This window comes from Pseudomonas sp. V98_8, from assembly GCF_029967975.1.
Lineage (GTDB): Bacteria > Pseudomonadota > Gammaproteobacteria > Pseudomonadales > Pseudomonadaceae > Aquipseudomonas > Aquipseudomonas umsongensis.
In genome coordinates this window covers 1-57,355 of sequence record NZ_JASCAE010000036.1, presented here as the reverse complement: position 1 = coordinate 57,355, position 57,355 = coordinate 1, and the positions used below count along the sequence as shown (strand labels likewise).

Below are 57,355 nucleotides of genomic sequence, written 5' to 3'. Positions count from 1 at the left end.
CAGGTCGGCAATGATCCAGTGTGCGCAGTTTTTTGAGATCAGGGCGATATGACTGCCCTGGGGCAGTTCCCGGGATCGCAACCAATGGGCCGCGCAGCGTGCCTGATGACCGACGTCCTCCCAGCTCAAGGTCTCGACTCGGCCACCGCCCACAGGCTGGACGAGAAAGCGCTGGCGAGGATGACGGGCCTCGCGCTCGTAGAAGACGTCCAGGGGCAAACGGGAAGCAGCAGGCATGGGACTCGCTCCTTTGTTTTGGTCTGGAGCAAGCGTAGCCAACCAAGCAAATGCTTGGTTGGCTATTTTTCAAGATCAAAAGATCGCAGCCTGCGGCAGCTCCTACGGGGGAAACGCTGAAACCCCTTTTAGGCGCCGCCGCTGGCAGTGGTCTTTTGCCTTTAAGGGTGCTTGATGCTGTTGAGCTTCATTGCGCCAATCAGCAATTCAGAGTTTTCCAGCTCGGCCAGGCCCGCGGTGCTGACCTTCTCTGGCGGATGACCCGCACCATGTTGCAGGTAGCTGAGCAGGTTTCCCACGAGCGGGTTATGAGAAACCAGCAGCACGTTGGTCACCGATTTCAGTTGATCGGTGACTCGGTCGGGATCGAAATCCGGGGTCAGCCACTCAACCGTGCGGATTTCCGGTTCGAAACCCAATGCATCTTTCACCAGGTGTGCGGTTTGCTGCGCTCGCATGTAAGGGCTGGCGTAAATCGCTGTCAGCGGCTGGCCAACCAGGTTGGCGGCGGCCCGCAGCACTTCTTCACGACCATTGTCGGTCAGCTCCCGCTCCGAATCGTGGGGTTTGGAGCCGTGTGGCTCGGCTTCACCATGACGCAATACCCAGAGTTTCATAGCTTGGGTTCCTCATCTCTGGCCGGGTGCGGCGCAGGCGCCACCACGTGCGGCGCTTCACCTTCCGGCGTACGCGGCGTCGGCCAATCGGCGAACGGCCAAGGTTTCTGGTCGCTGTGGAAGCTGCCGAAACGACCGATCTGGGCCAGGAACTGGCTCAGGCTGTCGCCGAAGTTCATCAGGCTGGCGCTCGGGGCGCCATAGATCAAACGATAGATCAATTGCACCAGCACCACGGCGCCAAGCATGAACTGCGCCACCTGCCAGACCAGCAGGAACACCACCATCCACAGCACTCGAAGCAGGATGGACTCGTATTTGGCTTCTACTTTTGGATCACTCATTTCTCGCTCCGTTCCTGTGAAGTGGGGGTTCAGTTGAAGCCGCTGGTGGAAATAAAGTCGACATCGGTCTTCGGCTCGCCCCGCATCAACAGTTCGATCACCTGCTCAAGCGTGCGCCCTTCGAACAGGATCGCGTGCAACCCGGCGACCAATGGCATGTACACGCCAACTTCCTGGGACTTGGCCTTGAGCACCTTGAGGGTATTCACGCCTTCGGCGACTTCGCCCAGGCGATTGACTGCCTCGTCGAGGCTCAGGCCCTGGCCGAGGGCGAACCCGACCTGATAGTTACGGCTTTTTGGCGACGAGCAGGTCACGATCAGGTCACCCACGCCCGCCAGGCCGAGGAATGTCATCGGGTTGGCACCCTGATTCACCGCGAAGCGGGTCATTTCCGCCAGCGCCCGGGTTATCAGCATGCTCTTGGTGTTTTCGCCCATGCCCATCGCCACCGCCATGCCGGCAATGATCGCGTAGACGTTTTTCAACGCACCGCCCAGTTCCACGCCAAACCGGTCGGCGCTGGCATACACACGAAAGGTGCGGCCGTGCAGCACTTCCTGGACATGCTGGCAGAGCGCCTCGTCTTCGCTGGCGACCACTGTGGCGGTCAATGCATGTTCGGCGATTTCACGAGCCAGGTTCGGCCCGGACAACACACCGATGCGTGCCTGTGGCGCGATCTCTTCGAGAATCTGGCTCATCAGCTTGAAGGTGTGGGCTTCGATGCCCTTGGTCAGGCTCACCAGCATTTTGCCGCTGAGTCGATCAGCCTGCGGGGCCAGCACCGAGCGCAACGCGCTGGAGGGCAGCGCGACAAAACTCAGGTCGCACGCATCCAGGGTGGCCAGCAGGTCAGTGACCGGCGTGACGCCGGGCAGGATCTTGATGCCTTTGAGGTAACGCGGGTTCTCGCGATTGACCCGAATGGCCTCGGCCTGTTCAGGGTCACGCATCCATTGCAGGACTTGATGACCATTTTCGGCCAGCAAGTTAGCCACGGCGGTACCAAAACTTCCGCCTCCCAAAACCGCGATCGGGCGCTGTTGAGTCATATGTAATCCGTTAATCCATACCAGTGGCAATGTCGGCATTATACGGAGCGCCCCCGTGTCGGCCAGTCCCCGCGTCAATTACCGGCACGGGTAGGAAGAAGTCCGGTAATACCCAGGAAAATGCTTACATCGTGACTGGAAAAGTCAACGGGCTCGGTTAACATGCGCGCCATCGATCGTTAACAAGGATGTGCTGTGTCCCTGGGTTCGACTTCACCCCATTCGCCGTTGGTCCTGGCGCTGGTGTTCAGCTCGCCGGCGATGGCCGACGACTTGTTTCTCGACAGCGAACCGTTGCCGCAAGTACTCACGGCCACGCGCCTGAAACAGTCGCCGGCTGCCGTGCCGGGGAGCATGACGGTGCTCGACACTGCGCTGATCAATGCCAGCGGCGCGCGCGACATCAGTGAAGTGCTGCGCCTGGTACCCGGCATGATGGTCGGCAATATCAGCGGTAATCAGGCCACGGTGAATTACCACGGCACCAGCGCCACCGAAGCACGGCGCCTGCAAGTGCTGATCGACGGCCGCTCGGTGTACCGCGCGGGGCTGGCCACGGTCGACTGGAGCGATATTCCGGTTGCCATGGAGGACATCGAGCGTATCGAGGTTTTCCGCGGCCCGAACACCGTCAGCTATGGCGCCAATGCGCTGATGGCGGTGGTCAACATCATCACGCGTAATCCGGCCGACAGCCACGGTACGCGCCTGAAAGTCACCCGCGGCCAGCGTGGCATCGACGACTTTTATGCCAGCCAGGGCGTGGGTTGGGAGGACGGCGATTTACGTCTGTCGCTGTCTGGCCAGCAAGACGATGGCTTTGATACCGACCGTTGGGGCGGCGACTACCATGACAGTCGACGCTTGAAGCGCTTCAACCTTGCCGTCAGTCAGTCGCTCGACGAACGACAAGGCATCGAATGGCAGGTGAATGCCAAGGACGGCACCAATCAGCGCCCCTATACCTACCGCCCGGTGTTTTCAGGGATTACCCGCGCTGGGGACAATTCCGACGTCAGCGCCAAGGACTACGCCGGCTCGCTGCGCTGGAATCTCGACCTGGACACCGAGCACAGCCTTTACATCCAGGGGTCGGCCCAGCACTGGGACCGTCAGCAAACCTGGCGCGCCTGCGATGCCGAAGTATCGTTCAGCCCCGAACTCAGCGAGCTTTGGCAACTCAACCCGAACTACACGGAACGCCTGGCGCGTAACATCGAGAGCTTTCTGGTCTCCGGGCCCCCTGACGCCGATCCGACCCAACGCGCATTGGCCAATCAAGTCCTTGACCAGTGGCGCAACGGCGCCCGGCAAACGGTCTGCGGCGATATCGACCAAAGCACTCGGGAATCTCGCTACGACCTTGAATTGCAGGACACCCTGAGCCTGTCCGATAACCTGCGGCTGGTCAGCGGATTGAACTATCGTTACGACCGGGCAGATTCCGAGACCTACTTCAATGGCACTCTCGATGACACCACCTGGCGAGCGTTCGGCCAGCTCGAATGGCGCGCCAGCGAACACTGGCTCCTGCAGGGCGGTGCCATGTTCGAAGACACGCAGTTGATCGGCAGCTCACTGAGCCCACGGATGGCGGTCAACTACCTGATCAATCCGCGCCACGGCTTGCGTGCGGTGTACTCGCAAGCCGTCCGCTCGCCGGACATGTTCGAGAACAACGTCAACTGGAGCTACCAGGTCACCCACCTGCAACCCGGCGCCTATGGCCAGCCCAGTGCCCGCTATTTCGTCAAGACCCGCGGCCCCGGCGACCTCGACCAGGAACACATGCGTTCCCGGGAACTGGGCTATAACGGTTACTTTGCCGAATCGGGCCTGGCCGTCGATGTAAAGCTGTTCTACGACGAGATCACCGGGATGATCAGTGAGCCGTTGCGCAATAACCAGTACATCGCCAGCAATGCCAACACCGCTCGCTACACCGGAGCGGAAACCCAACTCGACTGGAAAATCAGCAGCGCCGACCGCGTGCGCCTGACCTATGCCTACGTCGACGCTGACGCGAGCAACCGGCTAGATGCACAACAGACTGCAGGCAACAGTGGTTCTGCCGCCTGGTTGCGCGACTGGGGCCATGGCTGGAACAGCGCGCTCTTCTATTATGCTGACGACGCGCTCAACGGCTACCGCTTCGAACGCGTCGACACGCGCATCGCCAGGCGCATCCGCCTGGGCAAGACTCATCTGGAACTGGCCGGTGTGCTGCAGCAGCGCCTCGACAACCAGCCCACCTCCTTTGTCGACAACAACTATGACGAGCGTCGCTTGATGTATTTCAGCGCGCAGTTGGCGTTTTAAGATGCCCCATCGTCCGTCACGCAAGCCGTCAATCCTTGGCCACCTGCTGGCCATGGCTTGCCTGTTGTCCGGTGGCTGGCTACACAACCAGTCGGCCAGCGCCGCGGACATTCTGCTCACCGGTGTCGACGATAGCCCCGGCGTGCAATCCTTCGTCCAGGCCCTGGTGCAAATGCGACCGGCCGACAACGTGCACTTCCAGCCATTGGCCAGCCTGCCGCCACCGGGCAAGCTGGCGGCGGACACCCGCTTGATCCTGCTCGACCTGCCCAGTCTCGACTGGCGCCTGCAGGACCCTCGCGGCCCGGCGACACTGGTGCTGCGCATCACCCGCCTGCAGGCGCGACAACACCTTGGGCACGCCCTGCCCCCGCACCTCAGCCTGCTCTGGAGCGATCCGCCACTGGACCGGCAATTGCGCCTCACCCGTGTCCTGCTGCCCCAGGCCAAGCGGGTTGGCGTCCTGTACGACAGCCATAGCGAGTTCCTGTTGCGGGAATTGCGCCAGGCCGCTTATCCCCTGGGTCTTGAAGTGGTCACCGAACGTTGGGAAAACACCCAGGACAGTCGTCCCTTGCAGGCTTTGCTGGACAACAGCGATGTAGTACTGGGCCTCGACGACCCCGATCTGTACAACCCGAAAACCGCGAAAAACCTGTTGCTCAGCAGCTATGCGCGACAACTGGCCTTGATCGGTCCCAATGCAGGGTTCGTCAAGGCCGGTAGCCTGGCCAGTACCTACAGCGATCAAAGCGACTGGCTGGCGATTCTCGATGAGCTGCTCGACCTGCCACCCGCCACGTGGCCACGCACGCAATATCCACACCGCTTCAAAGTCTCGAGCAATCGGCAGGTGTCTCGTTCCCTGGGGCTTGAACAGGTCAATGAAGTGGCTGTCGCAACGCTGTTGGCAGAAGGAGAACGCCAGCCATGACCTTCCGTCGCCGCTGGGACATCAGTACCCGTACCCAGATCATCAGCCTCGGCCCCGCCCTGCTGCTGACGTTACTGTTGATCAGCTTCTTCACTTTCGTGCGGATCCAGGACCTGCGCCAGGAGCTCAACCACACCGGCCAGTTGATTGCCAACCAACTGGCGCCGGCTACCGAATACGGGGTGATTTCGGGCAATAACGAAGTGCTCGAGAGCCTGCTCAAGGCCACGCTGGCCACGCCCAACGTACGGTTCCTGGAGGTGCAGGACAGCGCCAACCGGATTCTGGTGTATGTCGAGCAACCTTCGGCAAGCTACCAAAAGCCGCACCAGGTTGAAGTCTTCCAGGCCCCCGTGCGCCTGCAACGGATCGCGCTGCACAATGATTTTTTCCAGGACGCCAGCGTGCCCCCCACGGCTCCCACCGAGGATTACCTGGGTCGGGTGATTGTGGGGCTTTCCAGTGATGCGTTCAGCCAGCGTCAGCAGGAGATCCTGCTCAAGGCTGGCATTCTGGCGCTGTTCGCCCTGTTGTTTACCTTCATGGTCGCCCGGCGCCTGGCCGCGAGCCTGTCGCAACCGATCCGCGATATCGGCAATGCGGTCAAGGCGATCCAGGCTGGCGACTACAAAACGCCCCTGCCCATCGTTGATGACACCGAACTCGGCGCCCTGTCGCAACACATCAACAACCTCGCCAAGGGACTCGAGCAGGCCAGCCACGAACAGCACCAGGCCATGGCGCAGTTGATCCAGACCCGCGAGGAAGCGGAAAAGGCCAATAACGCCAAGTCCGACTTCCTCGCCATGATGAGCCACGAACTGCGCACGCCGATGAATGGCGTGCTGGGCATGCTGCAGTTGCTGGAAACCACCCGGATGACCGAAGAACAGCTCGAATACGCTGCCCTGGCTTCGGAATCCACCGAGCACCTGCTCAAAGTCATCAATGACATCCTGGATTTTTCGCGTATCGAACGCTCAGAACTGGAGTTGGAGCATATTCCCTTCAATCTCGCCGACCTGATCGGCAGTTGCGCCCAGTCGTTCCAGCACAGCGCCGTCCAACGCGGGCTCGATCTACAGTTGCAGATCCCACAAGACATGCGCGCGCTGCAGGTTCAGGGTGACCCGACGCGCATCCGGCAAATACTGGTCAATCTGGTCGGCAATGCCTTGAAGTTTACTGAACAGGGACGCGTGCGCATCGAATCGCAGTGGCAGTCCCTGGATCACGAACTGCTGTGGTTCACCTGCACGGTGCGCGACAGTGGGATTGGCATTCCCCCCGAAAGCCTGGAATTGATGTTCGACGCGTTTCAACAGGCCGATAGCTCCATATCAAGACGCTATGGTGGGACCGGCCTGGGCCTGCCGATTGCACGCACACTCGCCGAACGCATGGGTGGCACCTTGCGCGCCCAGAGCGAGGAAGGCCGTGGCTCGGTCTTTACCCTCGAAATTCCGCTGGCGTTGTATCAGCAGGCCTTGCCGGCTCGGGTACCGCGCGTACCGACCCACAAGGGGGATGGCGAAGGGCGCAATGTGCTGCTGGTCGAAGACAATCCGGTCAACCAGACAGTGATCGAAGCCATGCTGCGCAGCCTGGGCTTTACTGTCAGCGTTGCCGCCGATGGCGCACAGGCAGTGCGCAGTGCCGAGAGCCTGATCTTCGAGGCGATACTGATGGACTGCCGACTGCCGGTCATCGACGGTTATGAGGCCACCCGGCAGATTCGTGAACTGCCTGGCTGTACCGACTTGCCGATCATTGCCCTGACCGCCAACGCCTTGCAGGGGGATCGCGAAGCTTGTTTGTCGGCGGGAATGAACGATTACCTGGCCAAGCCCTTCAAACGCACTGATCTTCAGCAAATTCTGCAGCGATGGGTGCAGTAGTACAGGCCTTTCGAGCATCTGTGACTGGCGTGAAAGGCGAAAGTGCGGCAGTCTTAGGCACCCGAACAAGCTCGAAAAGGGGCTTGATTAAAAATTTCAGTGCACAAGTGTACATTCATGTCCTTGGTGCTGTGACTTTCACTACAACGCAATAGTCTATGAGTAGGCTGCCGGTTCGAGGCATGAACGCTTCGATCGGCCGGGATGATTTGCCCCACCTGCCGCATGGGACTATTGAGGAGCTCGCATGACCAAACAAAACGCCTTTACCCGGGAAGACCTGCTGCGCTGCAGTCGCGGTGAGCTGTTCGGCCCAGGTAACGCGCAACTGCCCGCCCCGAACATGCTGATGGTCGATCGCATCACCCTGATCAGCGAAGAGGGTGGCAAGTACGGCAAAGGTGAATTGGTCGCCGAGCTGGATATCACTCCGGACCTGTGGTTCTTCGCCTGCCACTTCGAAGGTGATCCGGTGATGCCGGGCTGCCTGGGCCTCGACGCCATGTGGCAATTGGTCGGCTTCTTCCTGGGCTGGCAAGGCCTGCCGGGCCGTGGCCGTGCGCTGGGTTCGGGCGAAGTGAAATTCTTCGGTCAGGTCCTGCCGACCGCCAAGAAAGTCACCTATAACATTCATATCAAGCGCGTCCTCAAGGGCAAGCTGAACCTGGCCATCGCCGACGGTTCGGTGACTGTCGACGGTCGCGAAATCTACACCGCCGAAGGCCTCCGGGTCGGCGTTTTCACCTCCACTGACAACTTCTAAGGGTTATCCGCATGCGCCGCGTCGTTATCACTGGTCTGGGCATTGTTTCGTGCCTGGGCAATGACAAAGAGACCGTCTCCGCTAACCTGCGTGCAAGCCGCCCTGGCATCCGGTTCAACCCGGAATATGCCGAAATGGGTCTGCGTAGCCAGGTTTCCGGCTCCATTGACCTCAACCTTGAAGAACTGATCGATCGCAAGATCTATCGCTTCGTCGGCCACGCGGCGGCATACGCCTACCTGGCCATGAAAGACGCCATTGCTGACTCCGGCCTGACCGAAGAGCAAGTGTCCAACCCGCGCACCGGCCTGATCGCCGGTTCCGGTGGCGCATCGACACTGAACCAGATGGAAGCGCTGGACATCCTGCGCGAGAAAGGCGTAAAGCGCGTTGGCCCATACCGCGTCACGCGGACCATGAGCAGCACCGTTTCCGCCTGCCTGGCCACGCCGTTCAAGATCAAGGGCCTGAACTACTCCATCGCTTCTGCCTGTGCCACCAGTGCTCACTGCATCGGTACCGCCATGGAACAGATCCAGATGGGCAAGCAGGACATCGTGTTCGCTGGCGGCGGTGAAGAAGAGCATTGGAGCCAGTCGTTCCTGTTCGATGCCATGGGCGCACTGTCCAGCAAGCGTAACGACACCCCGGAAAAAGCTTCCCGCGCCTACGACGCAGACCGTGATGGCTTCGTCATTGCAGGCGGTGGCGGCATGGTCGTGGTGGAAGAGCTGGAACACGCTCTGGCCCGCGGCGCGAAGATCTACGCGGAAATCGTTGGCTACGGCGCGACCTCCGACGGCTACGACATGGTCGCCCCAAGCGGCGAAGGCGCGATCCGCTGCATGCAGCAGGCGCTGTCCACCGTCGACACCCCGATCGACTACCTGAACACCCATGGCACTTCGACTCCGGTCGGCGACGTCGCGGAAATGAAAGGCGTGCGTGAAGTGTTCGGCGACAAGGCTCCGGCCATCAGCTCCACCAAGAGCCTGTCGGGTCACTCCCTGGGCGCCGCCGGCGTTCACGAAGCGATCTACTGCATGCTGATGATGGAAGGCAACTTCATTGCCGGTTCCGCCAACATCGACGAGCTGGACCCTGAAGTGGCCGACCTGCCGGTGCTGACCAAGACCCGCGAAAACGCCACCATCAACACCGTGATGAGCAACAGCTTCGGTTTCGGTGGCACCAACGCCACGCTGGTACTGAAGCGCTGGGAAGGCAAGTAATTCCCCGCTGCTGAGTCGCACATGAAAACGCCCCGACTGGTTCGGGGCGTTTTTTTCGTCTTGAGAAAACCTCGCGGCAAACACAAACCCCTGTAGGAGCTGCCGAAGGCTGCTCCTACGGGGGTGCGTGAGGCCTCTGGAGATGAAGCTTTTGTCATGAAACTTACGGCGCTGCGACCGAATGTCGCGGATTACGCGGGCTGCAGGACTGTTTCCAATTCTGCAACAAACTCTTTCCAAACCCAGTCGTTTACTTAGCAAGCTACCAAACTCTATAACGAAGTCCTGCACATGCCTTGCTGCAGATAATAGAAATTGGAGCTAGCAGATGACTGTAAAAGTAACTGAACGCGACGATTCACGCATGTCACACGAAGGCGTAGCCGCCGGTGTCCGCATCTGGGATGTGTATCAACAAGACCTGCTGGTCGGGATGTTCCATAGCGAGACTGACGCCCACAACTACAAGGCCGAACTGGAAACCCTGGAGCAGCAACGAGCGCTACGCTCCGCTTGAGCAATGACCGCATTGAAAACGACAAACCCCGCCATGAGCGGGGTTTGTCGTTATTGCAGCGGTTAACCACTTACCACATCAGGTCATCCGGGATCTGATAGGCCGCGTACGGATCGTCCTCGGCGGCCACTTCTTCGGTCTGCACATTCAGTTGCACGATGCGCTGCGGATCGCGCTCCTGGATCTTCAGGGCGGCTTCACGGGGGATCACTTCATAACCGCCGGCGTGATGCACGATAGCCAGCGAACCGTTGCTGAGCTTGTTACGCATCAGCGTGTTGACCGAGAGACGCTTGACCTTCTTGTCGTCGACGAAGTTGTAGTAGTCCTCGGTCGTCAATTTCGGCAGGCGCGTGGCCTCGATCAATTGCTTGATCTGCGCGACACGGGCCTTGGCCTCGGCTTTTTCCTGCTGCTGGCGGTTGAGTTCCTGGTCACGCTTGACCTTCTCAGCCATGGCTTCCTGGGCTGCGCGCTGCTGGGAATCATCAAGCTCGATCTGTCCCTTGTGGGCCAGGCGTTGCTGCTTCTGTTTGTCTTTGCTGACCTGCTTGGCCTGCTTCTGGTTGACCAGCCCTGCTTTGAGCAACTGGTCGCGAAGGGAAATGCTCATGGTGCTTATTACTCACTTAGGCAACTGCTCAACCGCAGCTGGGCACATTCTTTTCCTGGCGTTTGGCTTCGCCCCACAGGGCGTCCAACTCTTCGAGGGTGCAATCTTCCATGGGACGATGGGTGTCGCGCAATGCCTGTTCGATAAAACGGAAGCGTCGCTCGAACTTGCTGTTGGCACCACGCAGCGCGGTTTCCGGATCGACCTTGAGGTGACGCGCCAGATTGACCACGGAAAACAGCAGGTCGCCGACTTCATCGGCAATCGCCACCGAGTCGTCATCGGCCATCGCTTCGAGTATTTCATCGAGTTCTTCCCGGACCTTGTCCAGCACGGGTAACGCGTCTGGCCAGTCGAAACCGACCTGCCCTGCGCGCTTCTGCAATTTTGCAGAACGGGACAATGCCGGCAATGCTGCCGGGACATCATCGAGCAAGGACAGCTGTTGCGGTGCAGCGGATTTCTCCGCGCGCTCTTCGGCCTTGATCTCCTCCCAGCGCTGCTTGACCTGCTCTTCATTCAAGCGCGGTACATCCAGCGGCGCGTACAGATCACCGGTGGGAAATACATGCGGATGACGGCGGATCAGCTTGCGGGTGATGCTGTCGACCACGCCAGCGAATTCGAAACGCCCTTCTTCCCGCGCCAACTGGCTGTAATAAACCACCTGGAACAGCAGGTCGCCCAACTCACCCTGCAGGTGATCGAAATCACCGCGCTCGATGGCATCGGCAACTTCATAGGCTTCCTCGAGGGTGTGCGGGACGATGGTGGCGTAGGTTTGCTTGATGTCCCACGGACAGCCGTACTGCGGGTCGCGCAGGCGGTTCATCAGGTGCAATAAGTCTTCAAGGCTGTACATCATTAATCCCATTCAAACGCACTGTAGGAGCTGCCGCAGGCTACGATCCTTTGATCTTAAAAAATCAAGATCAAAAGATCGCAGCCTGCGGCAGCTCCTACAGGGGTGAGGTTCATGGCGTACGGTTACGCCGGGTTTCGATGATGTTCGGCAACTGGGAAATCCGCCCCAGCAACCGCCCCAACGCGTCCAGCCCTGGAATCTCGATGGTGAGGGACATCAGCGCGGTGTTGTCCTCCTTGTTCGAGCGGGTATTGACCGCCAGCACGTTGATTCGCTCGTTGAGCAACACCTGCGAGACATCACGCAGCAATCCGGAACGGTCGTAGGCACGGATGACGATGTCCACCGGGTAGGTGAGCACCGGTACCGGCCCCCAGCTGACCTGAATGATCCGTTCAGGCTCGCGCCCGGCCAATTGCAGCACCGAGGCACAGTCCTGGCGGTGGATACTGACGCCGCGCCCCTGGGTGATGTAGCCGACGATCGCATCCCCCGGCAACGGCTGGCAGCAACCTGCCATCTGGGTCATCAGGTTGCCCACGCCCTGGATCTGGATATCACCACGCTTGCCTGGCTTGTAGCCGGTGGCCTTGCGTGGAATCAGTTCCAGCTGTTCGTTGCCGCGTTCCGGCTCGACCAGTTGCTGCGCCAGGTTGACCAGTTGCGCCAGGCGCAGGTCGCCGGCACCGAGCGCGGCAAACATGTCCTCGGCGGTTTTCATATTGGCTTTGTCGGCCAGCTTGTCGAAATCCACCGCTGGCAAGCCGAGGCGATTGAGTTCCCGTTCCAGCAGGGTTTTACCGGCGGCGACGTTCTGGTCGCGGGCCTGCAACTTGAACCAGTGAACGATCTTCGCCCGTGCCCGTGACGTCGTGACGTAACCCAGGTTGGGGTTCAACCAGTCGCGGCTTGGCGTGCCGTGCTTGCTGGTGATGATCTCGACCTGTTCACCGGTTTGCAGGCTGTAGTTGAGCGGCACGATGCGCCCGTTGATCTTGGCGCCACGGCAGTTGTGACCGATCTCGGTGTGCACACGGTAGGCGAAGTCCAGTGGTGTCGCACCCTTGGGCAAGTCGATGGCGTGACCGTCCGGGGTAAAGATGTAGACCCGATCCGGTTCGATATCGACCCGCAGCTGTTCGGCCAACCCGCCAATGTCACCCAGCTCTTCGTGCCACTCGAGCACCTGACGCAGCCAGGAGATTTTTTCTTCATAGTGATTGGAGCCGGATTTGACGTCGGTGCCCTTGTAGCGCCAGTGGGCGCATACACCGAGTTCGGCCTCCTCATGCATGGCGTGGGTACGGATCTGTACTTCCAGCACCTTGCCCTCAGGACCGATCACCGCCGTGTGCAGAGAGCGATAGCCGTTTTCCTTGGGGTTGGCGATGTAGTCGTCGAATTCTTTGGGGATGTGCCGCCACAAGGTGTGGACAATGCCCAGCGCGGTGTAGCAATCGCGCATTTCCGGCACCAGCACACGCACGGCGCGCACGTCGTAGATCTGGCTGAACTCCAGGCCCTTGCGCTGCATTTTGCGCCAGATCGAATAGATATGTTTGGCCCGGCCGCTGATGTCGGCATCGACCCCGGTGGCCTGCAATTCGTTTTTCAGCTGGCTCATCACGTCGCTGATGAAGCGCTCGCGATCCAGTCGCCGCTCGTGGAGCAGCTTGGCGATCTGCTTGTACTGGTCCGGCTCGAGGTAACGGAAGGACAAGTCTTCCAGTTCCCACTTGATGTGACCGATACCCAGGCGATGAGCGAGCGGCGCGTAGATGTCGAACACCTCGCGGGCAACGCGGTTGCGCTTTTCGTCATCGGCGGTTTTTACCGCACGGATCGCACAGGTACGCTCGGCCAGTTTGATCAGGGCGACGCGAACGTCGTCGACCATGGCCACCAGCATCTTGCGCAGGTTTTCAACCTGGCCCTGAGTACCCATCACCATGGACTTGCGCGGGCTCAGGCTGTCGCTGATCGCGGCCATGCGTTGCACGCCGTCGATGAGTTTGGCGACTACGGGACCAAAGCGCTGGCTGACGGCCGGCAACGGAATCTGGCCTTCACGCACACCGCGGTAGAGAACCGCGGCAACCAGCGAGTCCTGATCGAGCTTGAGGTCGGCGAGGATCTCGGCGATCTCAAGGCCGGTGCGGAAACTGGAGGTCCCTTCGGACCACAAATTCTTCGCCGCATTGGCTTGTTGTTCGGCCTCGCGAGCGTACTCGCAGGCTTCTTTCAAGGCTTCGCGATCCAGTGCCAGATCGACACTGACCGCGTGATCGAGCCAAGCCTCGAGATTGATACTGCCGTCGGTGTTGATCGGCTGGTGTGCTCTCACCTGTACCATCTTGCTTACCTTCCCTACGACGCAGATTCAATGCGTCAAATCGCTGACCTTCGTTGCCCATGAGCCCACGTCGGGCTGGTACGCGGCTGCACGGGCGGGCCAGTCGGACCAGACGAGCATCCTAGCTCGCTTCAAATAACGCCATGGCTTCGACATGTGCCGTCTGAGGAAACATATCGAGAATCCCGGCACGTTTTAACCGGTAGCCCTGCTTGATCAATTCGACCGTGTCGCGCGCCAGGGTTGCCGGGTTGCACGACACGTAGACCAACCGCTCGGCCCCCAGGGACTTGAGCTTGCGCACGACCTCGAAAGCGCCGTCACGCGGTGGGTCCAAGAGTACCGCACAAAAGCCTTCACGCGCCCATTCAGCATCGGTCAAAGGCTGGGATAAATCGGCCTGAAAAAACTGCGCATTATGCAGATTGTTGCTGACAGCATTCGCGGCTGCGCGATCGACCATAACCTGCACACCCTCCACCGCAACGACTTCGCGAACGGCTTTAGCCAATGGCAAGGCAAAGTTACCCAACCCACAGAATAGATCGAGAACTCGCTCATCGGCTTGCGGTTTCAGCCAATCCAGCGCCTGGGCAACCATCGCTTCGTTGACCCCGGCATTGACCTGGATGAAATCCCCGGGCCGATACGCCAGATTCAAATCCCACTGTTCAAGACGATAGCCCAAGGACTGATCGGCCTCGACCGGATGCGGCTCGCCGTCCCCGTGCAACCACAACTGGGCTTCATGGCGCGCGCAGAATTCCTTGAGGATGGTCAAGTCGCTTTCGGACAACGGCGCCATGTGGCGCAGCAATACCGCCAGCGATGAGCCGCTGAACAATTCCACGTGCCCCAGGGCCTGAGGTTTGCTCAATCGTCGCAGCATCTGCGGCAAGTGGGCCATGATCGGCTGCAAGGGCTGTACCAGCACCGGGCAATCATCGATGCCGACGATGTCCTGGCTGCCGGCGGCGCGGAAACCGACTTCGAGTTTTTTCGCTTTCATGTCCCAGCGCACCGCTACCCGCGCGCGACGGCGATAAGCGAACTCCGGACCGCTCAATGGCGCAACCCACTCTTCGGGCTCGACACCGGCGACCTTCGACAATTGCTCGGCGAGCATGCGCTGTTTCAAGGCGAGCTGTTCGCTATGGGGCAGGTGTTGCACGCTGCAGCCGCCACAACGACCAGCATGGGCGCACGGTGCCGGGCGACGCAGTTCACTGGACTTGAACACCCGCTCGGTACGCGCCTCGACCACTTTGCCGTGGGCACCGAGCACGCGTGCCTCGACTTCTTCACCGGCCAGTGCGCCGATGACGAACCAGGTGCGACCTTCGAAAAACGCGATACCGCGACCGTCGTTGGCCAGGCGTTCGATGTTCAGGCGCTGCTTTTTGCCGGTCGGGACTTGCGGGGCCTTGCTGCCGCCCGTGGGCTGGAAGCGCAGGCCTCTCTCATGCTTGGCCATCAGTTGGGCGCGTCGAAAATGCCGGTCGACAGGTATCGGTCGCCACGGTCGCAGATGATCGCGACGATCACCGCGTTTTCAACTTCTTTGGACAGGCGCAGCATCGCTGCCACGGCACCGCCGGATGACACGCCACAGAAGATGCCTTCTTCGCGAGCCAGCCGACGGGTCACGTCTTCGGCTTCGCTCTGGGCCATATCGACGATACGGTCCACGCGATCGGCCTGGTAGATCTTCGGCAGATACTCCTGGGGCCAGCGACGGATACCCGGGATCGCCGAGCCTTCCATCGGTTGCAGACCGATGATCTGCACGTTCTCGTTCTGTTCTTTCAGGTAGCGCGAGACGCCCATGATGGTGCCGGTGGTGCCCATGGAGCTGACAAAATGGGTGATGGTGCCCTGGGTCTGGCGCCAGATTTCCGGACCGGTGGTCGTGTAGTGCGCCTCAGGGTTGTCACCGTTGGCGAACTGGTCCAGCACCTTGCCGCGGCCCTCTGCTTCCATACGCTGGGCGAGGTCGCGGGCGCCTTCCATGCCTTGTTCCTGGCTGACCAGAATCAGTTCGGCACCATAAGCGGTCATGGCGGCCTTGCGTTCGGCGCTGGAGTTGTCCGGCATGATCAGGATCATCTTGTAACCCTTGATCGCCGCGGCCATGGCCAGCGCGATGCCGGTGTTACCGGAGGTCGCTTCGATCAACGTATCGCCGGCATGGATCTGCCCGCGCAACTCGGCGCGGGTGATCATCGACAGCGCCGGACGGTCCTTGACCGAACCCGCCGGGTTGTTCCCTTCGAGCTTGAGCAAAAGAGTGTTGCTGGTTTCGCCGGGCAGGCGCTGCAAACGGACCAGCGGAGTGTTGCCGACGCAATCGGCGATGGTTGGGTACTGCAAGGTCATGGCGTATTCGCAATCCAGACTGCGGGGGCGCCTATCATACCGGCAAACCTCGCAAGGCCATATCACGCAAAGTGTGGTGCTTATGGTTTATGGGAATAAGCGTCTGATTCAGCCCTCTTCCGATTGAGCTTCGCAGATAAAACTCGCGCTCTTGCGGGTGCCTGCTTTGGCCGAAGATGATCAAGTTATGGGCCCAGGACAATTGTCGCGCCAGTGGTGCGACTTGAAGCGATCGTCGGTGGTACCACCAGGCACCTGGGTTACAGTCATGCAATGGCTCCTTGGGCACGAGTTAGAGCCTGAGCTTAAACCGTCAAGGCTGCTTGAAATGACCGGTGATACCCTTTGGGAAATGTCGTACAGAAACTCAGGAACGCTCCGGCAAAATCAGCGCGTTGCAGGATGGGAGAACCTGCTCGCGATGGCATCGTCACTGACAGTTCCATCATCCGCCACCAGGCGCATATTCATCCGCAACCCGCTCCCTGTGTTCTGAGCCCAAAGCCTTCCACCCTGACGCCGCACCGCATTCCTGGCAATGCTCAAGCCCAGGCCAAATCCGCCATCCCCCGGCCGCGAGCCGTCGAGGCGGGTAAAGGGCAGGAAGATCCGCTCAAGATCCGCCTCCGCCACGCCGCCACCTTGATCCTCCAGCCACAGGTGCCAGAAGTCGCCGTCGCGCCGCCCGCCCAGATGGACGATGCCACCCTTGGGTGAATGTCGAATGGCGTTGCGCAGCATGTTCTCCAGAGCCTGGGCCAGGGTGTTGAGATGGCCGCGCACCCAGCAGGAGGCGTCCACCGAGCATTGCAACTGCGTTTCCGGCCAGCAACTTTCATAGCAGGCGTTTTCCGTGAGCATTTCCCACAGGGCCTGGACCTGGATCGATTCGTCGGGTAATCGCGTACGTTCGGTATCGAGCCAGGCCAGTTGCAGCGTGTCCTCCACCAGCCGTTGCATGCCATCGACTTCGCGGCCAATACGCTCGCGCAATTGTTCAAGCCCCTGCTCGCTTTCACTGGCCACCCGCAGGCGGCTCAACGGCGTGCGCAATTCGTGGGACAGGTCGCGCAACAGTTGTTGCTGCAGGGCCACGGTACTTTGCAGGCGCTCGGACATGTGATCAAACGCCCTGGCCAATTCGCCCAATTCATCGGAACGATTGGTGGTGCGGCTCGACAGCCGTACGTTCAGTTGATCGGCACGCCAGGCATTGGCCTGTTCGCGCAAGTGATTGAGCGGCACCACCAACAAGCGATACAGGCCGACGCACAACAGCAAGGTGAACAAGCCCGGAATCACGCCGTTGGTGATCACCCGCCAGAACACCCGGTAGCGCCCGGGCACGAAACGTTGCGGCAGTTCGATCACCAGGCTGCCGACGGACGGGTCACTGGGAAACGGTATGCGCATCCACGGCCGGCCTTTCTTGTGGATCGGCCAATCGAGGCCGCGCAAAAAAGTCAGGCGCTCGACTTCCTTGTCCGTCAGCGATTGGTTGCTCAAGGATTGCAAATCACCGCCGATGACACCGACCCATCCTTTCTCCCGCTGATGCATGCCCTGCAGCCAGTCATCGACGCCGACACTCTGGCCCTGCTGCCAGGCTTGTTCGGCTTCGGCGGCATAGCGCGCCAGGGTGCCGCGGGCCTCATCGGAGAGAAACTGGTTGCGCTGCTCCATGTAGCGGCCCCAGGACCAGCTCAACCAGATGATCAGCAGACAGAACGCCACCAACAGGCACGCCAGTTTCCAGAACAGCGAGTGCCGGCCCGGCAAGTTACATCTCATCGACGGCACTCAGGATATAGCCCTTGCCCCAGACCGTGCGCACCTCCCGCTCGGTATAGCCGATGGCCTTGAGTTTGCGGCGAATCTGGCTGATGTGCATGTCGAGGCTACGATCGTGGGCGGCATAACCGCGTTGCAGTACCTGTTGATAAAGAAAGGCTTTGCTCAGCACTTCGTCGACGCTGCGGCTCAGGGTTTCCAGCAGGCGATACTCAGTTCGAGTCAGGCCGGCAGGCTGTTGGCCGTGAAAAACGTCGAAGTGATCGTCGTCAAAACGCAGGCTGTCCACCTCGGCCACCATCGCCACAGGCGTCGGCCGGCGATCGAGCGCTACGCGGCGCAGGATGGCTTCGATGCGCACGCGCAACTCGATCATGCTGAAGGGTTTGGGCAGATAATCATCGGCCCCCAGGCGAAAACCGCTAACGCGATCGGCTTCGGCACCGAGTGCCGACATCAGCAACACCGGAGTGGAATGGCTGCGGCGTAGTTGCGTCAGTACCGCCAGCCCGTCCATACCTGGCAACAAAATGTCCATCAACACCACATCGAAGGCCTGCTCGCGGGCAATGTCCAGGCCCTCCCGGCCGTTCTGGCACCACGTCACCTGAAAGCCGCTACGGCACAAATGTTCATGCACATAGGCACCGAGTACGAGGTCGTCTTCGATGGAGAGGATACGGGGATGGCCAGCGTTGATGGTCGTCATTAGTATCTGCAAATAATTCTCAGTTGGTAATTATTCAAGATTGCTTCTCTTGGGGCAACCCAAGGGTTTGCGCGGGGGGCAAAAGCGCACGACCAACCGACGAGTGACGGCATCAATTATCGAGGATCGCCCGCCTGCAAATCGCTACACTGCGCAAGTGGCGCGTGCCAGACGCACGCGCAGCTCGATAAACAGCCGGTTGCAGGAGAGTGGCGTGCTGACGAAACTGGGAATCAAGGGCCGTGTGCTGTTGCTGACGTTGCTGCCGACCAGCCTCATGGCATTGGTCCTGGGCGGCTATTTCACCTGGATGCAGCAATCGGACCTGCAAACCCAACTGCTTCAGCGCGGCGAAATGATCGCCGAGCAACTGGCGCCGCTGGTGGCGCCAGCCATGGGGCACAACAACAACGAAATGCTGGAACGTATCGCCACCCAGTCCCTGGAACAACCGGACGTGCGAGCCGTGACCTTCCTTGCGCCAGACCGCACGCCGCGAGCCCACGCCGGGCCGATCATGCTGACCCAGGCGCCAATGGGCGAAGGCTCGCAGATGCAGCGTCGCAGTGGCAGCGAAGCAACGCGTTACCTGCTGCCGGTGTTTGGCAAACACCGCAACCTCGCCGGCGACGTGATCCCCGATGAAGCCGACCGCCTGCTGGGCTGGGTCGAACTCGAACTGTCCCACAACGGCATGCTGCTGCGTGGCTACCGCAGCCTGTTCGCCAGCCTGCTGATGATCGGCGCCGGTCTCGGCGGCGCGGCGCTGTTGGCATTGCGTATGGGCCGCACGATCAATCGGCCGCTGACCCAGATCAAACAAGCCGTGGCTCAACTCAAGGACGGTCATCTGGAAACCCGCCTGCCCCCCCTGGGCAGCCAGGAGCTGGATGAATTGGCCTCCGGCATCAATCGCATGGCCGGCACCCTGCAGAATGCCCAGGAAGAACTGCAACACAGCATCGACCAGGCCACCGAGGACGTGCGCCAGAACCTCGAGACCATCGAGATCCAGAACATCGAACTGGACCTGGCGCGCATGGAGGCCCTGGAGGCGAGCCGTATCAAGTCCGAGTTCCTGGCCAACATGAGCCATGAAATACGCACGCCGCTCAACGGCATCCTCGGCTTCACCCACCTGCTGCAAAAAAGTGAACTGACCCCGCGCCAGCTCGATTACCTGGGCACCATCGAAAAGTCTGCCGACAGCCTGCTGGGGATCATCAACGAGATCCTCGACTTTTCGAAGATCGAGGCAGGCAAGCTGGTGCTCGACCATATTCCGTTCAATTTGCGTGACCTGCTGCAAGACACACTGACCATCCTCGCCCCGGCCGCCCACGCCAAACAGCTGGAACTGATCAGCCTGGTGTATCGCGATACACCCCTGTCGCTGGTGGGCGATCCGTTGCGGCTCAAGCAGATCCTGACCAACCTGGTCAGCAATGCGATCAAGTTCACCCGCGAGGGCACCATCGTCGCCCGGGCCATGCTCGAAGAAGAGCACGAAGACAGCGTGCAATTGCGCATCAGCATCCAGGACACCGGCATCGGCCTGTCGAACCAGGACGTGCGCGCGCTGTTCCAGGCCTTCAGCCAGGCCGATAACTCGCTGTCGCGCCAACCCGGTGGCACGGGCCTGGGCCTGGTGATCTCCAAGCGCCTGATCGAACAGATGGGGGGCGAGATTGGCGTCGACAGCACCCCGGGCGAGGGTTCGGAGTTCTGGATCAGCCTGAACCTGCCCAAGACCCGCGACGATGCCGAGGACCTGCCGAGTGCACCGCTGCTCGGACGGCGGGTTGCCGTGCTGGAAAATCATGAGCTGGCACGCCAGGCGTTGCAGCATCAACTGGAAGACTGTGGCCTGGACGTCACCACGTTCAATACCCTGGAAAGCCTGACGAACGGCGTCACCGGCGTGCATCAGACCGATCAGGCGATCGAACTCGCGGTCCTCGGCATCACCAGCAACGACATGCCACCGGAACGCTTGAACCAACACATCTGGGACCTCGAGCACCTGGGTTGCAAGGTGCTGGTGCTGTGCCCCACCACGGAGCAGACGCTATTCCACCTGTCGGTGCCCAACCCCCACAGCCAGCTCCAGGCCAAACCGGCCTGTACCCGCAAGCTGCGGCGCGCGCTGTCCGACCTGGCCAACCCGCGGCAGTCGCGCACCGAGTCCAGCGAGCCGCTGTCGAGCCGTGCGCCGAAGGTGCTGTGCGTCGACGACAATCCGGCCAATTTGCTGCTGGTGCAAACCCTGCTTGAAGACATGGGCGCCAAGGTGCTCGCCGTGGAAAGCGGCTACGCGGCGATCAAGGCGGTGCAGAACGAGACATTCGACCTGGTATTGATGGACGTGCAGATGCCCGGCATGGATGGGCGCCAAAGTACCGAAGCGATCCGCCAATGGGAAAGCGAACGGCATTGCACGCCGCTGCCGATCGTGGCCCTCACGGCGCATGCCATGGCCAATGAAAAACGCGCATTGCTGCAAAGCGGCATGGACGATTACCTGACCAAGCCGATCAGCGAGCGGCAACTGGCGCAAGTGGTACTCAAATGGAGCGGGTTGGCACTGCGCAACCATTCGCCAGAGCGTGCAGGCGATGGCCACGCCAACACCTACGAGTTGCAGGTGCTCGATCACGAAGAAGGCTTGCGCCTGGCCGCCGGCAAGGCCGATCTGGCGGCAGACATGTTGGCAATGCTGCTGGCATCTCTGGAAGCCGACCGCGAAGCCATCCGCCAGGCTCGGCAAAGTAATGACCACAACGCCTTGATCGAACGGGTTCATCGCCTGCATGGCGCTACCCGCTATTGCGGCGTTCCGCAATTGCGCGCCGCTTGCCAACGCAGTGAAACCTTGCTCAAGCAGCAAGACCCGAAGGCCTTCGGCGCACTTGAAGATCTCGACCGGGCGATCAACCGCCTGGCCGCCCAGGCGCGCATCAACGCCTGATGCAGCGCAAGGCGCCGGGCGATGGGAGGGCTAATAATGTACGAGCTGCCGCAGGCTGCGATCTTTTGATATTGATTTTCAAGATCAAAAGATCGCAGCCTGCGGCAGCTCCTGCAAGGTTGTGAAAACGCCAGGGCATGAGTCTTCAAGGAGAACAGATGCGCACGATTCTTTTCAGCAGCCAGACCTACGACCGCGACAGCTTTCTCGCCGCCAGCCTGCCACCGGGTATCGAGTTGCACTTCCAGTCGGCACGACTGAGCCTCGATACCGTCGCGCTGGCGGAGCACCACGAGGTGATCTGCGCCTTCATCAACGATGATCTAAGCGCCCCGGTGCTCGAACGCCTGGCTGCGGCCGGGACCCGTCTGATTGCCCTGCGTTCGGCCGGTTACAACCATGTCGACCTGGCGGCAGCCAAGCGACTGGGGCTGGCGGTCGTGCGCGTCCCGGCCTATTCGCCCCACGCCGTGGCCGAGCATGCGGTAGCCCTGATCCTGGCCCTCAACCGACGCCTGCACCGCGCCTACAACCGCACGCGCGAAGGCGATTTCAGCCTGCACGGGTTGACGGGGTTCGACCTGGTGGGCAAGACCGTCGGCGTGGTCGGCACCGGACAGATCGGCGCGACTTTTGCGAAAATCATGCATGGCTTCGGCTGCCAGTTGCTGGCCTACGATCCCTTCCCCAATCCGCAGGTCGAAGCGCTGGGCGCCCGTTACCTGAGCTTGCCGCAGCTGCTGGCCGAGTCGCAGATCATCAGCCTGCACTGCCCGCTCAACGAGCAGAGCAAGCACTTGATCAACCACCAGTCCCTGGCGCACATGCAGCCTGGCGCCATGTTGATCAACACTGGCCGCGGCGGCCTGGTGGACACCCCGGCGCTGATCGATGCCTTGAAGCTCGGCCAACTGGGTTATTTGGGACTCGATGTGTATGAAGAGGAAGCGCAACTGTTTTTCGAAGACCGTTCCGATCTGCCGTTGCAGGACGATGTACTCGCGCGGTTGCTGACCTTCCCCAACGTGATCGTCACGGCACACCAGGCCTTCCTCACCCGCGAAGCCCTGGGCGCGATTGCCGCGACCACCTTGCAGAACATCGCGGCCTGGGCGGCAGGAACCCCGCAGAATCAGGTCGAGGGTGATTGAACCTGATCGAAGGTCATATGCCTGCGCCATGCTGCGCTTATGCCCGTGCTAGCATATCGCGCATATTTGGAGGACCCATGGTCGAACACGATTTCCGCTACACCCTGATGAACCCGCAACACACCCTCACTGAATGCCGCGCCCTGGTGCCGGGACGTTATCAAGTCACCGGCAACGGCGGCTCGATTCGTAATAACGACGTGCTGGTCGTGACTCTCAAGGGCGCAAAGGACCTGTCCATGCGCCTGACCGTCGAAACGGTTCGACACCTGATCAACCCGCCAGGGCAATGGGTCGCTGTGGCCAGTGGCCCGGTGTTCGGCGAACTGGCGATCCATACCTGGCAGGTGAACTGCGACAGCTGCGCCAAGGAACTGAGTTTCGAGTTCGCCGTTGACGCCAAGCTCGGCAACAAGGCCGAAAAGCCTGCTGCCACCGCGCGGATTGCCGAGTTGGGTTGGACCACCGTTGGCGAAAAACACCTGTGCCCCAAATGCCAGGAGCCTGCGTGATGAAACGCCTCGCCCTGACCGCGATGGCCGGTGCAAGCCTGCTGGGTTGCGCCGCGGAGCCAGTGCAACTGCAGCAAAATCGCAGCTACATCCTGGAGTGGATCGGCGAACGGCCGTTGATGGACTACAGCCACCTGACCATCACCCTGGGTGAAGACGGTCGCGCCTACGGTAGCGGAGGCTGCAACCACTGGTTCGCGCCGTACACACTGGAAGGCGACAAGCTGAGCTTCGGCAAGATCGGCAGCACCCGCAAACTCTGCGCACCGGCGCTGATGGAGCAGGAAAAACGCTTCCTCCAGGCGCTGGAAAGCGTGCAGCGCTGGGACGTCTCGTCGATCGACCAGATGCGCTTCTGGCCCGCTGAAGGCAAGCCGTTGCGCTGGTGGCTGGAAGAGGGTTGATCTCCTCTGCCTGATCGTTCTTGTGGCGAGGGGATTTATCCCCGTTGGACTGCGCAGCAGTCCCTTTTTTGGGGCCGCTTCGCAACCCAACGGGAATAAATCCCCTCGCCACAGGGGGAACCATCTGCTCAATCAGTTTTTAGCCTGCAACGCCTCCAGCTTCGCCACCACCCCCGCCGCCGTCTGCTCGCCCATCAACTGTTCGCGCACCTTGCCCTTGTTATCGATGATGTAGGTCACCGGCAGTGCTTCACTGCGCGGCAATTCGAATAACTCGGAAGGGTCCTGCGCCAGCACGGTGAACTTGATTCCGAGTTTCTCACTGGCACTTTTCAGCTCTTCGCCCTGCACATTGTCAAAGTTGACCCCGAACACGCCGATCTTCTTGTCCTTGAGCTGGTCGGCCAACGCGTTCAATTCCGGAATCTCGGTACGGCACGGGCTGCACCATTCAGCCCAATAATTGATCACCAGCCATTTGCCATCCAGGCGCTCGGCGGCGACCTTCTGTCCGTTCTGATCGATCCCGTAGTCGTTACCGCAGCCCCCCAACATCAACGCCCCGATAATCGTCAATGCCGCTGCCAGTCGCCTAGTCATGTCGTGTTCCTTGTCAAAAATTGAAAGCGCCTGCGACCCATCGCCCGGCAAGGTTCAGGATTACGCGCTGCCCAGTTAGAATAGCCGCCACCTTACGCAAGATGCGACCCGCTCATGACCGATCTGACGCTTTATCACAACCCGCGCTGCTCGAAATCCCGCGGTGCGCTCGAACTGCTTGAAGCCCGCGGCCTGGCTCCGACGGTGGTCCGCTACCTGGAAACGCCGCTGGACGCCGCGCAAATCCAGAGCCTGCTGGGCAAACTCGGGATCAGTGCACGGCAACTGTTGCGCACCGGCGAAGACGAATACAAGACCCTCGCCCTGGCCGACAGCAGCCTGAGCGAGGCGCAATTGATCGCCGCCATCGCCGCCCACCCGAAACTGATGGAGCGACCGATCCTCGAAGTCGGCGACAAGGCCATCATTGGCCGTCCGCCAGAGCAGATCCTGGAGTTGTTGCCGTGACTGCGCCGTATATTCTGGTGCTGTATTACAGCCGCAGCGGTTCGACCAACGAAATGGCCCGGCAAATTGCCCGCGGTGTCGAACAGGCCGGCCTTGAAGCCCGATTGCGCACGGTACCGGCCATTTCCACCGAGTGCGAAGCCGTCGCGCCGGATATCCCGGATGAAGGCGCGCTCTATGCCAGCCTCGATGACCTGAAGAACTGCGCAGGCCTGGCGCTAGGCAGTCCGACCCGCTTCGGCAACATGGCGGCGCCACTCAAGTACTTTCTCGACGGCACCAGCAACTTGTGGCTGACCGGCGCCCTGGTGGGCAAACCCGCCGGTGTGTTCACCTCCACCGCGAGCCTGCATGGCGGGCAGGAAACCACCCTGCTGTCGATGATGCTGCCGCTGTTGCACCACGGCATGCTGATCACCGGCCTGCCCTACAGCGAGTCGGCATTGCTCGAAACCCAGGGCGGCGGCACGCCGTACGGCGCCAGCCATCACGCCGGGGCCGATGGCAAAAGCGGGTTGGATGCCCATGAAGTTGCACTGTGCCGGGCCTTGGGCATGCGCTTGGCCAAGACTGCTCAGAAACTGGAGGGTTAAGGGTGGCCAGGAAACCGAAGGTCCTGCCCGCCATCGAATGGCTTGAACCACGGGTTCGGGCCATGCGCGTTATCAGCCTGTTGTGTTTTTTTGGCCTGGTGGGGTTGCTGTGCATTTACTACCTAATGGTCGCCGACCTGCACGGTGCGCGGCCGTGGGTGATTCTGCTGATTGAGCTGGTGCCGTTGCTGCTGCTCGCGCCGGGGATGATAGTCGGCAATGCCCGCGGGCATTCGTGGATGTGCTTTGTGGTGAACCTGTATTTCATCAAGGGCGCATTGGCCGCTTATGACCCGAATCGCCAGATCTTCGGCGTGCTGGAAATGGCCGCGAGTTTGGCGGTGTTCTGTTCGGCACTGTTGTATGTGCGGTGGCGATATCAATTGAACCGCAAGTTGGCTGGCGAGGGAGAAATCTCCGTCGCCTGATCGGCCTTCATCGCTGGCAAGCCAGCTCCTACAAGTCTGGTGTTTTTGTAGGAGCTGGCTTGCCAGCGAAGGGGGCAACTCGGTCTTAATGGTTGACGGTGTAGGCCAGCATCATCGAAATCTGGCTCATCGGCCGCCCTCCACTTTCCTCATGCCACTGGTTGAACACGTCCTGCACCAACGCCAGATCCCGTTGGCTGCTCGGCACCTTGTCGACGATTTTCTGCGCATTCAACGCCGCCACCACGTCATAGCTCGGCACAAACGTATCCTTGCCGACCATGCGCAAGAATCGTGGCGCCGACAAGCCGCCCAATTGATGACCGCGTTTTTTCAGCAAGGTCCACAGTCCGACGATGTCGGTCACCGGCCAATCGGCGATCATCGCCCCGAAGCTGCCCTGCTCATGGGCCACGCCCAGCACGAACTGCGCATTACGCGGTACGCTCTTGAGCTTGCCCAGATGGCGGATGATCCGCGTGTCCTGCATCAGCCGCTCCAGGTGTTCGGCGCTCATCAGCACGACTTTTTCCGGGTCGAATTTGAAGAACACTTCTTCGAAGGCCGGCCACTTGGCGTCCACCAGGCTGTGCTTGAGTCCGGCGCGGAATACGCGCAGCGCCATGGTCGACAAGTAACGATCGTCGGTGATGTCACGCAGTTGTGCCGCAGTCTTGGGAACGGGCAGATGGGCTTCCAGTTCAGCCGCCGAACCGAAGCGGTTCAAGCAGTATTCGTTCAGCCACTTGTAGTCGCGCATGCCCTCTCCTGAGGATTGAAAAATAAACGCCCCACTCCGGAAACAACACCTGTGGGCGCCAGCAGGCTGGCTCCCACAGTCATCGTGTTTAGAGGTTGACCACGTTGACGAAGCGCGAAGCGGCGGATTCGTCGATCTTCAGGCTGGTGAAATCGAACAGGTTGCGGTCCGCCAATTGCGACGGGATCACGTTCTGCAGGCTGCGGAAAATGCTTTCGGTACGGCCTGGGGTCTTGCGCTCCCAGTCCTGCAGCATTTCCTTGACCACTTGGCGCTGCAGGTTTTCCTGGGAGCCGCAGAGGTTGCAAGGGATGATCGGGAATTGCTTGAGGTCCGAGTAGGCCTGGATATCTTTTTCGTTGCAGTAGGCCAAGGGGCGGATCACCACGTTACGCCCGTCATCGGCACGCAACTTCGGCGGCATGGCCTTGAGCGAGCCGTTGAAGAACATGTTCAGGAAGAACGTTTCGACGATGTCGTCGCGGTGATGCCCCAAGGCCATCTTGGTCGCGCCGATTTCGTCGGCAAAGGTGTAGAGCGTGCCGCGACGCAGGCGCGAGCACAGGGAACAGGTGGTCTTGCCTTCCGGAATCAGCTCCTTGACCACCGAGTAAGTGTCTTTCTCGACGATGTGATACTCGACGCCCAATTCCTTGAGGTAGGCCGGCAGCACATGCTCGGGAAAACCCGGCTGTTTCTGATCCATGTTAACGGCCACGATCTCGAACTTGATCGGCGCGACCTTCTGCAAGTGCATCAGCACATCAAGCATGGTGTAGCTGTCCTTGCCGCCGGACAGGCAGACCATGACCTTGTCCCCGTCCTCAATCATGTTGAAATCGGCGACCGCCTCACCGGCCTGTCGGCGAAGGCGCTTTTGCAGTTTGTTCTGGTTGACCGTAAGAGTGCCCATGACGCGAAATCCGTGAGGTGTGACGAAAGGCCGGCATTTTACGCAAAAACCCTCCAGGGGCGAAGTGCCCCGACGGATCGCCCGTCCTACAGATGCAACAGCGATTACCCCGGTGCTTTACAGCGCAATTTGCTCTAAGCCCTACCCCCTGTGGGGTTAAGTCCTTCCTATACTGCGACATAAGGTCGCAATCACATACAGACCTAGTACTTACTTGGCCTCATTGGCCCGTAGGGCGCTCCACTGGGGGGCGACGGTAAAAACAAGAGGAGTGACTGGCATGATCCATCACGTAGTGGGGCTATTTACCCACCCTGACCAAGAATGGAAAGAGATTCGTGGCGATCAGGAAGAAAGTATCAGCCACATGTACCTGACCCATACGCTGATCCTGGCGGCGATACCTGCGGTATCGGCATTCATCGGGACCACGCAGGTGGGCTGGGTCATCGGCAATCGCCCGCCGGTAATGCTGACCGTGGAAAGCGCACTATGGATGACAGTCATGTCGTACCTGGCGATGCTCGGCGGAGTGGCGGTGATGGGCGCGTTCATCCACTGGATGGCCCGCACCTATGACGCCAATCCGAGCCTCGCACGCTGCATTGCGTTCGCAACCTATACCGCTACGCCGCTGTTCATCGGCGGCCTCGCGGCCTTGTACCCCCACTTGTGGCTGGGGATGATCGTCGGCACGGCGGCCATCTGCTACACGGTGTACCTGCTGTATGTGGGATTGCCAACTTTCATGAACATTCCATCTGACGAGGGCTTTCTGTTTTCAAGTTCGGTGCTCGCCGTAGGCCTGGTGGTGCTGGTCGCCATCATGGCGTTCACCGTGATTGTCTGGGGACTCGGCGTGGGGCCGGTCTATACCAATTAACAGCTCACCACAAAAAAATCAGATCTGCCGACACAGGCCGCCGCAAGGCGGCCTTTTAATGCCCAGGCACAAAGAGTCCGAAGACCATTCGGCACCTCGCAGATTCGCAAGGCCCCTGGCTTGCGGCATACTCGACCGCTCTGGAGATCCATCAAGCATGCCCGAGCAACTCAATAACCGCGTCGAAGACTGTTTCCAACAAGCCGAATCCTTTTTCAAACGACCTTTCAAGCGCCCCGTGGTGAGTTTCAAGCTGCGTGGGCAAAAAGCCGGTGTCGCGCACTTGCACGAAAACCTGCTGCGCTTCAACCCGCAGTTGTACCGTGAAAACACCGAAGATTTTCTCAAGCAGACCGTCGCCCACGAGGTCGCGCACCTGATCGCCCATCAATTGTTCGGCGACCGCATCCAGCCCCATGGCGAAGAGTGGCAACTGATCATGCGCGGCGTTTACGAATTGCCGCCCAACCGCTGCCACACCTACGACGTCAAGCGCCGCAGCGTGACCCGCTACATCTACAAGTGCCCGTGCGCCGACAGCGATTTCCCGTTCTCGGCGCAACGTCATGGCCTGGTGCGCCAGGGGCGGCGGTATTTATGTCGGCGGTGTCGCAACACCTTGGTATTCAGCGGCGAAATGCGGGTCGAGTAACAGGATTTTCAGTGTCTGCGCCGGCCTCTTCGCGGGCAAGCCCGCTCCCACAGGGAATTTTCGTTCCAGCTCAAATCCGATGTGGGAGCGGGCTTGCTCGCGAAGGCGCACTGGCAGGCGCTAAAGAATTACCTTGGCACGCCGCAACTCGGCAATCCTTTCAGCAGTGAACCCCAACTCCCCCAACACCTGATCCGTATGCTGCCCCAGCGCCGCGCCAATATGCCGAGGCTGAGGCAGTCCTTGGGAAAACTTCAACGGGCACGCCATCTGCGCCTGACTCGAACCATCCCCCCGGGGCACTTGCGTCACCAGCTCCCGCGCCTGCAACTGCGGATGCCGCACCGCCTCACCCAGGCTCAGTACCGGCTCGACACAAGCGTCAAGCTCGGCGAACAGCGCACACAGCTCGGCAAAATCATGCTTTTCGAACTCAATCTTCAACGCATCCTTGAGCCTGCGTTGCTGTGCAGGTTGCGCAGATAGCCCCAGGCTGGCCCACTCCTCCAGCCCCAGCGCCGCACACAACTGTTTCATGAACCCCGGTTCCAGGCTGCCCACCGACAGCCAACGCCCATCCCGGGAACGGTAATAGTCATAGAAGCTGCCGCCATTGAGCATCTGGGCTTCCCGATCCGGCTCGACACCACAAGCCAGGTACCCGGCACCCGCCATGGCATTCAAGCTGAACACGCAGTCGGTCATGCTCACGTCCAGGTGCTGGCCCTGTCCGGTTTGCTGTCGAGCGATCACGGCGGCCAGCAGGCCGATGACCCCGTGCAGCGAACCACCGGCAATGTCTGCCACCTGCATGCCCAACGGCAGCGGCCCGCTGTCAGCGCGACCGCTGTAGCTCGAAAGCCCGGCCAGCGCCAGGTAATTGATGTCATGGCCGGCACGGTCCTTATAGGGGCCGGTTTGGCCGTAACCGGTGATCGATACATAGATCAGTCCTGGATTGATCGCCTTCAGGGCCTCATAACCCAGGCCCAAGCGTTCCATGACGCCGGGGCGGAACTGCTCAAGCACGATGTCGTAGTCCTGCAACAATTGCCTGACCACTTCCAGTGCTTCGGGCTGCTTGAGATCCAGAGCCAGGCTGCGTTTGTTGCGATTGAGGTAGGCGTGGCTGGCCGATACACCTTGATCGTGCGGCGGCAGCTCGCGCAGCAGGTCCATGCGGGCCGGCGATTCGATGCGCAGCACCTCGGCGCCCATGTCCGCCAGCAATAGCGAAGCGAACGGCCCCGGCAGCAGTGTCGAGAAATCCAGAACCTTGAGTGATGCCAGTGGACCGAGCATGAGCGTTCTCCCTGGATGATTCCCCAGCCTAGGCAGCCAAGCGCTTTGCAGCAATCACCTTATGCGCCAAACGCAATGACCGTTGCGCTCAAATCCCGGGCGAGAAAAAACCCGCCGAAGCGGGTTTTTCAAGACAACAAGGCTTACTTGGCGTTGGTCGGGGTAGCCCCTTCAACGTGGCCCAGGACATCGTCCTTAGGCTCGTCGGCAATCCCGCGGCCGCCCGAGGCCAGCTCTGCCTGCAGCACGTCGGTGTCCAGTTCCTTGACCCATTTGGCGACAACGATGGTGGCAACGGCGTTACCGACCAGGTTGGTCAACGCACGGGCTTCGGACATGAAGCGGTCGATCCCCAGGATAAGCGCCAGGCCGGCAACCGGCAGGTGGCCTACGGCGGACAGGGTGGCCGCCAGTACGATGAAGCCCGAACCGGTCACGCCTGCAGCGCCTTTGGAAGACAGCAGCAACACCACCAGCAAGGTGATCTGGTGCGTGATGTCCATGTGCGTGTCGGTGGCCTGTGCAATGAACACGGCCGCCATGGTCAGGTAGATCGCAGTACCGTCGAGGTTGAACGAGTAGCCGGTCGGGATCACCAGACCAACCACGGACTTCTGCGCCCCCAGACGCTCCATCTTGATCAGCATGCGCGGCAGCACCGACTCCGAAGAGGATGTACCCAGCACGATCAGCAGCTCTTCACGGATGTAGCGGATCAGTTTCAACACGCTGAAGCCATGAGCGCGGGCGATACTGCCCAGCACAATCAGGATGAACAGCAGGCAAGTGATGTAGAAGCAAGCCATCAACTGGCCCAGTTGCACCAGCGAGCCGACACCGTAGGCACCGATGGTGAAAGCCATGGCACCGAAGGCACCGATTGGCGCGAGTTTCATGATCATGTTGATGATGTTGAACATCACGTGGGCGAAGCGATCGATGAAGTCCAGCAGCGGCTTGCCGTAGGCACCCAGGCGATGCAGGGCGAAACCGAAGATCACCGAGAACATCAGCACTTGCAGAATGTCACCGGTGGCGAACGCACCGACGATGGTGGACGGGATCACGTTGAGCAGAAAGCCGACGACGCTTTGATCCGCACCGGCCGAGACATAGGCAGCCACTTTGGAGGCATCCAGCGTGGACACGTCGATGTGCATGCCGGCGCCCGGCTGGACGATGTTGACCACCACCAGGCCCACCAGCAGCGCGATGGTCGAAACGATCTCGAAGTACAGCAGTGCGTAACCGCCGGTCTTGCCGACCGACTTCATGTCCTGCATGCCAGCGATGCCGCTGACCACGGTGCAGAAGATGATCGGCGCGATGATCATCTTGATCAGCTTGATGAACCCGTCACCCAGCGGTTTTACGGCCACACCGAGCTGTGGATAGTAGTGACCGAGCAAAATACCGATGACAATTGCAACGATCACCTGGAAATACAGGGATTTGTACAGTGGCTGACGAGTCGTCATTGCAAAGTTCCTCAAGAGTGCGCGGCGACAACATCCATCTGTTGCCCACCCCACCTCAATGGCGAACCCTCCTGCACTGGAGGGATTTGTTTTTTCGAGCTGCGCGACGGCAGGCATCTGCTGGTTTAATCGCAAGGGCCGTGCCACCTTGTACGAAAAGTCTGTAAGCCTTGTGACAACAAGGGCTGCAGGTTTTTCCAGGGCCGCGCACGACGTTTGCGCCATGGCGGATTTCCGCCCACTCGTCGAATCACACCCCGGCAATCTGGCGGATATCCGCCTTGTTCATGGGTATGAAGCGCGGCTACCATCCGTCGTTCAATGGACGGACTTGCCAGCTATGCGCGAACGCACCATCGCCAGTCATTTCGCCCGCGCCGTCCTCGGTGGGGCGCAACGGCGTGGCTACGATTATTCAAGACTGCTGCAGCAATTGGGGATCAGCCCCGAATTGCTCGACGAGCCTCGAGCGCGCATTCCTCCGGAACAATTCACCCGCCTGATCCAGGGACTTTGGCTGGCACTGGACGATGAGTACCTGGGTTTCGGGCAAGGTGTCAGCAAGCCAGGCAGCTTCGCGATGATGTGTCATGCCGTTATCCATTGCCGCAATCTGGATAAGGCACTGCATCGCGGATTAATGTTTTATAGCCTATTCCCGGACTCCCCGCGCCTGACGCTGGCGCGCGAAGACGAAATGATTCGACTGAGCCTGGATGACTCACACCTCTGGGACCCGGAACATTTTCTCACCGAGAGTCTATTGGTGATCTGGCATCGCTTCGCCAGCTGGTTGATCGGCCAGCGTATTCGGCTGGAGCACGCCACGTTCAGCTATCAGCGACCGGAACATGGCGCCGAATACGAGTTGCTGTTCTCGTGCCCGCTCGAGTTTTCGGCACAACAGAGCAGCCTGCTGTTTCACAGCCGCTACTTGGACATGCCACTGTTGCAAGACGAACGCACGCTCAAGCAGTTCCTTGAACGCTCGCCTGCCGATCTGTTATCACGCCCCGATGACGGCCATAGCCTGAGCAGCCAGTTACGACGCTTGCTCAGTCGCGACCGGTCACCCTGGCCGGATCTGGAGGCCGTGGCTGCGCACCTGCACATCAGCCCGCAAACGCTACGCCGGCATCTGCGTGAAGAAAACACCAGTTTTCAGGAACTGAAGGACCAACTACGCCGCGACATCGCCATTTATCACCTGGGCCGCAACGACTTGCCATTGCAACAGATCGCCGAGCAATTGGGATTTTCCGAACCGTCAGCGTTTCATAGGGCATTCAAGAAGTGGACCGGACTGACGCCAGGGGCCTATCGGGCTCGGGATTTGTAGGAGCCGGCTTGCTGGCGATAGCGTCTGTACGATCGCCATCGCCAGCAAGCCGGCTCATGCAGCATCACGCCTGCGGAAACTGAATACGGAAAGCCGCACCGCCCAAGGGCGAGTCACCCAGGGTAAGTCTTGCGCTGTAGCTTTCGATGATGTCCTTGACCACCGCCAAGCCAATACCCTGCCCCGGATGCTGTCGGTCCAGGCGCTCACCGCGCTGCAGGATCCGCGTGCGCTGATCGAGCGGGACGCCTGGACCATCGTCTTCTACACATATCTCGATTCCGTTGAGGGCGCGCACGCTGACGCGCACCTCGCTCAGGCACAGTCGATAAGCGTTCTCGAGCAGATTGCCCAACATTTCCAGCAAGGCGCCCTGCTCGATAGGGACCAGACACGGCTCCGGCAAATCGAAGGTTACCTGTACCTGTTTGTCGCGATAGACCTTGTCCAGTGTGTCGCAAAGGCTCTGCAACACCGGCTGCAGGCGTACCTGATGACGCACCAGACCGCTTTTGCGCAGGCTGGCTCGTTGCAGTTGGTAACTGATCTGCTGGCTCATGCGCTCAATCTGGGTCTGCAGCACCCAGGCCTGCTCCCGGTCCTCAGGGCGTTGCGCCATGCCTTCGCTGACACCCTGCAATACCGCCAATGGGGTTTTCAAGCTATGGGCCAGGTCGTCGAGTGAATCGCGATAACGGCTACGCTGTTCGCGCTCGCTGAACAGCAGGCGGTTGAGAGAGCCCGTCAGGCGCAGCAGTTCACGCGGGTGCTGTTCACTCAGGCTTTCACGGGTGCCACTTTCGATCTCGTCCAGTTCCTGGCTCAGCCGGCGCAATGCCTGCAACCCCCAGGTCAAGCCGACCCAAAGCAACGCCAGAAGCACCAGTAACGCCGCGCCGAAACCCAAGTACAGGTTGTCCCGCAGGCCGCCGAGCGTGGCGTCGTACTCACGCGCCGGTTGCAACGCGACGAAGCTGAACGCCGCACTTTTGCCACCGAGCAGTTTGACCTCGACGTCATAGACAAAAAATTCCTGGCCATTGTCCTGGCGAATCCTGGCGAATTCATTACCGCGCCCGTCGTAACGCGGCGTGTAATTGATATTCTCGTCAAGGGTGTCCTTCGAGCGCCAAACCAATTGGCCTTCGCGGCTGTAGATATAACCGAGCAAATTGCCATCGGCCAGGTTGAAGCGCTCATCGGGCAACTGTTCCGGCATCAGCAAGCGGTTGTTCTCGACCCTTGCGGCAGAGATCAACGTGGTGACGTCCGACGCCAGTCGCTGCTCGATGGCATCCTGCAGCGCCAGGCTGAATGCTCCCTGCATCGCCGGCAACAATGCCAGCATGAACAATACCGCCAGGATCGTGGCGGCGAGCATCAGGCGAACGCGAAGAGAACCGATCAAGTGCAACGCTCGGTGAACAGATAGCCCAGGCCGCGCACCGTATCAATTGGCTTGAAACCGGAGGTACCTTCGAGTTTGCGACGCAGCCGGCCAACCAGCACTTCAATCACGTTCGGATCGCGTTCGTCGTCATCGGGATAAAGTTGCTCCATCAAACGATCCTTGGGCACCACCTGCTGGTGGTGGCGCATCAAGTACTCGAGTATCCGATATTCATACGCAGTCAGCGCCAAGGGTTGCTCATCAAGGGTCGCCTGCTTGCGATTGAGGTCCAGCAGCAGCGGCCCGGCAACGATCGTTGACTGGGTAAACCCGCTGGAGCGACGCAACAAGGCATTTAGCCGAGCTTCCAGTTCTTCAAACTGGAAGGGCTTGACCACATAGTCGTCGGCGCCGGCAGCAAGGCCTTCCACCTTGTCCTGCCAGTTACCACGTGCTGTGAGGATCAGGATTGGAAAGGTCTTGCCCTGCGAGCGCAACTGACGGATCAGATCCAGCCCGCCCATACCCGGCAACCCGAGATCGATCACCGCCAGGTCATGGTTGAACTGATCTGTCTGGTACAGCGCATCGACGGCGTTGGCCACGGACTCGACCACATGGCCACTATCCGTCAGGCGGGTTTGCAGGTGATGACGCAACAGCGCTTCATCCTCGACGACCAGCAGTTTCATCTCGCTCTCCCAGGCAAATCAAATACTTCTGAGGCACGATTGACGGACCTCCATGGTTGACGGGCCGCGCCGGATCAATCTCCTGGATTGACCCGGCGCGGCGGTCACACTCGCTTTTCAGAAAGCGTAGTTGGCTGAAAGGTAAGTCTGCGCGCTGCTGGTCAAGCTCAGCGAACCTTGTTTGCTACCACCTCGCTCACTCATTTCGGTGCTGGCGTTACTGCGCAGGTAACGGTACCCCAGTTCAACAGAAGTGTTTTGCGAAACCTGTTGCAGAATGCCTGCCTGTGCACCAATGGCGTAACCGATGTCGCTGTCGCGACTGAAGCCTGGCGATTCCTGGGTCATTTTGGTCAATCCGGCCGAGGCGCCGCCGAACAGCTTGGTATTGGCTCCCAGCGGATGGAACAGATCGTAGCTGCCCAGCAGGTTTTCCTGGCGCAGTTTAATGCCATTGTGCGAGCCCGACACGTTATCGTAAGTGGCGTAGTAGCGGCCTTGGCTGTTTTGCTGGCCTAAACGCAAGCCCCATGTGTTGTCCTTTCCAATCACGCCGTCGGCGTTCGGCCTGTCCAGGTTATTGTTCAAGGCGTGGGATTTTTTGATCTTGTCGCTGGTCTGCCCATAAGTAAGGCTGGCGAAACTGTCGTTGGAAGCGATCGCTGCGGTGCTAGCGCCGAAGACGGTGAATGCCAGCAGCAGTTTTTTGAATCCAGTCATGGGTGAGACTCCTCAAGAATTAGTGTTGTCTTGGCTACGGGGCAAGATTACCCACGCAGCCCTGAACTCACCCTGAACACCCGCTTAACCTAAGCTGAACCCTATCCACCTGGATGTTTCGAGGATTTTCTTGCAGGAGACCGACCATGCGCATGCTCTTCGCCCTCTTCTTGCTCGCCGCCAGCGGGCTGGCCCAGGCCGCCATCAAGACTCAGGAAATCCCGTACCAAGGTCCCGACGGCACCCGGATGATTGGCTACTACGCCTTTGATGACGCGATAAAAGGTCCGCGTCCCGGTGTCGTGGTGGTACATGAGTTCTGGGGTTTGAACGACTACGCCAAGCGTCGCGCCCGCGACCTCGCCGGTCTGGGTTACAGCGCCCTGGCCATCGATATGTATGGCGACGGCAAGAATACCGAGCATCCCAAGGACGCAATGGCTTTCATGCAGGCCGTGCAAAGGGACAACGCAATTGCCAGCGCGCGGTTTCAGGCGGGCCTCGACTTGCTCAAGCGACAGGCGCAAACCGATCCGAACAAGCTTGCCGCCATTGGCTATTGCTTCGGTGGCGGCGTGGTGCTCAATGCCGCTCGCCAGGGTGTTCCTCTGGCCGGTGTCGTCAGTTTCCATGGCGCGCTGGCGACCAATACCCCTGCGACACCAGGCAGCGTCAAGGCGAAAATCCTCGTCGAACACGGCGCCCAGGACAGCCTGGTCACACCGCAAAACGTCGCGGCCTTCAAGGCCGAGATGGACAAGGCCGGCGCTGACTACCAGTTTGTCAGCCTCGACGGCGCCAAGCACGGTTTCAGCAACCCCGATGCTGATCGCTTGAGCCATGGCGATCATGGGGGGCCGGATATCGGCTACAACAAGGCGGCGGATGAAAAATCGTGGGCGGATATGCAGGCATTTTTCAAGAAGATCTTTAGCAAGTAGATCCCGTATTGAGGGGCTTTTGTGGCAAGCACTACCCAGCATCAAGGCAACCCGGCAAAATGCCCGACATGAATTCCATCCCTGCCCTGCCCGTCTGCTGCACGCCCCTCGATGCCCATTGGCCGCTGCCGATGGTGCTGCCCGACGCAGTGCTGCTGAGTACCCACTTCGATACTTCGCAACTGCACAGCGATGATTTCCAGCGCAGCGCCATCGAGGCGCCCGCAAGCATTCAGCGGTCCGTCGCCAAACGCCAGGCAGAATTTCTCGCCGGGCGAATCTGCGCCCGCGCAGCCCTGCATCAATTGGAAGGCCTGAACTTCAGCCCGGCCATCGGTGATGATCGGGCACCTGTGTGGCCTGCGCACATCACCGGCTCGATCACTCACAGCACCGGTCGGGCCGCGGCGATTGTCGCCAGGAAAACCCATTGGCGAGGGTTGGGCATGGACCTGGAAAACCTGCTCAATGCCGAACGTGCCGAACGCCTGGCCGGAGAAATCCTCACTCCGCCGGAAATGCAGCGCATGACCGCTGGGCATCGTGATCAACTGGCGTTGCTGGTCACCCTGACTTTTTCAGTGAAAGAGAGCCTGTTCAAGGCGCTTTACCCGATCGTCCAACAACGCTTCTACTTCGAACACGCCGAGGTGTTGGAGTGGAGCGAATCAGGTGAAGTGCGGTTGCGGTTGCTGACCGACCTGTCCGGCGAGTGGCGCAACGGTACCGAGCTCGAGGCGCAGTTCGGGGTCAAGGATGGGCAGTTGTTGAGTCTGGTCAGCATCAAGGCCTGAAGACTTCTGCAGTTTGTAAGGGACTCTTCGCGGGCAAGCCTCGCTCCTACAGTTCTACATCGATCCACAACATGAGGTTCGACACAAAACCGCTCACCGCCTCTCCTGACTCCTTGGCCAGCTCAAGCTGAAACACGCGCCGCCCAGGCTTTTGCTCTTGCCAATCAACGCCCGGCCGTCGTGCCAATGGATGATCCGTCGCACGATCGACAATCCCAACCCATGGCCGCCCGAGGCCCGGGTCCGGCTGTCGTCGAGTCGCAGGAATGGTGTGAAAATTTTCTCCCAGGCCATTTCCGGAACTCCCGGCCCGTCATCTTCGACATCCACTCGACAACGCTGTTGCCCCACCTGATAACTGACGGTGACCCGCGAATGAGCATGGCGCATGGCATTGCTCACCAGATTTTGCAGTGCCCGGTGCAGGTAGCGCGGCTCTGCCTCGACCCACGCGTCGTCACAGTCGGCGGCCGACAGGCACAATCCTCGTTGCACCGTGACGTCGGCGCGCAAGGGCGCCAGCTCCTCGATCACCTGATTGACCAAGGCGTCCAGATCGATACGCTGGAAATTCAGTGCCGGCGAGCCCTGCTCCAACCGCGCGTAAGTCAGCATCTCGTCGACCAGGCGGTCGAGGTCCTCGATATCGTGGTCCATGCCTTCGCAGTATTTTTCCAAGGCTTGCGGTGTCTTGGCCGAGCCGATCATTTCCAGGCCAAAGCGCAGGCGCGCCACCGGCGTGCGCAACTCGTGGGACACGGCACGTACCAGCTCGCGCTGAATGGCCAGCAGTTGTTGCAGGTGCTCGGCCATGCCGTTGAACGCCGACGCCAGCCGCCCCACCGAGTCCGCGCCCCGCGTCGGCACACGGGTTTCCAGACTGCCCTTGGCGATCCGCGTGGCCGCTGCTTCCAGCCCGCGTAGACGGCGCTCCAGTTGCCGCACCAGCAGGTAGACGATCAGGCCGATCAGGCTCAGCCCCAGTGCGGCAATCAGCACCAGCCACTCGGGTGGATACGGATTCATCTGGTACAACGGGCCAATTTCCAGCACCCACGGCGTGCCAACCATGCCGGCGAACACCCGGATCGAATCGCCCTCCTTGCCCAGCGCCATCACAGTGTCACCCTCGGACACCCGACGGCTCTGGTCTTCGTCCATGTCGGCTTCCTGGACCGTGACCAGACGCAAATCGAAGCCAAAACCTTTGTCCTTTTTCAATTGCGCCAGGCGCACCGGCTGCTCGCCCACGGGGTAGCGCACCAACTCGTCCGCCAACAGGTAAATCGTCGCCCGGGCGAGTTGTTCGCTGATCTGCTGGACGTCCCCCGTAAGCACAAGCTGCTCCTGGTCACTGACCAGTCGATAGACTCGGGCCGCATGCGGGCCGGTCTTCTCCACCAGGGCCTGGCCACGCAAGACGCGGGTGCGCTGGGTGAGGTCGAGATCGGTCTGGGCAAAGGTTTTCAGCGCCAGCGGAATCCCCAGCAGCCGCTCCCACACCAGCAACGCCCGCTGGCGCTCGGTCTGGTTCATCGGCTGCAGGTTATCGGCCATCAGCGAAAAGGTGCCGTGTGCCAGTCGTTCCCGGTACTGCTCGCCGCGCACCTGATTGAGCATGTGCAAGGCCAGCACGCCAAGTACCGCCACCAATATCAGCGCGGCACACATGCCGCCGTAGATACGCAGGAAGATCGAGTTCACGGGGTTGGGTCTACGCAGGCCTCGGGGACAAACAGATAACCTTTGCTGCGCACGGTCTTGATCAGTCGCGGATGGTCCGGGTCATCGCCGATCTTGGGGCGGATGCGCGAGATGCGCACGTCGATGGAACGGTCCTGGCCGTCATAGCCAATGCCGCGCAACGCGGTGAAGATTTCTTCCCGGGACAGGATGCGTCCGGCGTTGGCAACCAGCAGCCAGAGCAAGTCGAATTCGGCGCTGGTCAGTTCGATGCCACTGTCGTGCAGCCAGGCTTCGCGCAATGCATTGTCCACCACCAGCGGGCCGAATTGCAGGCGTCGTTGTTTTTCCGGGGTCACCTCCGGCGCCTCGCTGCGTCGCAGCAATGCCTGGATGCGCGCCAACAGCAAGCGCGGGCGCACCGGCTTGCACACATAGTCGTCGGCGCCCAGGTCCAGGCCGAGGATCTGGTCGGTGTCGTCGGTGCGTGCGGTGAGCATCAGGATCGGACCGTCATAACGGTCACGAACCTTGCGGCAAATGCTCAGGCCATCTTCGCCTGGCAGCATCAGGTCGAGAATGACCAGGTCCGGTTGTTCCTTGATGATGCGGTTCGCGGCCAGCGCACCGTTGCCTTCGATCGATACACGCAGGCCATTGGCTTGCAGGTAATCACGTGTCAGTTCGGCCAGACGTTGATCGTCCTCCACAATCAATACCTGCCAGGCTTCTTGTTCCACCGGTGACCTCTACTTGCCAGAACGCTCATAAGGAAGGATCCGCCCGTCTTTTTGTAATGATAGGGGTGGATAAATTGCGTACACGCCGACCGATTGTATAAACGTCGCCCACCCAGAACACAAGCTGGCAAATGCGTTCGGACAACAGAGTTTTTTGTGATAGGGTTCGCGCCCTTAAAAATCCGCTCGGGCGTTTTCGCGGGTTGAAAATCGATGAAAAAAAGCCGGGTCCAGCAGCGTCGCGGCCTGCACGCCGATTCCTTTCACAACACACAATTTACGCACAGGTTTATCCACAGGTAGTACGTTGCAATCACCCCCCAAAACGCATTATCTTGTAGCCCAGCGTAAAAAAAACCCTAGATGTAGGGTTTTTCGAAAATTACCAAACACAAACCGGATACCAAATTCAAGCGCTTTTATTGCCTCTTTCCGGTTGAACCAAACGTAATTTCCAAAGCCCAAAACCGCGCGCGCGGATGGCTACTGTATTTCGGCCCATGGGGTGAAAAACGGTACGGGTGTTGCAGTGCAGCTGCCACCTCCCAACTGTCATCTCAAAAGGACCAAGGTCTCAGGCCCAAGGCGTGAGACCAAAGACTTCGGCATGGAAGCGGCGCCCAATAGCCCCCTTCCTACTGTCCCGAAGTTGTTATGCCCGGCCTTAGCCGGTTGTAGTGCTTCAGGACGGAACGGTGGGCACCGAGATGGTGCCCAATCAAACATAGAGAATGTGGAGACACCCCCCGATGCAAACCGACACAACTCGCGAGAACCCGCAGGGCACCTTGCCGCAGGCCGCTGATTCGAATTCGGATCTGTCCGCCACCGCGCCGGGCCAGTTGCGCGTGATCAAGCGTAACGGCACTGTCGTTCCTTATACCGATGACAAGATCACCGTCGCCATCACCAAAGCGTTTCTCGCAGTTGAGGGTGGCACCGCTGCCGCTTCGTCGCGAATCCACGACACCGTGGCGCGCCTGACCGAACAGGTCACTGCCACCTTCAAGCGTCGCATGCCATCGGGCGGCACCATCCACATCGAAGAAATCCAGGACCAGGTCGAACTGGCCCTGATGCGTGCCGGCGAGCAAAAAGTCGCTCGCGACTACGTGATCTACCGTGACGCGCGTTCCAAGGAACGCGCCGCCCACGCTCCAGCCGAAGAAGCGGTCAACGCTCACCCGTCGATCCGCATCACCCGCGCAGACGGTAGCCTGGCGCCGCTGGACATGGGCCGCCTGAACACCATCGTCACCGAAGCGTGCGAAGGCCTGGAAGAAGTCGACGGCGACCTGATCCAGCGTGAAACCCTGAAAAACCTGTACGACGGCGTGGCCCTGACCGACGTCAACACCGCCCTGGTGATGACCGCCCGTACCCTGGTCGAGCGTGAGCCGAACTACTCGTTCGTGACCGCGCGCCTGCTGATGGACACCCTGCGTGCCGAAGGCCTGGGCTTCCTCGGTGTTGCCGAAAGCGCGACCCACCACGAGATGGTCGACCTGTACGCCAAGGCCCTGCCGGCCTACATTGCCAAAGGTATCGAATTCGAATTGCTGAACCCGGTCCTGGCCGACTTCGACCTGGAAAAACTGGGCAAGGCGATCAACCACGAACGCGACCAGCAGTTCACCTACCTGGGCCTGCAAACCCTGTACGACCGTTACTTCATCCACAAGGATGGCGTGCGTTTCGAACTGCCGCAGATTTTCTTCATGCGCGTGGCCATGGGCCTGGCGATCGAAGAGAAACAGAAAGAAGACCGTGCGATCGAGTTCTACAACCTGTTGTCGTCCTTCGACTACATGTCGTCGACTCCGACCCTGTTCAACGCCGGCACCCTGCGTCCACAGCTGTCCAGCTGCTACCTGACCACCGTGCCGGATGACCTTTCGGGCATCTATCACGCGATCCACGACAACGCCATGCTGTCGAAATTCGCTGGCGGCCTGGGCAACGACTGGACCCCGGTTCGTGCGCTGGGCTCGTACATCAAGGGCACCAACGGCAAGTCCCAGGGCGTCGTGCCGTTCCTGAAAGTAGTGAACGACACCGCCGTCGCCGTGAACCAGGGTGGCAAGCGCAAAGGCGCTGTGTGTGCCTACCTGGAAACCTGGCACATGGACATTGAAGAGTTCATCGAGCTGCGCAAGAACACCGGTGATGATCGTCGTCGTACCCACGACATGAACACCGCCAACTGGATCCCTGACCTGTTCATGAAGCGCGTCTTCGATGATGGCAAGTGGACCCTGTTCTCGCCATCGGAAGTGCCGGATCTGCACGACCTGACCGGCAAGGCCTTCGAAGAGCGCTACGAGTACTACGAAGCCCTGACCGAGTACCCAGGCAAGGTCAAGCTGTTCAAGACCATCCAGGCCAAAGACCTGTGGCGCAAGATGCTGTCCATGCTGTTTGAAACCGGCCACCCATGGCTGACCTTCAAGGACCCGTGCAACCTGCGCAGCCCGCAGCAGCACGTCGGCGTGGTCCACAGCTCGAACCTGTGCACCGAGATCACCTTGAACACCAACAAGGACGAGATCGCCGTTTGCAACCTGGGCTCGATCAACCTGCCGAACCACATCGTGGGCGGCAAGCTGGACACCGCCAAGCTGCAACGCACCGTGAACACCGCCGTTCGCATGCTCGACAACGTGATCGACATCAACTACTACTCGGTGCCGCAAGCGAAGAACTCCAACTTCAAGCACCGTCCGGTCGGCCTGGGCATCATGGGCTTCCAGGACGCGCTGTACCTGCAGCACATCCCTTACGGCTCCGACGCTGCCGTCGAGTTCGCCGACAAGTCGATGGAAGCGGTCAGCTACTACGCGATCCAGGCTTCCTGCGACCTGGCTGACGAGCGTGGCGCCTACGAGACGTTCCAGGGTTCGCTGTGGTCCAAGGGCATCCTGCCACTGGATTCGCAACAGATCCTGATCGAGCAGCGCGGCCAGAAGTACATCGATGTCGACCTGAACGAAACCCTGGATTGGGCACCGGTTCGCGCCCGTGTTCAGAAAGGCATCCGCAACTCGAACATCATGGCCATCGCACCGACCGCGACCATCGCCAACATTACTGGCGTTTCGCAGTCGATCGAACCGACCTACCAGAACCTGTATGTGAAATCGAACCTGTCGGGCGAGTTCACCGTGATCAACCCGTACCTGGTTCGCGACCTGAAGGCTCGCGGCTTGTGGGATTCGGTCATGATCAACGACCTGAAGTACTACGACGGTTCGGTGCAGCAGATCGAGCGCATCCCGCAAGAACTCAAGGAGCTCTATGCGACTGCGTTCGAAGTGGATACCAAGTGGATCGTCGATGCGGCCAGCCGTCGTCAGAAGTGGATCGACCAGGCTCAATCGCTGAACCTGTACATCGCTGGCGCTTCGGGCAAGAAGCTGGACGTGACCTACCGCATGGCCTGGTACCGTGGCCTGAAAACCACCTACTACCTCCGTGCCCTGGCCGCGACCAGCACCGAGAAGTCGACCATCAACACCGGTAAGCTCAACGCTGTTTCCAGCGGTGGCAACCACGGTGACGACTCTGTCCTGGCAGCACCAGCCGGCCCTGCTCCAGTGCCGAAGGCTTGCGCCATCGACGAGCCGGATTGCGAAGCTTGCCAATAAGCTGAGCCGGTAACACAAGCCCCCCGACAGGCCCCTGGCTTGTCGGGGGTTTTCTTTTGCCCACGAAAAAGATCGCAGCCTCGCTTCGCTCGTCAGCTCCTACATTGAAAATGCGATCTTTTGATCTACAAAAAAAAGCCCCTCGATCGAGGGGCTCCTTGTGCAGTGCTTTGAGCTATTCCACATCAGGCCATTTGAATGATGGTCTGCATGATGGTGCTCTGGGTAGAGATGGTCTTGGCGTTCGCCTGGTAATTGCTCTGCGCCTTGATCAAATCGACCAGCTCATTGGTCACGTTGACGTTGGACTCTTCCAGGGAGTTGGAGCGGATCGTACCCAGCGAGCCGGTTTCCGGCGCGTCGTAGCCCGGAATGCCCGACGCGTAGGTTTCTTTCCAGCTGGTACCGCCGACTGCCTGCAGGCCTTGTTCGTTGGTGAAGCTGGCCAGCGCCAGTTGGCCAATCGGCTTGGTCTGATAGTTACTGAAGTTGGCCAACAGCACGCCGCTGCCGTCGATGGTCAGGTTGGTGATCTGACCCGTGGCATAACCGTTCTGCACGGGAATGGAGCGCGCGGTATCGGCGTTGAACTGAGTCGTGCTACCCATGGCGATCGTCAGGCCAGCCGGATCGGCGGCTGCACCGTTAGCCGTCCAGACACCATCCTTGACTTTGCCCGGGGTCCAATTGGTGATTTTCAGCTCATTACTGATCACCGGTGCAGGCGTTGGAACGGTTGGAGGCACGGTGGGTGGAACCGGCGTACTGACCGACACCAGCTTGCCCGAAGTGTCGAAGGACATGGTCGACGCGATTGGCGGTGTCGCAGCATCCGTCGGGTCGCTGCCATCCGGATTGCGATCATCGATCAGGGTGTAGGTGTCCCAGGTGTTCGGACCGGTCTTGACCATGTATTGATCCATGGTGTGCTGGTTGCCTTGAGTATCGAAAACCGGCGTACTGAACTGCTTGGTAAAGGTTTCCGATTTGCTAGGGTCGAACTTGTTGGTTGCCACTGCCTGATCGATCACGGGAGACGTCGAGTTCAGGTTGATCGTCGACGACACCGTGGTGGTGGATTTTGGCGCCAGGTTGGAGGTGTCGATGCGCAGGTCAGTCAATACGCCGTTGACAATCTTGCCATTGTTATCAACTCCATAGCCCTGCAGGCGCGAGGTGCCATCGCTGTTGGTGACGTAGCCTTCCTTGTCGACCTTGAACGTGCCCGCGCGGGTATAGGACAACGAGCCGCTGTTGTTCAATACGAAGAAACCTGAGCCATTGATGCCCATGTCCAGCACGTTACCGGTGGCGCTGATATCGCCCTGGGTGAATTGCTGGGAAACGTTGGCCAGATGCACGCCGCTGCCGACGACCTTGCTGCCTGTACCCAGTTTGGTCGCCGAGTACACGTCTTCGAATTCTGCGCGGGACGACTTGAAGCCGGTGGTTGCCACGTTGGCGATGTTGTTGCCGGTGACGTCCAATTGTTTGTTGGCGGCATAGAGACCGCTAAGGCCGATGTTGAAAGACATATTCCACTCCTTTATGCCGCATTAGTCGGCTCTATATACCAATGGTTTGCACTTTGGACAGGGCGACACTGCCAAGCCCGGCCAGGTTGAGCATCAACTCACCGCCGGTCTGGCTGATGGTCACGCTGTTGACCGTTGCCGGCAGATTGGTGACCAGCGCAACAGCCTTGTCATCGATGGTGGTGTTTGCCACAAAGGTGTAAGTACCCGAATCGACGACTTGGCCGGCATCGTCCTTGCCGTCCCAGGTGAAGCTGCTGGTGCCGGCTTTCTGATCGTCCAGGGTGATGGTGCGGACAGTCTTGCCATCCTTGTCGGTGATTTTCACCGCCACTTCAGCCACCGACTGCGGTAGAACAACCGAACCGGTCAGGCCCTTCGTGGTATCGACCACGGCCTTGTCGCCCGGCGCGATGACTGAACGCCCGACCAGTGAAGAAGCCTGCAACGCCTGGGACGAGTTGTAGTTTCCGGCGATGCCGGACACGGTATCGTTGAGCGTGGTGATGCCTTCCAGGCTGCTGAACTGCGCCAGCTGTGCCACGAATTCGCCGTTATCCTGAGGTTCCAACGGGTTCTGGTTTTTCAGCTGGGTCACCAGCAATTGCAGGAACGCGTCCTTGCCCAGGGCCTTTTTACCCGTGGCACTGCCGGCCGCCGATGCCAGGCTATCGGAATTGGTATTGGTCTTGATCGACGAGTTGGCCAGGATGTCGTTGAGACTCGGAGCACTGGTGGTATCGGTAACACTCATCTGAGTCGCCCCTTATCACTGACCGAGGGTCAGTACCTTCTGCATCATGGTTTTGGCGGTGTTCATCATTTCGGCGTTGGTCTGGAACGAGCGGCTTGCGGAAATCATGTCGGCCATTTCTTCCACCACGTTAACGTTCGGGTAGTAGACGTAGCCCTTGGCATCGGCGGCCGGATGGTTCGGCTCGTAGCGTGCCTCAAGGTTGCTCTGGTCCTCGACCACGCCCAGTACCTGCACGCCCTGACCGGCCGCGTCCTGGTTCTGGAACAGAGAGTCGCTGCCAGCACCTTGAGCACCCTGGAACATGGTGGCGAACACCGGGTGACGCGCACGGTAGGTCTGGTCGATGCTCGACGAGACGGTCTCGGCGTTGGCGATGTTCGAAGCCACGGTGTTCAAGCGCGTGGTCTGGGCACTCATGCCGCTACCGGCAATGTTGAAAACACTGGAGAGAGACATGACTTATTCTCCGCGCAGGGCTGACACCAGCCCTTTGAATTTGCTGTTGAGCAGGGTGAAACTGGCCTGGAAGTTGACCGAGTTTTCTGCGTAGTTCGACTGTTCCAGCTGGGCGTCCACGGTGTTCTGGTCGATCGACGGTTGCATCGGCGTGCGGTACATCAGCGACTCGTCGGCATTGCCCAGGCCCTGGGCTTCGATGTGACGGCTGTTGGTCATGTTCAAGGCGAAGGTGCCATTTTTGGCCTTGTCGTTCTGCGCCTCGAGCACTTTCGAGAACTCCAGGTCCCGAGCCTTGTAGTTGGGGGTATCGGCGTTGGCAATGTTGTTGGCCAGGACTTCGGCACGCTGAGCGCGGAAGCCCAAGGCCTTTTCGTGAATACCGAGCGCTTTATCGAAGCTGATGCTCATGGCGGGAAACCTTCGGCTGACCTGTTTTTCGTACGATGGTCAAAGCAAGCGTCATGCCAATTCACAAAACCCCATAAACCGGGGCTTTGCGGGCATCGACCCATGCGGCAACGACAGAAAAGCGGCAACCGGTTTCCGCTGGATGCCGCTTTTCTGCCGCTTCCCGTGGACAACACATACCCTGTAGGAGCTGCCGCAGGCTGCGATCTTTTGATTTTGTTTTTTAAGATCAAGTCCAAAAGATCGTCCGAACGCGGCCCGAGCCTTCGGCAGCTCCTACGTGATGCAAGCGCGACAGGCATAAAAAAGGAGCCCCTGTGGGCTCCCATTTTTTATGCCTGTCGCGCTTGCATCACTTCGCCTGGTAAATAATCCCCGGGCTGCATTGGACCATCTGGTAATGGTCCGGCAATCCGTTCAACGCTTCGGAAGCACCGAGGAACAGATAACCTCCCGGCTTCAACGTGCTGTGAATGCGCAAAAGGATGTCCTTCTTCACTTCGGCGGAGAAGTAGATCAGCACATTGCGACAGAACACGATGTCGAACTTGCCAAGGCCGGCGTAGCTGTCCAGCAGGTTGAACGAGCGAAACTCGACCCGGCTCTTGATCGGTGCCTTGATGGCCCAGCGACCCGGTCCCTTGGGATCGAAATAACGCTGCAGCCGCTCGGGAGACAAGCCGCGACCGATGGCCAGGCTGTCGTACTCGCCGGTCTTACAGTTGTTCAGCATGGTGCCCGACAGGTCGGTCGCCACGATCTGTACGCCCATCCTCAACTGCCCGGCATTGAACCGCTCGAACTCATCGATGGACATCGACAGCGAATACGGTTCCTGACCCGACGAGCAGGCCGCCGACCAGATCCGCAGACGCTGGCCGGGGCTGGCCTTGATCGCTTCGGGCAGCACCTTGTTCTTCAAGACTTCAAACGGATAGGTATCACGAAACCACAGGGTTTCGTTGGTCGTCATCGCATCCACCACCATCTCGCGCAACCCGCTGCGCGGCTGGGTCTGAATGCGCTGGACCAGCTCACCCAGGGACTTGATGCCTTGCTGCTCCATCAGTTTGTTGAGACGGCTGGAGACTAGATATTGCTTGTTTTCACCGAGCAAAATGCCACAGGCTTTTTCCAGGAACACCCGGAACTGTTCGAAATCCAAATTACCCGTAGACAATGCTGCCGCCTCTAAAATCGTGTTGACTGCCGGGGGCCGAACGCCCCTAGCTGATGTCTGCTGCCTTGATCCGGTCGACTACCCGGGATGCCAGGTCATCAGGACGGAATTTGGCGAGGAAGTCATCGGCACCGACCTTCCTGACCATCGCCTGATTGAATACACCCGACAACGAAGTATGCAGGATGATATGAAGCTTTTGCATGCGAGGGTCGTTGCGGATCTCGGCCGTGAGGGTGTATCCGTCCATTTCCGGCATCTCGATGTCGGAAATCATCATCAGGAACTCCTCCTCCGGCCTCTTGCCCTCGTCGACCAGTTTGCGCAGGTAATCCAGCGCTTGCCGACCGTCGTTCAACGCCACCACTTCAACACCGACCGTTTGCAGGCAACGGGTGACCTGCTTGCGCGCCACCGAGGAGTCATCGACCGTCAGCACGCGCAAGGAGAGCGCCTTGTGCTGGGTCTCGACATCCACCACGCCAGCGGAGATCGCTTCCGGGGTTGGAGCCACTTCCGCCAGCACCTTTTCGACGTCGATGATTTCCACCAACTGGTTGTCGACCCGGGTCACCGCCGTCAGGTAATGATCACGTCCCGTGCCCTTGGGTGGTGGATGAATCTCCTCCCAGTTCATGTTGACGATGCGTTCCACCGAGCGAACCAGGAATCCCTGGGTCTTGGTGTTGTACTCCGTGATGATCACGAAGGGGTTGTTCTTGTCCTTCAAGCCACCGGAACCGGTCGCCATTGCCAGATCAAGGATCGGTATGGTCGCCCCCCGAATATTTGCCACGCCACACACGACAGGACTGGACTTGGGCATCAGCGTCAGTTTGGGGCATTGCAGCACCTCCCGCACCTTGAACACGTTGATCCCATACAGCTGCTGGCCGTCGAGACGGAACAACAGCAACTCAAGGCGATTCTGCCCCACCAGTTGCGTGCGCTGGTTTACCGAATCCATTACACCAGCCATGCCTGACTCCTACGCCAACGCTAAGTGTTGTTGCGACGCGCCTTCTTCACTAAACGGCACGGCGCTTGCTTTTTATCTGTCATGAACTCAGAACCGACATTATTCCGACGCCTGACCACCCGCTGCCGCCAATGGCTGGGGGTGATGTCGGCTGTTTGCCTGTTCAACGCTGGCAGCCCTGCCCTTGCTGACGCGGTTACCTTGCCTGACATGCTTATCGGCGTCACCCAGGGCTTTCTTGAATTCACCGTAGAGGACTATCTGGCGACCAGTCAAACCCAGGGTCGCTATGAAATCCAGGTAAACCCGCTCGATCCGCGCCTGCGCATGCCGACGTGCGACAAGGAATTGACAGCCACGTTGGAGAGTCCGGCCAAGCCCCTGGGCCGTGTAACGGTCAAGGTTCGCTGTGAGGGAGCATCCCCCTGGACAGTCTTCGTGCCCGCTCAAGTACGCCTGTTTCGCGAGGTCGTCACGACCACCCGGCCACTGCGCCGGGCCGGTGTTATCGAGTCGCAGGACGTCATGCTGCGTGAGCGCGATATCAGCCTGCTTAACCAGGGGTACCTGACTGCCGTGGACCAGGCCGTGGGACAGCGACTTACTCGACCAATGGTCAACGATCAGGTCATCAGCCTGGTGCACATCGAACAAGCGGAAGTGATACGCAAGGGTGACCAGGTGGTGATTACCGCCCGCAGTGGTACGCTCAGCGTGCGAATGCCCGGCGAGGCATTGGCCAGTGGCGGCCTGAGCGAACAGATCCGAGTCAAGAATCTCAATTCCAAACGGGTCATCAAGGCCCAGGTGATCGCACCAGGCCAGGTGGAAGTGTCCATGTAGGATTTACTGTGGGTGAAGAAGTGGCGCCGGCCTCGGCGGTTCCCTAAACTGTGTGCCAGGCACGGCAAGCGCTGGCGCGCGCAAGCTCATTTGATCAATGAGCCTAAAGTTTTTCAGGGAATGGCCGAAAACATGGCAAGCGTCCAAATTCCCAGAGGTTTTTAACATGGTTATCGATTTCAGCCGATTGAACAGCTCCCCGTCAGTCACGGGCAGTACACGTACCAGCGCCGCCAGGGAAACCGCCGAATCCGGCAAACCTGCCGAGCCTGCCTCCGCGGCGGAACAGGCCAGTACCGTCCAGAGCGGGGAGTCGGTACATCTGAGCAATGAGGCGCAACAGTTGCAAAAGATCTCCGATACGCTGCGTGATCAGCCTGTCGTCGACAAATCCCGCGTAGCTGAGTTGAAAGCAGCTATCGCCGATGGCAGCTATAAAGTCGACAGCAACCGTGTAGCCAGCAAACTGCTCAACTTCGAAGCCCAGCGCTAGGCCTAGGCCCGCGCCAGGCTTTTGGACGCTTAAACCCCAAGGCCAGCCATGCACGACACTAATTTACTGCAACTGATCACCGACGACCTTGCTCCAGCGCAACGCTTGCTGGAATTACTGCACACCGAATCCCTCGCCCTGCACGGCCGCGACATGCGGTTGCTGGAAGAAATCCTGGCGCGCAAGCAGGCATTGGTCATCGAACTCGATCAGCATGGCCGCAGACGCAGTGAGATTCTTGCCAGCCTCAACTTGCCAGCCAACCGCAGCGGTCTGGAGCAACTGGCCAGTCAATCAAGCATTGGTCAAGAACTGCTGGTGCAAAGTGATGCGCTGACCGACCTGTTGGCTCAATGCCACGCCACCAACGCCGACAATGGACAATCGATCCTTGTACAGCAGGCCGCCACGGCCACCCAGCTGAGAATCCTTAACGGCGGTGACCAGCCCGCGCTCTATGACGCCAGCGGATCATTCTCCCGATTAGTGAAACCACGCCCGCTCAGTCAGGCTTGAGCCTGTCGATAAGCCCGCTCTATCAAGACGCGAAACATGATGGCAAAATGCTGCTTGCCGTAGTCAACATTTGTCTGGAGATTGATTAGCCGTGTCCAATGCCTTAAACGCGGAAGATGCTCCGCAGCCACCCAAGGTGCTCAGAACGCCCCTGGAAATCTCCGGCAATTTGCGCCAATTGCTAGACAGCCATGACCCGCTGATCATCACGTTCCACGAGCGCAGCCAGCGCTTCCAGAGCTATCTGGTGGACCTTGATCGTGAGCGCAACATGATTGCCCTGGACGAAATGATTCCCCGCGATGGCGAACGTTTCCTGCTGGCCGGCGAACCCTTCAAAGTCGAAGGTTTTCATGAAGGCGTGCGCATCGCGTGGGAAAGCAATGGCCCGCTGACCATCGACGAATCCAACGGCAGCCGTTGCTACCGTGGCACCCTGCCTGATGAAGTTGTCTACCACCAGCGCCGCAATGCATTCCGTGCTGCCTTGAAATTGGCCCAATTGGTCAACGTCAATCTGGACGGTGAAAAACTCAAGGCGTCGATTAGCGGCAAGCTGCTGGACATCTCCGCCACTGGCTGCAAGTTGCGCTTCGAAGGCGATATCACCGGCAGCCTGCAACTGGGTCAGGTTTACGACCGTTTCAACGCCGATCTGCCTTTTGGCAAAATGACGGCACCGGTTGAACTGCGCTACCTGCACTTTGAAGAAAAGATCTCCACCACTTTCGCTGGCGTTCGTTTCCACAACATGAGCGGACTGGTGCAACGTCAGGTCGAGCGGTTCGTCTACCAGCTGCAACGCGAAGCGCGGCGCTTCGACAAAGACGACTTCTGAGGCAACGCTTCAAGCAAAAACGGGCAGTCCCTTGCGGTGACTGCCCGTTTTTTTTTGACTGAATGTCAGGGCCTGGCCTCGGTAAAACTCTGCTCCCTGCCAGAATCCGGTTCTTGCGGGGGAGGATCGGTTTCCGGTTCGGTTTCCGGACTCGGATCGGCAGGAAGTGGATTCTGCATCTGATCCTGCACCACCTGCTCGTCCACCCTAGGATCCAGGGCCGCCACCAGTGGTGAACTCGACATACTGTCTGGCATGGCGACGTGATGCAGCGGTGCATCGTCCACCTGATGCAAATTCGTCACCGCTTTCGGACGAATTCGCCACACCAGCACCAACGCGAAGAAACTGAAGAATGCATAGAGCATCTGGCTGCCGAACAACTTCATCAGCACGCCCGCCACCAGTGGACCGATGCTGGCGCCAACGCCGTAGGTCACCAGCAACATCGCCGTCAGCGATACCCGTCGATCGCCCTCGACATGGTCATTGGAAAAGGCCACCGCCAACGGATACAGGCAGAACTGGACCAACGAGCAGAGGAAACCGGCAACGAACAGGACTTCCAGCGGCACCCGCTCCATGATCGCCAGCGGCAAGGCAGCCAACGCCAGGCTGAACGCAAAACAGCGAATCAACAGCGCCCGGTCATAGCGATCGGACAACCATCCCAACGGCCACTGCACCAGCAACCCGGCAAAAATGCAGCTACCCATGAACAGGCCGACCTGCTCCGTGGAAAGCCCTTGCTGGGAGGCATACAGCGGTGCCAGACCGTAGAACGAACCGACAATCAGGCCTGCGCCCAGGACGGTACTCAATGACTGTGGCACCCGCTTGATAAAGAACCGCGGCTCCATCGGTGCGGGATGCAAAGGCGCCGGGTGAATCCGTCGGGTCAGGGCCACCGGCACCAGGCAAAGCGTGAAACATAGGGCTACCAGCATCAGCAGTTCCAACCCCAGCCCCGGGTGCATGACCAGAATCAACTGACCCAGCACCAACCCCAGGTAGGAGGCGATCATGTATCCGCTGAACACCAGGCCGCGCTGCTTGGCATCGGCCTGCTCATTGAGCCAGCTCTCGATGACCATGTACTGGCACATCATGCCGAGACCGACGATCACCCGCAGGAACAACCACGCAGGCAACCAGTCTACCAGGCCATGGCCCAGCACCGCGGCGCCGACTATCCCGGCACAGGCCGAGTAGGCCCGAATATGCCCGACCCGGGCTATCAACCGATGGCCGATCTTGCCGCCCAGCACCAGGCCGAAATAGTTGGCAGCCATCAACGCACCGACCCACAGGCTATCGACATGATCGGCAGCCAGGCGCAAAGCCAGGTAAGTACTCAGCAGGCCCGAGCCGATCAACATCATCAGCGACGCGAAATAAAGCGCTCGAAAGGACTTCCAGATTAGGCGCAACGAGCGACTCCTTGCAGTGGGTGACGGGCTATTCAAACGATAGCCCGGTGTCGACATTTCATCAGGCCTGGGCGGCCAGGACACGCCGTTCCCAGGGAGTAATTTCGTCAAGGAAACTGGTCAATTCCATGGTCTTCGAAGCGACGTAGCCTTCGATGAATTCCTTGCCGAACAGTTCAATTGCCAAATGGCTACGTTTCAGACGCTCAAGCGCTGCATGCAAGGTACAGGGCAATGAAAGTTTATCCGGCACCTGGAACTCACCCTGAACCGGTTCGTCGGGCTCCAGTCGATGCTCGATGCCGTACAACCCGCAGGCCAGGCTCGCTGCGATCGCCAGGTATGGGTTAGCGTCAGCCCCCGGCAATCGGTTCTCGACCCGACGAGCGACCGGCGAGCTGGCGGGGATGCGCAATCCAGCCGACCGATTGTCATGGGACCAGCAGGCATTATTCGGTGATGCAAAGGGATGGCACAAGCGCTGATACGAATTCACGTTGGGTGCAAACAGCGCGGTGAAATCCGCCATGCCGGCTTGCTGCCCCCCTATGAAATGGCGAAAGGCAGCAGTCGGTTGACCGGTTTCGTCACTGAAGACATTGCGCCCCGTGCCGATCTCTATGATGCTCTGGTGAATGTGCATCGAACTGCCTGGCGTGTGCGCCAATGGCTTGGCCATGCAAACCACGATCAGGCCGTGCTTGAGCGCGACTTCCTTGAGTAAATGCTTGAACAGGAATGTCTGGTCTGCCAGCAGCAAAGGATCGCCGTGCAGCAAGTTGATTTCGAACTGACTGATGCCCATCTCGTGCATAAAGGTATCGCGCGGCAAGCCCAGCGCAGCCATGCACTCATACACCTCGCGGAAGAATGGCCGCAGGCCATTGTTGGAGCTGACACTGAACGCCGAGTGACCTTCCTCGCGCCGACCGTCCAAGCCCGTCGGCGGCAGGAAGGGCTGGGTCGAATCGGTATTGGGAGCGAAGACAAAAAACTCAAGTTCAGTCGCCACCACTGGAGCCAGCCCCACCGCCGCGTAACGCGCGATGACAGCCTTGAGCTGGCCGCGGGTCGACAGACTGGAGCTTTCGCCCGTCAATTCATCCGCATCACAGATGGCCAATGCCCGAGGTTGCTGGCTCCAAGGCAAGCGGTGGATCTGCGCCGGATCAGGGACGAGCGCGAGGTCGCCGTCATCGCAACCGTAAAAGCGTGCAGGCGGATATCCGCCCATGATGCATTGCAACATCACTCCCCGCGCCATCTGCAAGCGGCGTCCTTCGAGGAAGCCCTCGGCAGTCATCACCTTGCCACGGGGCACGCCATTCAAATCCGGTGTGACGCATTCGATCTCATCAATGCCCGTCAATCGCTGCGCGAGTGAACCCAGGCCATCGGTTGTCATGACGCAATCCTTGTTTTTACACGAGCCGCGAGCGGCAACTCGTACAAAATAGGCTCCGCGTGTTCAGAATATCAAGCAGGATTCTCAAATATGTAGGCCCCGAGGTTTCAAGGGAGATAGAGCCGGAAGACGCCCCCACCCAAAGGACCGCCATTGCTGATTTCCGTGCGCCCGCCTACGCCGTTACGTTGATGCAGTGCTGCAATCCGACCGGCGAAGTACAGTCCCAGGCCGGTGCTGCCGGTGCTGTGGTTGATGCCCTGCACATACTCGGCCTGGTGTTCGATCATTTGCGCAGGATAGCCTTCACCATCGTCGTTGATGGTCAAGACCAACTGCCCGGCTTCGTCGCTGGCGCTGATCAACACTGCGTGACGGGCATAACGGATCGCGTTGTTGATGCTATTGGCCAGTACCGAAGCGATCAGCTCTCGGTCAAAAAACCCCAGGGGACTCAAGGGATCGACTTCAAACGTGGCGGCAATACCGCGGCTGGCGAACACGTCTTGATGACACGCCAATTGCGCTTCGATGAAATCGTCCAGTTCGTGGTAGGCCGGCTGCAGGGGCATCTGGTTGACGCCCAGTTTGTACAGGCCCAGCAACTGCACCAGCATGCCATTGAGGTGCGCGAACTCGAACTCGATCGCACCCAGCGAAGGAGAGTGCCGGGCAGACGCCGGCAAGCTCGCCAGGCATTGGCTGTGAGCCTGCATCAGTGTGGCCAGCGAGTTCTTCATGTCATGGACGGTGGACGCAATCACCGTCGAGAAATCCAGTGCCTGTTGGTGTTCGTTCATTCGCCAAATGCCTTGTTCTTGAGCTTTTGATAACGCGCAAAACGCGAATCGGTGTCCGGCATCAAGCCGACCATTTTCAGGCAGGCCCGGCATTCCACCAGTTCCTCTGAGGGCACATTGGTATCGGTGCCGTGCAGCAACGCCTGTGCGAGGTTCAGCGCGATGCTGATGTTCTTGGGCTGCAGCGCCAGGGCTTTGCGAAAAATTCCTCGGGCCTGCACCAAGTCACCGGTCTTGTACACGCGCACGCCCTGCCGATTGAGATCGGCTGCAACGTTGCCGGAGTTGAGGATGCTCGGATCATCAGTCAACTTGGCGATGCCCTTCATGACCGCAGGGTCGTCGCCGTAAATCTCTGCGCAGTTTTTCAACATCGAAGCGCCCGCATTGGCTTGGCCCAGCATCTGTAATTGCTTGGCCACCAACAGCGCCGCTTCGGCACTCATGAACTGCTCCATGCCATCGAGCCGCATGATGGCTTGCTCAGTCAGCTTTTCCGCCGTTTCGGCGTCGTTGAGCAGCAGGCTGGTCGCCTTCATCAATCGCGCCCTGATTTGCAGACCGGGATCAGACGGGTTCTCCTTTGCCACCGCACTCAGGGTCGTGTTGATTTCCAGACGAGTGCGGGTATCAAGGCCCTTTTCACTGCCCTTGCTGATCAAGGCATGAGCCAGTCCGAGGTTGCTTTCCGCATCCTTGAAGCGTGACTGGGCGCCTTGGGCAACAGCCTGGCGGTAGGCTTTGGACGCCGTGTCAAAATCCTCATTGGCCATTGCCAATTTTCCCAATTGCGCTTGTCTGCGCACCGCCAGTGGCGACAAGCGAATCGCCTCTTCAAGAACGCGTTGAGCGGCCTTGGTATCGCCTTCGGCAATCAGCACCTCTGCCATGCCATCGTAGAGCGCTGGCATCATCGGAAACACTTTCAGCGCTTTTTCGTAGACCGCTTTTGCCTGGGTGACCTGGCCCCGCTTGAACAGCAACTTGCCCAGTCCGGCAAATGCCCATGGCAAGGGTCGGTCGGCGATGATGCCGTCGTAGAGTCGCTCCAGCACCTCGTTCTGATTGAGGTCACGCAGGGCATCAGCGCGGTAGCGCAAGCACAACGGCGAATAGCGGATGTCCTGTTTGCACAAGGCTATGCAGGCATTGAGCACTTCCACCGGCTTTCCACGGTCGAGGGCCTGCAGTATTGGCTTGAGCAACGTCTTGCGCTGCACCAGTCGCTCCAGGCGTTGAGCCAGACCGGAACGGTTGAAGGGTTTGGTCAGGTAAGCATCAGGCTCGTGCTCCAGGGCGCTGAGCACCATGGCCTGGCTGGTTTCAGCGGTGACCATCACGAATACACTTTCATGACTGATCAGCTTGTCGATCATCAGGTCTTCGAGCACCTGCTGACCGTTCTTCTTGCCATCGCCCAGGTGGAAATCCTGGAGGATGAAATCGTAGGATTTCTGCGAACACATCTTCAGCGCCTGTTCGCCAGAGTCGGCCGTGTCCACATCCTTGACACCCAACTCACGCAGCATCGACCTGACCGAACTGCGGAAATCCGAGAAATCATCGACGATCAGAAAACTCTTTTGGTGATACGACAGCATCGAAGATTTCCAGGCAATTTAAGAAGAAGAACCGAGAGGCGAATACACGAACAAGATCAGCTTCACTGCCCTATACGGCGCTCAGATGATAGCGGTTAGCCATTAGTCATCAAGGGGTTTTTCTAGAAACCGTGATGACTGTTGACGCTGCGAGATGTAAAGCTCGCTGCGACCTAAGGGTTATCGGCCGGCAGTGGCATTCTCTTGAAGCGAGGGGAGTGGAATTGAGCGGTTTGCTTCATGGTAGGGATCGAGCATGCGTCGGGCGGCGTTTCGACGGTGGTCGTCAACGATAAAGGCTGGGGGCCTGATACCCCGTGGCGCTCTCCGGTTTCTCGCGAGCATGCTCGCTCCTACAGGAGGGTTATCGATTGCCAAAAAGACAAAACCCCTACCTGCATACGCAGATAGGGGTTTTGGAATTTAATCTTGA

General features: G+C 59.6%; 54 protein-coding genes (1 of these 54 cut by a window edge). 23 read left to right on the top strand and 31 right to left on the bottom strand.

Annotated features, from left to right (window positions below; all coding sequences use genetic code 11):
* The 4 genes from QLG10_RS10365 to QLG10_RS10350 form a co-directional block, all read right to left on the bottom strand.
* A protein-coding gene (locus QLG10_RS10365) for an AMP-binding protein (RefSeq protein WP_282487308.1) crosses the window boundary here: on the bottom strand, positions 1-237 show its 5' portion. It extends 1,419 nt beyond the left edge of the window; the window shows 237 of its 1,656 coding nt (coding positions 1-237); the start codon lies at positions 235-237; its stop codon lies off the left edge, out of view.
* A 161-nt stretch (positions 238-398) separates the two neighbouring features.
* Positions 399-854, bottom strand: coding sequence for a phosphohistidine phosphatase SixA (gene sixA, locus QLG10_RS10360; protein WP_179053713.1), 456 nt, complete (start codon positions 852-854; stop codon positions 399-401).
* Positions 851-1,198 carry a DUF4389 domain-containing protein gene (locus QLG10_RS10355; RefSeq protein ID WP_020799699.1) on the bottom strand — a complete coding sequence of 116 codons (348 nt, stop codon included), beginning with the start codon at positions 1,196-1,198 and terminating at the stop codon, positions 851-853. The genes sixA and QLG10_RS10355 overlap by 4 nt, the downstream gene beginning before the upstream one ends.
* A 29-nt stretch (positions 1,199-1,227) precedes the next feature.
* Positions 1,228-2,253 (bottom strand): NAD(P)H-dependent glycerol-3-phosphate dehydrogenase, encoded by a 1,026-nt coding sequence (locus QLG10_RS10350; protein ID WP_110754191.1) that lies wholly within the window; start codon positions 2,251-2,253, stop codon positions 1,228-1,230.
* A 195-nt stretch (positions 2,254-2,448) separates the two neighbouring features.
* Between QLG10_RS10350 and QLG10_RS10345 the strand changes: the two genes are divergently transcribed.
* From QLG10_RS10345 to QLG10_RS10320, 6 genes are all read left to right on the top strand, one after another.
* Positions 2,449-4,572, top strand: a complete 2,124-nt coding sequence (locus tag QLG10_RS10345) for a TonB-dependent receptor (RefSeq protein WP_248678988.1) — start codon at positions 2,449-2,451, stop codon at positions 4,570-4,572.
* A gap of 1 nt (position 4,573) precedes the next feature.
* On the top strand, positions 4,574-5,506 hold the full coding sequence (locus QLG10_RS10340; RefSeq protein ID WP_282487307.1) for an ABC transporter substrate-binding protein: 933 nt from the start codon (positions 4,574-4,576) through the stop codon (positions 5,504-5,506).
* On the top strand, positions 5,503-7,404 hold the full coding sequence (locus QLG10_RS10335) for an ATP-binding protein (RefSeq protein WP_110754197.1): 1,902 nt from the start codon (positions 5,503-5,505) through the stop codon (positions 7,402-7,404). The genes QLG10_RS10340 and QLG10_RS10335 overlap by 4 nt, the downstream gene beginning before the upstream one ends.
* 247 nt (positions 7,405-7,651) lie before the next feature.
* Entirely contained in the window at positions 7,652-8,167 is a 516-nt protein-coding gene (gene fabA, locus QLG10_RS10330) for a 3-hydroxyacyl-[acyl-carrier-protein] dehydratase FabA (protein WP_003179264.1), read from the top strand.
* 11 nt (positions 8,168-8,178) lie between these two features.
* A complete protein-coding gene (fabB, locus tag QLG10_RS10325; protein WP_008016529.1) occupies positions 8,179-9,399 on the top strand; it encodes a beta-ketoacyl-ACP synthase I in 1,221 nt (406 codons plus the stop codon).
* A 328-nt stretch (positions 9,400-9,727) separates the two neighbouring features.
* Positions 9,728-9,916, top strand: coding sequence for a hypothetical protein (locus tag QLG10_RS10320; protein ID WP_020799704.1), 189 nt, complete (start codon positions 9,728-9,730; stop codon positions 9,914-9,916).
* Positions 9,917-9,986: 70 nt separating this feature from the next.
* Here the strand turns inward: QLG10_RS10320 and QLG10_RS10315 are convergent, their stop codons facing one another.
* The 7 genes from QLG10_RS10315 to QLG10_RS10285 form a co-directional block, all read right to left on the bottom strand.
* Positions 9,987-10,529 carry a DUF2058 domain-containing protein gene (locus QLG10_RS10315; protein ID WP_020799705.1) on the bottom strand — a complete coding sequence of 181 codons (543 nt, stop codon included), beginning with the start codon at positions 10,527-10,529 and terminating at the stop codon, positions 9,987-9,989.
* A 28-nt stretch (positions 10,530-10,557) separates the two neighbouring features.
* Positions 10,558-11,391, bottom strand: a complete 834-nt coding sequence (gene mazG / locus QLG10_RS10310; protein WP_188263823.1) for a nucleoside triphosphate pyrophosphohydrolase — start codon at positions 11,389-11,391, stop codon at positions 10,558-10,560.
* Between the two features lie 112 nt (positions 11,392-11,503).
* Positions 11,504-13,747 carry a GTP diphosphokinase gene (gene relA, locus QLG10_RS10305; RefSeq protein ID WP_020799706.1) on the bottom strand — a complete coding sequence of 748 codons (2,244 nt, stop codon included), beginning with the start codon at positions 13,745-13,747 and terminating at the stop codon, positions 11,504-11,506.
* 121 nt (positions 13,748-13,868) lie between these two features.
* On the bottom strand, positions 13,869-15,221 hold the full coding sequence (gene rlmD / locus QLG10_RS10300) for a 23S rRNA (uracil(1939)-C(5))-methyltransferase RlmD (protein WP_282487306.1): 1,353 nt from the start codon (positions 15,219-15,221) through the stop codon (positions 13,869-13,871).
* Entirely contained in the window at positions 15,221-16,123 is a 903-nt protein-coding gene (cysM, locus tag QLG10_RS10295) for a cysteine synthase CysM (RefSeq protein WP_020799708.1), read from the bottom strand. Before cysM ends, rlmD begins: the two co-directional genes overlap by 1 nt.
* A gap of 387 nt (positions 16,124-16,510) precedes the next feature.
* Positions 16,511-17,914, bottom strand: a complete 1,404-nt coding sequence (locus QLG10_RS10290) for a sensor histidine kinase (RefSeq protein ID WP_282487305.1) — start codon at positions 17,912-17,914, stop codon at positions 16,511-16,513.
* A complete protein-coding gene (locus tag QLG10_RS10285) occupies positions 17,904-18,623 on the bottom strand; it encodes a response regulator transcription factor (protein ID WP_110754205.1) in 720 nt (239 codons plus the stop codon). The genes QLG10_RS10290 and QLG10_RS10285 overlap by 11 nt, the downstream gene beginning before the upstream one ends.
* Before the next feature lie 214 nt (positions 18,624-18,837).
* Between QLG10_RS10285 and QLG10_RS10280 the strand changes: the two genes are divergently transcribed.
* The 4 genes from QLG10_RS10280 to QLG10_RS10265 all read left to right on the top strand — a co-directional run bounded on the left by QLG10_RS10280 (position 18,838) and on the right by QLG10_RS10265 (position 23,658).
* The gene (locus QLG10_RS10280; protein ID WP_110754207.1) at positions 18,838-21,591 is read left to right on the top strand and encodes a response regulator; all 2,754 of its coding nucleotides are present in this window, start codon (positions 18,838-18,840) and stop codon (positions 21,589-21,591) included.
* A 158-nt stretch (positions 21,592-21,749) separates the two neighbouring features.
* Positions 21,750-22,742 (top strand): 2-hydroxyacid dehydrogenase, encoded by a 993-nt coding sequence (locus QLG10_RS10275; RefSeq protein WP_282487304.1) that lies wholly within the window; start codon positions 21,750-21,752, stop codon positions 22,740-22,742.
* 77 nt (positions 22,743-22,819) lie between these two features.
* Entirely contained in the window at positions 22,820-23,254 is a 435-nt protein-coding gene (locus tag QLG10_RS10270) for a hypothetical protein (RefSeq protein ID WP_020799714.1), read from the top strand.
* Positions 23,254-23,658 (top strand): META domain-containing protein, encoded by a 405-nt coding sequence (locus tag QLG10_RS10265; RefSeq protein WP_020799715.1) that lies wholly within the window; start codon positions 23,254-23,256, stop codon positions 23,656-23,658. Before QLG10_RS10270 ends, QLG10_RS10265 begins: the two co-directional genes overlap by 1 nt.
* Before the next feature lie 132 nt (positions 23,659-23,790).
* On the opposite strand, the gene QLG10_RS10260 is transcribed toward QLG10_RS10265, so the two are convergent.
* Positions 23,791-24,258 (bottom strand): TlpA disulfide reductase family protein, encoded by a 468-nt coding sequence (locus QLG10_RS10260; protein ID WP_020800625.1) that lies wholly within the window; start codon positions 24,256-24,258, stop codon positions 23,791-23,793.
* Positions 24,259-24,372: 114 nt separating this feature from the next.
* Here QLG10_RS10260 and arsC point away from each other — a divergent pair, with 114 nt between their 5' ends.
* The 3 genes from arsC to QLG10_RS10245 are packed head-to-tail and all read left to right on the top strand — an operon-like array spanning position 24,373 to position 25,747.
* Complete coding sequence (gene arsC, locus QLG10_RS10255; RefSeq protein WP_083349660.1) at positions 24,373-24,726, top strand: arsenate reductase (glutaredoxin); 354 nt, start codon at positions 24,373-24,375, stop codon at positions 24,724-24,726.
* Positions 24,723-25,319: an NAD(P)H:quinone oxidoreductase gene (gene wrbA, locus QLG10_RS10250; protein WP_020800624.1), complete on the top strand. Its 597-nt coding sequence runs from the start codon at positions 24,723-24,725 to the stop codon at positions 25,317-25,319. Before arsC ends, wrbA begins: the two co-directional genes overlap by 4 nt.
* A 2-nt stretch (positions 25,320-25,321) precedes the next feature.
* The gene (locus tag QLG10_RS10245) at positions 25,322-25,747 is read left to right on the top strand and encodes a DUF2069 domain-containing protein (protein WP_179053865.1); all 426 of its coding nucleotides are present in this window, start codon (positions 25,322-25,324) and stop codon (positions 25,745-25,747) included.
* A gap of 85 nt (positions 25,748-25,832) precedes the next feature.
* Here the strand turns inward: QLG10_RS10245 and QLG10_RS10240 are convergent, their stop codons facing one another.
* Together QLG10_RS10240 and ttcA are read right to left on the bottom strand one after the other, a co-directional pair.
* Positions 25,833-26,507, bottom strand: coding sequence for a DNA-3-methyladenine glycosylase I (locus tag QLG10_RS10240; protein WP_282487303.1), 675 nt, complete (start codon positions 26,505-26,507; stop codon positions 25,833-25,835).
* Between the two features lie 88 nt (positions 26,508-26,595).
* Positions 26,596-27,420: a tRNA 2-thiocytidine(32) synthetase TtcA gene (gene ttcA / locus QLG10_RS10235; protein ID WP_020800621.1), complete on the bottom strand. Its 825-nt coding sequence runs from the start codon at positions 27,418-27,420 to the stop codon at positions 26,596-26,598.
* Between the two features lie 280 nt (positions 27,421-27,700).
* On the opposite strand from ttcA, the gene QLG10_RS10230 reads away from it, so the two are divergent.
* Both QLG10_RS10230 and QLG10_RS10225 read left to right on the top strand, forming a co-directional pair.
* A complete protein-coding gene (locus tag QLG10_RS10230; RefSeq protein WP_020800620.1) occupies positions 27,701-28,303 on the top strand; it encodes a Yip1 family protein in 603 nt (200 codons plus the stop codon).
* A 157-nt stretch (positions 28,304-28,460) separates the two neighbouring features.
* Positions 28,461-28,955, top strand: a complete 495-nt coding sequence (locus QLG10_RS10225) for a SprT family zinc-dependent metalloprotease (protein WP_033040846.1) — start codon at positions 28,461-28,463, stop codon at positions 28,953-28,955.
* Positions 28,956-29,075: 120 nt separating this feature from the next.
* Here QLG10_RS10225 and QLG10_RS10220 read toward each other — a convergent pair whose 3' ends face one another.
* Positions 29,076-30,257, bottom strand: coding sequence for a CaiB/BaiF CoA-transferase family protein (locus QLG10_RS10220; RefSeq protein WP_188263733.1), 1,182 nt, complete (start codon positions 30,255-30,257; stop codon positions 29,076-29,078).
* Positions 30,258-30,400: 143 nt separating this feature from the next.
* Positions 30,401-31,735: a dicarboxylate/amino acid:cation symporter gene (locus QLG10_RS10215; protein WP_110754217.1), complete on the bottom strand. Its 1,335-nt coding sequence runs from the start codon at positions 31,733-31,735 to the stop codon at positions 30,401-30,403.
* A 340-nt stretch (positions 31,736-32,075) separates the two neighbouring features.
* On the opposite strand from QLG10_RS10215, the gene QLG10_RS10210 reads away from it, so the two are divergent.
* Complete coding sequence (locus tag QLG10_RS10210; protein WP_110754219.1) at positions 32,076-33,074, top strand: AraC family transcriptional regulator; 999 nt, start codon at positions 32,076-32,078, stop codon at positions 33,072-33,074.
* 64 nt (positions 33,075-33,138) lie between these two features.
* Here the strand turns inward: QLG10_RS10210 and QLG10_RS10205 are convergent, their stop codons facing one another.
* The 3 genes from QLG10_RS10205 to QLG10_RS10195 form a co-directional block, all read right to left on the bottom strand.
* Entirely contained in the window at positions 33,139-34,482 is a 1,344-nt protein-coding gene (locus QLG10_RS10205; protein WP_110754221.1) for an ATP-binding protein, read from the bottom strand.
* A complete protein-coding gene (locus QLG10_RS10200; RefSeq protein ID WP_110754223.1) occupies positions 34,479-35,156 on the bottom strand; it encodes a response regulator in 678 nt (225 codons plus the stop codon). Before QLG10_RS10200 ends, QLG10_RS10205 begins: the two co-directional genes overlap by 4 nt.
* 117 nt (positions 35,157-35,273) lie before the next feature.
* Positions 35,274-35,876, bottom strand: a complete 603-nt coding sequence (locus tag QLG10_RS10195; RefSeq protein WP_110754225.1) for a hypothetical protein — start codon at positions 35,874-35,876, stop codon at positions 35,274-35,276.
* Between the two features lie 146 nt (positions 35,877-36,022).
* Between QLG10_RS10195 and QLG10_RS10190 the strand changes: the two genes are divergently transcribed.
* A complete protein-coding gene (locus QLG10_RS10190; RefSeq protein WP_188263732.1) occupies positions 36,023-36,817 on the top strand; it encodes a dienelactone hydrolase family protein in 795 nt (264 codons plus the stop codon).
* 68 nt (positions 36,818-36,885) lie between these two features.
* Positions 36,886-37,611, top strand: a complete 726-nt coding sequence (locus tag QLG10_RS10185) for a 4'-phosphopantetheinyl transferase superfamily protein (RefSeq protein ID WP_282487297.1) — start codon at positions 36,886-36,888, stop codon at positions 37,609-37,611.
* A 93-nt stretch (positions 37,612-37,704) separates the two neighbouring features.
* Here the strand turns inward: QLG10_RS10185 and QLG10_RS10180 are convergent, their stop codons facing one another.
* A complete protein-coding gene (locus tag QLG10_RS10180; protein WP_110754231.1) occupies positions 37,705-39,315 on the bottom strand; it encodes an ATP-binding protein in 1,611 nt (536 codons plus the stop codon).
* The gene (locus QLG10_RS10175) at positions 39,312-40,034 is read right to left on the bottom strand and encodes a winged helix-turn-helix domain-containing protein (protein ID WP_020800609.1); all 723 of its coding nucleotides are present in this window, start codon (positions 40,032-40,034) and stop codon (positions 39,312-39,314) included. The genes QLG10_RS10180 and QLG10_RS10175 overlap by 4 nt, the downstream gene beginning before the upstream one ends.
* Positions 40,035-40,783: 749 nt before the next feature.
* Here QLG10_RS10175 and QLG10_RS10170 point away from each other — a divergent pair.
* The gene (locus QLG10_RS10170) at positions 40,784-43,678 is read left to right on the top strand and encodes a ribonucleoside-diphosphate reductase subunit alpha (protein WP_033045505.1); all 2,895 of its coding nucleotides are present in this window, start codon (positions 40,784-40,786) and stop codon (positions 43,676-43,678) included.
* A gap of 185 nt (positions 43,679-43,863) precedes the next feature.
* On the opposite strand, the gene flgE is transcribed toward QLG10_RS10170, so the two are convergent.
* The 6 genes from flgE to QLG10_RS10140 all read right to left on the bottom strand — a co-directional run bounded on the left by flgE (position 43,864) and on the right by QLG10_RS10140 (position 48,996).
* The gene (flgE, locus tag QLG10_RS10165; protein ID WP_248678996.1) at positions 43,864-45,213 is read right to left on the bottom strand and encodes a flagellar hook protein FlgE; all 1,350 of its coding nucleotides are present in this window, start codon (positions 45,211-45,213) and stop codon (positions 43,864-43,866) included.
* A 31-nt stretch (positions 45,214-45,244) separates the two neighbouring features.
* Positions 45,245-45,967 (bottom strand): flagellar hook assembly protein FlgD, encoded by a 723-nt coding sequence (gene flgD, locus QLG10_RS10160; protein ID WP_110754235.1) that lies wholly within the window; start codon positions 45,965-45,967, stop codon positions 45,245-45,247.
* Positions 45,968-45,982: 15 nt separating this feature from the next.
* On the bottom strand, positions 45,983-46,426 hold the full coding sequence (gene flgC / locus QLG10_RS10155; protein ID WP_020800603.1) for a flagellar basal body rod protein FlgC: 444 nt from the start codon (positions 46,424-46,426) through the stop codon (positions 45,983-45,985).
* Between the two features lie 3 nt (positions 46,427-46,429).
* A complete protein-coding gene (gene flgB / locus QLG10_RS10150) occupies positions 46,430-46,837 on the bottom strand; it encodes a flagellar basal body rod protein FlgB (RefSeq protein WP_282487290.1) in 408 nt (135 codons plus the stop codon).
* Positions 46,838-47,189: 352 nt separating this feature from the next.
* Complete coding sequence (cheR, locus tag QLG10_RS10145; protein ID WP_033040711.1) at positions 47,190-48,017, bottom strand: protein-glutamate O-methyltransferase CheR; 828 nt, start codon at positions 48,015-48,017, stop codon at positions 47,190-47,192.
* A gap of 46 nt (positions 48,018-48,063) precedes the next feature.
* Positions 48,064-48,996, bottom strand: coding sequence for a chemotaxis protein CheV (locus QLG10_RS10140; protein ID WP_020801355.1), 933 nt, complete (start codon positions 48,994-48,996; stop codon positions 48,064-48,066).
* Positions 48,997-49,077: 81 nt separating this feature from the next.
* Here QLG10_RS10140 and flgA point away from each other — a divergent pair, with 81 nt between their 5' ends.
* From flgA to QLG10_RS10120, 4 genes are all read left to right on the top strand, one after another.
* Entirely contained in the window at positions 49,078-49,839 is a 762-nt protein-coding gene (flgA, locus tag QLG10_RS10135; RefSeq protein ID WP_188263691.1) for a flagellar basal body P-ring formation chaperone FlgA, read from the top strand.
* 166 nt (positions 49,840-50,005) lie between these two features.
* Positions 50,006-50,332 (top strand): flagellar biosynthesis anti-sigma factor FlgM, encoded by a 327-nt coding sequence (gene flgM / locus QLG10_RS10130; protein ID WP_110754239.1) that lies wholly within the window; start codon positions 50,006-50,008, stop codon positions 50,330-50,332.
* Between the two features lie 48 nt (positions 50,333-50,380).
* Complete coding sequence (locus QLG10_RS10125; protein WP_282487284.1) at positions 50,381-50,848, top strand: flagellar protein FlgN; 468 nt, start codon at positions 50,381-50,383, stop codon at positions 50,846-50,848.
* 91 nt (positions 50,849-50,939) lie between these two features.
* Positions 50,940-51,686: a flagellar brake protein gene (locus QLG10_RS10120; RefSeq protein WP_033040709.1), complete on the top strand. Its 747-nt coding sequence runs from the start codon at positions 50,940-50,942 to the stop codon at positions 51,684-51,686.
* Between the two features lie 65 nt (positions 51,687-51,751).
* Here the strand turns inward: QLG10_RS10120 and QLG10_RS10115 are convergent, their stop codons facing one another.
* The 4 genes from QLG10_RS10115 to QLG10_RS10100 all read right to left on the bottom strand — a co-directional run bounded on the left by QLG10_RS10115 (position 51,752) and on the right by QLG10_RS10100 (position 56,922).
* A complete protein-coding gene (locus QLG10_RS10115) occupies positions 51,752-53,116 on the bottom strand; it encodes an MFS transporter (protein ID WP_110754245.1) in 1,365 nt (454 codons plus the stop codon).
* Between the two features lie 61 nt (positions 53,117-53,177).
* Positions 53,178-54,419: a glutamine synthetase family protein gene (locus tag QLG10_RS10110; RefSeq protein WP_282487314.1), complete on the bottom strand. Its 1,242-nt coding sequence runs from the start codon at positions 54,417-54,419 to the stop codon at positions 53,178-53,180.
* Between the two features lie 209 nt (positions 54,420-54,628).
* Positions 54,629-55,321 (bottom strand): HAMP domain-containing sensor histidine kinase, encoded by a 693-nt coding sequence (locus QLG10_RS10105; protein WP_110754249.1) that lies wholly within the window; start codon positions 55,319-55,321, stop codon positions 54,629-54,631.
* Positions 55,318-56,922 carry a tetratricopeptide repeat-containing response regulator gene (locus tag QLG10_RS10100; protein WP_282487277.1) on the bottom strand — a complete coding sequence of 535 codons (1,605 nt, stop codon included), beginning with the start codon at positions 56,920-56,922 and terminating at the stop codon, positions 55,318-55,320. Before QLG10_RS10100 ends, QLG10_RS10105 begins: the two co-directional genes overlap by 4 nt.
* Between the last annotated feature and the right edge of the window lie 433 nt (positions 56,923-57,355).

What these genes read in the sequence shown, in the direction of transcription:
- mazG (WP_188263823.1), bottom strand. Translation starts at nt 11,391, where the DNA reads ATGTACAGCCTTGAAGACTTATTGCACCTGATGAACCGCCTGCGCGAC.
- QLG10_RS10270 (WP_020799714.1), top strand. Translation starts at nt 22,820, where the DNA reads ATGGTCGAACACGATTTCCGCTACACCCTGATGAACCCGCAACACACC.
- QLG10_RS10110 (WP_282487314.1), bottom strand. Translation starts at nt 54,419, where the DNA reads ATGACTGCCGAGGGCTTCCTCGAAGGACGCCGCTTGCAGATGGCGCGG.
- QLG10_RS10220 (WP_188263733.1), bottom strand. Translation starts at nt 30,257, where the DNA reads ATGCTCGGTCCACTGGCATCACTCAAGGTTCTGGATTTCTCGACACTG.
- QLG10_RS10350 (WP_110754191.1), bottom strand. Translation starts at nt 2,253, where the DNA reads ATGACTCAACAGCGCCCGATCGCGGTTTTGGGAGGCGGAAGTTTTGGT.
- ttcA (WP_020800621.1), bottom strand. Translation starts at nt 27,420, where the DNA reads ATGGGCACTCTTACGGTCAACCAGAACAAACTGCAAAAGCGCCTTCGC.
- QLG10_RS10355 (WP_020799699.1), bottom strand. Translation starts at nt 1,198, where the DNA reads ATGAGTGATCCAAAAGTAGAAGCCAAATACGAGTCCATCCTGCTTCGA.
- QLG10_RS10275 (WP_282487304.1), top strand. Translation starts at nt 21,750, where the DNA reads ATGCGCACGATTCTTTTCAGCAGCCAGACCTACGACCGCGACAGCTTT.
- arsC (WP_083349660.1), top strand. Translation starts at nt 24,373, where the DNA reads ATGACCGATCTGACGCTTTATCACAACCCGCGCTGCTCGAAATCCCGC.
- QLG10_RS10200 (WP_110754223.1), bottom strand. Translation starts at nt 35,156, where the DNA reads ATGAAACTGCTGGTCGTCGAGGATGAAGCGCTGTTGCGTCATCACCTG.
- QLG10_RS10140 (WP_020801355.1), bottom strand. Translation starts at nt 48,996, where the DNA reads ATGGCTGGTGTAATGGATTCGGTAAACCAGCGCACGCAACTGGTGGGG.
- flgM (WP_110754239.1), top strand. Translation starts at nt 50,006, where the DNA reads ATGGTTATCGATTTCAGCCGATTGAACAGCTCCCCGTCAGTCACGGGC.
- QLG10_RS10320 (WP_020799704.1), top strand. Translation starts at nt 9,728, where the DNA reads ATGACTGTAAAAGTAACTGAACGCGACGATTCACGCATGTCACACGAA.
- fabA (WP_003179264.1), top strand. Translation starts at nt 7,652, where the DNA reads ATGACCAAACAAAACGCCTTTACCCGGGAAGACCTGCTGCGCTGCAGT.
- QLG10_RS10315 (WP_020799705.1), bottom strand. Translation starts at nt 10,529, where the DNA reads ATGAGCATTTCCCTTCGCGACCAGTTGCTCAAAGCAGGGCTGGTCAAC.
- fabB (WP_008016529.1), top strand. Translation starts at nt 8,179, where the DNA reads ATGCGCCGCGTCGTTATCACTGGTCTGGGCATTGTTTCGTGCCTGGGC.
- QLG10_RS10260 (WP_020800625.1), bottom strand. Translation starts at nt 24,258, where the DNA reads ATGACTAGGCGACTGGCAGCGGCATTGACGATTATCGGGGCGTTGATG.
- relA (WP_020799706.1), bottom strand. Translation starts at nt 13,747, where the DNA reads ATGGTACAGGTGAGAGCACACCAGCCGATCAACACCGACGGCAGTATC.
- flgD (WP_110754235.1), bottom strand. Translation starts at nt 45,967, where the DNA reads ATGAGTGTTACCGATACCACCAGTGCTCCGAGTCTCAACGACATCCTG.
- QLG10_RS10210 (WP_110754219.1), top strand. Translation starts at nt 32,076, where the DNA reads ATGCGCGAACGCACCATCGCCAGTCATTTCGCCCGCGCCGTCCTCGGT.
- QLG10_RS10230 (WP_020800620.1), top strand. Translation starts at nt 27,701, where the DNA reads ATGATCCATCACGTAGTGGGGCTATTTACCCACCCTGACCAAGAATGG.
- QLG10_RS10125 (WP_282487284.1), top strand. Translation starts at nt 50,381, where the DNA reads ATGCACGACACTAATTTACTGCAACTGATCACCGACGACCTTGCTCCA.
- flgB (WP_282487290.1), bottom strand. Translation starts at nt 46,837, where the DNA reads ATGAGCATCAGCTTCGATAAAGCGCTCGGTATTCACGAAAAGGCCTTG.
- flgC (WP_020800603.1), bottom strand. Translation starts at nt 46,426, where the DNA reads ATGTCTCTCTCCAGTGTTTTCAACATTGCCGGTAGCGGCATGAGTGCC.
- QLG10_RS10215 (WP_110754217.1), bottom strand. Translation starts at nt 31,735, where the DNA reads ATGACGACTCGTCAGCCACTGTACAAATCCCTGTATTTCCAGGTGATC.
- rlmD (WP_282487306.1), bottom strand. Translation starts at nt 15,221, where the DNA reads ATGGCCAAGCATGAGAGAGGCCTGCGCTTCCAGCCCACGGGCGGCAGC.
- QLG10_RS10190 (WP_188263732.1), top strand. Translation starts at nt 36,023, where the DNA reads ATGCGCATGCTCTTCGCCCTCTTCTTGCTCGCCGCCAGCGGGCTGGCC.
- cysM (WP_020799708.1), bottom strand. Translation starts at nt 16,123, where the DNA reads ATGACCTTGCAGTACCCAACCATCGCCGATTGCGTCGGCAACACTCCG.
- QLG10_RS10185 (WP_282487297.1), top strand. Translation starts at nt 36,886, where the DNA reads ATGAATTCCATCCCTGCCCTGCCCGTCTGCTGCACGCCCCTCGATGCC.
- QLG10_RS10285 (WP_110754205.1), bottom strand. Translation starts at nt 18,623, where the DNA reads ATGACGACCATCAACGCTGGCCATCCCCGTATCCTCTCCATCGAAGAC.
- sixA (WP_179053713.1), bottom strand. Translation starts at nt 854, where the DNA reads ATGAAACTCTGGGTATTGCGTCATGGTGAAGCCGAGCCACACGGCTCC.
- QLG10_RS10105 (WP_110754249.1), bottom strand. Translation starts at nt 55,321, where the DNA reads ATGAACGAACACCAACAGGCACTGGATTTCTCGACGGTGATTGCGTCC.
- flgE (WP_248678996.1), bottom strand. Translation starts at nt 45,213, where the DNA reads ATGTCTTTCAACATCGGCCTTAGCGGTCTCTATGCCGCCAACAAACAA.
- QLG10_RS10265 (WP_020799715.1), top strand. Translation starts at nt 23,254, where the DNA reads ATGAAACGCCTCGCCCTGACCGCGATGGCCGGTGCAAGCCTGCTGGGT.
- QLG10_RS10240 (WP_282487303.1), bottom strand. Translation starts at nt 26,507, where the DNA reads ATGCGCGACTACAAGTGGCTGAACGAATACTGCTTGAACCGCTTCGGT.
- QLG10_RS10100 (WP_282487277.1), bottom strand. Translation starts at nt 56,922, where the DNA reads ATGCTGTCGTATCACCAAAAGAGTTTTCTGATCGTCGATGATTTCTCG.
- QLG10_RS10340 (WP_282487307.1), top strand. Translation starts at nt 4,574, where the DNA reads ATGCCCCATCGTCCGTCACGCAAGCCGTCAATCCTTGGCCACCTGCTG.
- flgA (WP_188263691.1), top strand. Translation starts at nt 49,078, where the DNA reads ATGAACTCAGAACCGACATTATTCCGACGCCTGACCACCCGCTGCCGC.
- QLG10_RS10335 (WP_110754197.1), top strand. Translation starts at nt 5,503, where the DNA reads ATGACCTTCCGTCGCCGCTGGGACATCAGTACCCGTACCCAGATCATC.
- QLG10_RS10225 (WP_033040846.1), top strand. Translation starts at nt 28,461, where the DNA reads ATGCCCGAGCAACTCAATAACCGCGTCGAAGACTGTTTCCAACAAGCC.
- QLG10_RS10195 (WP_110754225.1), bottom strand. Translation starts at nt 35,876, where the DNA reads ATGACTGGATTCAAAAAACTGCTGCTGGCATTCACCGTCTTCGGCGCT.
- QLG10_RS10290 (WP_282487305.1), bottom strand. Translation starts at nt 17,914, where the DNA reads ATGAGATGTAACTTGCCGGGCCGGCACTCGCTGTTCTGGAAACTGGCG.
- QLG10_RS10170 (WP_033045505.1), top strand. Translation starts at nt 40,784, where the DNA reads ATGCAAACCGACACAACTCGCGAGAACCCGCAGGGCACCTTGCCGCAG.